This is a genomic window from Mycobacterium sp. NGS50 (assembly GCF_059812545.1).
In genome coordinates this window covers 1-54200 of record NZ_JCALCW010000036.1, presented here as the reverse complement: position 1 = coordinate 54200, position 54200 = coordinate 1, and the positions used below count along the sequence as shown (strand labels likewise).

66 protein-coding genes, 1 tRNA gene and 1 pseudogene are annotated in these 54200 nt (G+C 66.4%); 13 read left to right on the top strand and 55 right to left on the bottom strand.

What is annotated here, in order from left to right; genetic code table 11:
- Positions 1-16: 16 nt before the first annotated feature.
- A complete protein-coding gene (locus AC5Y36_RS21500; protein ID WP_500042992.1) occupies positions 17-994 on the bottom strand; it encodes an NAD(P)H-quinone oxidoreductase in 978 nt (325 codons plus the stop codon).
- A gap of 63 nt (positions 995-1057) precedes the next feature.
- Between AC5Y36_RS21500 and AC5Y36_RS21495 the strand changes: the two genes are divergently transcribed.
- Positions 1058-1144: transfer RNA gene (locus AC5Y36_RS21495), tRNA-Ser, on the top strand.
- A gap of 17 nt (positions 1145-1161) precedes the next feature.
- Here AC5Y36_RS21495 and AC5Y36_RS21490 read toward each other — a convergent pair.
- Complete coding sequence (locus AC5Y36_RS21490) at positions 1162-1527, bottom strand: DoxX family protein (RefSeq protein WP_500042991.1); 366 nt, start codon at positions 1525-1527, stop codon at positions 1162-1164.
- Between the two features lie 253 nt (positions 1528-1780).
- Here AC5Y36_RS21490 and AC5Y36_RS21485 point away from each other — a divergent pair, with 253 nt between their 5' ends.
- The gene (locus AC5Y36_RS21485) at positions 1781-2617 is read left to right on the top strand and encodes an SDR family NAD(P)-dependent oxidoreductase (RefSeq protein ID WP_500042990.1); all 837 of its coding nucleotides are present in this window, start codon (positions 1781-1783) and stop codon (positions 2615-2617) included.
- An 80-nt stretch (positions 2618-2697) separates the two neighbouring features.
- On the top strand, positions 2698-3573 hold the full coding sequence (gene hchA, locus AC5Y36_RS21480; RefSeq protein WP_500042989.1) for a glyoxalase III HchA: 876 nt from the start codon (positions 2698-2700) through the stop codon (positions 3571-3573).
- On the opposite strand, the gene AC5Y36_RS21475 is transcribed toward hchA, so the two are convergent.
- Positions 3554-4213 (bottom strand): TetR/AcrR family transcriptional regulator, encoded by a 660-nt coding sequence (locus AC5Y36_RS21475; RefSeq protein ID WP_500042988.1) that lies wholly within the window; start codon positions 4211-4213, stop codon positions 3554-3556. The genes hchA and AC5Y36_RS21475 overlap by 20 nt on opposite strands.
- 81 nt (positions 4214-4294) lie before the next feature.
- Between AC5Y36_RS21475 and AC5Y36_RS21470 the strand changes: the two genes are divergently transcribed.
- The 4 genes from AC5Y36_RS21470 to AC5Y36_RS21455 all read left to right on the top strand — a co-directional run bounded on the left by AC5Y36_RS21470 (position 4295) and on the right by AC5Y36_RS21455 (position 9129).
- The gene (locus tag AC5Y36_RS21470; RefSeq protein ID WP_500042987.1) at positions 4295-5029 is read left to right on the top strand and encodes a DUF1989 domain-containing protein; all 735 of its coding nucleotides are present in this window, start codon (positions 4295-4297) and stop codon (positions 5027-5029) included.
- On the top strand, positions 5023-5628 hold the full coding sequence (locus AC5Y36_RS21465) for an urea amidolyase associated protein UAAP2 (protein ID WP_500042986.1): 606 nt from the start codon (positions 5023-5025) through the stop codon (positions 5626-5628). The genes AC5Y36_RS21470 and AC5Y36_RS21465 overlap by 7 nt, the downstream gene beginning before the upstream one ends.
- On the top strand, positions 5625-7592 hold the full coding sequence (locus tag AC5Y36_RS21460) for a 5-oxoprolinase/urea amidolyase family protein (RefSeq protein ID WP_500042985.1): 1968 nt from the start codon (positions 5625-5627) through the stop codon (positions 7590-7592). Before AC5Y36_RS21465 ends, AC5Y36_RS21460 begins: the two co-directional genes overlap by 4 nt.
- An 85-nt stretch (positions 7593-7677) precedes the next feature.
- Positions 7678-9129 carry an aldehyde dehydrogenase family protein gene (locus AC5Y36_RS21455; RefSeq protein ID WP_500042984.1) on the top strand — a complete coding sequence of 484 codons (1452 nt, stop codon included), beginning with the start codon at positions 7678-7680 and terminating at the stop codon, positions 9127-9129.
- 13 nt (positions 9130-9142) lie between these two features.
- Here AC5Y36_RS21455 and AC5Y36_RS21450 read toward each other — a convergent pair whose 3' ends face one another.
- Positions 9143-9709: a metallophosphoesterase gene (locus AC5Y36_RS21450; RefSeq protein ID WP_500042983.1), complete on the bottom strand. Its 567-nt coding sequence runs from the start codon at positions 9707-9709 to the stop codon at positions 9143-9145.
- Positions 9710-10003: 294 nt separating this feature from the next.
- Between AC5Y36_RS21450 and AC5Y36_RS21445 the strand changes: the two genes are divergently transcribed.
- Positions 10004-10876 carry a tyrosine-type recombinase/integrase gene (locus tag AC5Y36_RS21445; RefSeq protein ID WP_500042982.1) on the top strand — a complete coding sequence of 291 codons (873 nt, stop codon included), beginning with the start codon at positions 10004-10006 and terminating at the stop codon, positions 10874-10876.
- Positions 10877-10880: 4 nt separating this feature from the next.
- Here the strand turns inward: AC5Y36_RS21445 and AC5Y36_RS21440 are convergent, their stop codons facing one another.
- Positions 10881-11060, bottom strand: a complete 180-nt coding sequence (locus AC5Y36_RS21440) for a helix-turn-helix transcriptional regulator (RefSeq protein ID WP_500042981.1) — start codon at positions 11058-11060, stop codon at positions 10881-10883.
- A 79-nt stretch (positions 11061-11139) separates the two neighbouring features.
- On the opposite strand from AC5Y36_RS21440, the gene AC5Y36_RS21435 reads away from it, so the two are divergent.
- From AC5Y36_RS21435 to AC5Y36_RS21425, 3 genes are read left to right on the top strand one after another with little or no spacing between them, the layout of a single operon-like run.
- A complete protein-coding gene (locus AC5Y36_RS21435) occupies positions 11140-11418 on the top strand; it encodes a hypothetical protein (protein ID WP_500042980.1) in 279 nt (92 codons plus the stop codon).
- A 14-nt stretch (positions 11419-11432) separates the two neighbouring features.
- Positions 11433-12014, top strand: coding sequence for a DUF732 domain-containing protein (locus tag AC5Y36_RS21430; RefSeq protein ID WP_500042979.1), 582 nt, complete (start codon positions 11433-11435; stop codon positions 12012-12014).
- A gap of 25 nt (positions 12015-12039) precedes the next feature.
- On the top strand, positions 12040-12486 hold the full coding sequence (locus tag AC5Y36_RS21425; RefSeq protein WP_500042978.1) for a hypothetical protein: 447 nt from the start codon (positions 12040-12042) through the stop codon (positions 12484-12486).
- A gap of 149 nt (positions 12487-12635) precedes the next feature.
- Here AC5Y36_RS21425 and AC5Y36_RS21420 read toward each other — a convergent pair whose 3' ends face one another.
- Together AC5Y36_RS21420 and AC5Y36_RS21415 are read right to left on the bottom strand one after the other, a co-directional pair.
- Positions 12636-12875, bottom strand: coding sequence for a hypothetical protein (locus AC5Y36_RS21420; protein ID WP_500042977.1), 240 nt, complete (start codon positions 12873-12875; stop codon positions 12636-12638).
- A 114-nt stretch (positions 12876-12989) separates the two neighbouring features.
- The gene (locus tag AC5Y36_RS21415; RefSeq protein WP_500042976.1) at positions 12990-13226 is read right to left on the bottom strand and encodes a DUF7427 family protein; all 237 of its coding nucleotides are present in this window, start codon (positions 13224-13226) and stop codon (positions 12990-12992) included.
- Positions 13227-13315: 89 nt separating this feature from the next.
- On the opposite strand from AC5Y36_RS21415, the gene AC5Y36_RS21410 reads away from it, so the two are divergent.
- Both AC5Y36_RS21410 and AC5Y36_RS21405 read left to right on the top strand, forming a co-directional pair.
- A complete protein-coding gene (locus tag AC5Y36_RS21410) occupies positions 13316-13531 on the top strand; it encodes a hypothetical protein (protein ID WP_500042975.1) in 216 nt (71 codons plus the stop codon).
- A complete protein-coding gene (locus AC5Y36_RS21405) occupies positions 13528-13908 on the top strand; it encodes a type II toxin-antitoxin system HicB family antitoxin (RefSeq protein ID WP_500042974.1) in 381 nt (126 codons plus the stop codon). Before AC5Y36_RS21410 ends, AC5Y36_RS21405 begins: the two co-directional genes overlap by 4 nt.
- Here AC5Y36_RS21405 and AC5Y36_RS21400 read toward each other — a convergent pair.
- From AC5Y36_RS21400 to AC5Y36_RS21165, 48 genes and pseudogenes are all read right to left on the bottom strand, one after another.
- Complete coding sequence (locus AC5Y36_RS21400; protein ID WP_500042973.1) at positions 13899-14048, bottom strand: hypothetical protein; 150 nt, start codon at positions 14046-14048, stop codon at positions 13899-13901. The two genes, AC5Y36_RS21405 and AC5Y36_RS21400, sit on opposite strands and share 10 nt — an antisense overlap.
- A 14-nt stretch (positions 14049-14062) precedes the next feature.
- Complete coding sequence (locus AC5Y36_RS21395) at positions 14063-14575, bottom strand: hypothetical protein (protein WP_500042972.1); 513 nt, start codon at positions 14573-14575, stop codon at positions 14063-14065.
- Positions 14572-14865 (bottom strand): holin, encoded by a 294-nt coding sequence (locus AC5Y36_RS21390; RefSeq protein WP_500042971.1) that lies wholly within the window; start codon positions 14863-14865, stop codon positions 14572-14574. The genes AC5Y36_RS21395 and AC5Y36_RS21390 overlap by 4 nt, the downstream gene beginning before the upstream one ends.
- A 1489-nt stretch (positions 14866-16354) precedes the next feature.
- A pseudogene (locus AC5Y36_RS21385) lies at positions 16355-16693 on the bottom strand (C40 family peptidase); the annotation flags it as partial.
- Positions 16694-16904: 211 nt separating this feature from the next.
- The gene (locus tag AC5Y36_RS21380) at positions 16905-17336 is read right to left on the bottom strand and encodes a hypothetical protein (protein ID WP_500042970.1); all 432 of its coding nucleotides are present in this window, start codon (positions 17334-17336) and stop codon (positions 16905-16907) included.
- A gap of 82 nt (positions 17337-17418) precedes the next feature.
- The gene (locus AC5Y36_RS21375) at positions 17419-20013 is read right to left on the bottom strand and encodes a PE-PPE domain-containing protein (RefSeq protein ID WP_500042969.1); all 2595 of its coding nucleotides are present in this window, start codon (positions 20011-20013) and stop codon (positions 17419-17421) included.
- The gene (locus tag AC5Y36_RS21370; RefSeq protein ID WP_500042968.1) at positions 20010-22535 is read right to left on the bottom strand and encodes a glycine-rich domain-containing protein; all 2526 of its coding nucleotides are present in this window, start codon (positions 22533-22535) and stop codon (positions 20010-20012) included. The genes AC5Y36_RS21375 and AC5Y36_RS21370 overlap by 4 nt, the downstream gene beginning before the upstream one ends.
- Positions 22532-22918, bottom strand: a complete 387-nt coding sequence (locus tag AC5Y36_RS21365) for a hypothetical protein (protein WP_500042967.1) — start codon at positions 22916-22918, stop codon at positions 22532-22534. Before AC5Y36_RS21365 ends, AC5Y36_RS21370 begins: the two co-directional genes overlap by 4 nt.
- On the bottom strand, positions 22918-23895 hold the full coding sequence (locus tag AC5Y36_RS21360; protein WP_500042966.1) for an LtfC-like domain-containing protein: 978 nt from the start codon (positions 23893-23895) through the stop codon (positions 22918-22920). The genes AC5Y36_RS21365 and AC5Y36_RS21360 overlap by 1 nt, the downstream gene beginning before the upstream one ends.
- Before the next feature lie 12 nt (positions 23896-23907).
- Positions 23908-25662, bottom strand: a complete 1755-nt coding sequence (locus tag AC5Y36_RS21355; RefSeq protein ID WP_500042965.1) for a Gp37-like protein — start codon at positions 25660-25662, stop codon at positions 23908-23910.
- On the bottom strand, positions 25659-26591 hold the full coding sequence (locus tag AC5Y36_RS21350; RefSeq protein WP_500042964.1) for a hypothetical protein: 933 nt from the start codon (positions 26589-26591) through the stop codon (positions 25659-25661). Before AC5Y36_RS21350 ends, AC5Y36_RS21355 begins: the two co-directional genes overlap by 4 nt.
- Positions 26588-31018 carry an aggregation-promoting factor C-terminal-like domain-containing protein gene (locus AC5Y36_RS21345; protein ID WP_500042963.1) on the bottom strand — a complete coding sequence of 1477 codons (4431 nt, stop codon included), beginning with the start codon at positions 31016-31018 and terminating at the stop codon, positions 26588-26590. The genes AC5Y36_RS21350 and AC5Y36_RS21345 overlap by 4 nt, the downstream gene beginning before the upstream one ends.
- Positions 31019-31021: 3 nt before the next feature.
- On the bottom strand, positions 31022-31198 hold the full coding sequence (locus AC5Y36_RS21340; RefSeq protein ID WP_500042962.1) for a hypothetical protein: 177 nt from the start codon (positions 31196-31198) through the stop codon (positions 31022-31024).
- Between the two features lie 257 nt (positions 31199-31455).
- A complete protein-coding gene (locus AC5Y36_RS21335; protein ID WP_500042961.1) occupies positions 31456-31860 on the bottom strand; it encodes a hypothetical protein in 405 nt (134 codons plus the stop codon).
- 185 nt (positions 31861-32045) lie between these two features.
- Positions 32046-32972, bottom strand: a complete 927-nt coding sequence (locus AC5Y36_RS21330; protein ID WP_500042960.1) for an Ig-like domain-containing protein — start codon at positions 32970-32972, stop codon at positions 32046-32048.
- 15 nt (positions 32973-32987) lie between these two features.
- Positions 32988-33461, bottom strand: a complete 474-nt coding sequence (locus AC5Y36_RS21325; RefSeq protein ID WP_500042959.1) for a phage tail termination protein — start codon at positions 33459-33461, stop codon at positions 32988-32990.
- Positions 33461-33802: a hypothetical protein gene (locus tag AC5Y36_RS21320; protein ID WP_500042958.1), complete on the bottom strand. Its 342-nt coding sequence runs from the start codon at positions 33800-33802 to the stop codon at positions 33461-33463. Before AC5Y36_RS21320 ends, AC5Y36_RS21325 begins: the two co-directional genes overlap by 1 nt.
- On the bottom strand, positions 33802-34146 hold the full coding sequence (locus tag AC5Y36_RS21315; RefSeq protein ID WP_500042957.1) for a head-tail adaptor protein: 345 nt from the start codon (positions 34144-34146) through the stop codon (positions 33802-33804). The genes AC5Y36_RS21320 and AC5Y36_RS21315 overlap by 1 nt, the downstream gene beginning before the upstream one ends.
- On the bottom strand, positions 34133-34573 hold the full coding sequence (locus AC5Y36_RS21310; protein ID WP_500042956.1) for a hypothetical protein: 441 nt from the start codon (positions 34571-34573) through the stop codon (positions 34133-34135). Before AC5Y36_RS21310 ends, AC5Y36_RS21315 begins: the two co-directional genes overlap by 14 nt.
- A 6-nt stretch (positions 34574-34579) precedes the next feature.
- Entirely contained in the window at positions 34580-35821 is a 1242-nt protein-coding gene (locus AC5Y36_RS21305; protein ID WP_500042955.1) for an SU10 major capsid protein, read from the bottom strand.
- A 9-nt stretch (positions 35822-35830) separates the two neighbouring features.
- On the bottom strand, positions 35831-36550 hold the full coding sequence (locus tag AC5Y36_RS21300) for a hypothetical protein (RefSeq protein WP_500042954.1): 720 nt from the start codon (positions 36548-36550) through the stop codon (positions 35831-35833).
- A 63-nt stretch (positions 36551-36613) separates the two neighbouring features.
- Positions 36614-37618, bottom strand: coding sequence for a VG15 protein (locus AC5Y36_RS21295; protein WP_500042953.1), 1005 nt, complete (start codon positions 37616-37618; stop codon positions 36614-36616).
- Positions 37602-39179: a phage portal protein gene (locus tag AC5Y36_RS21290; protein ID WP_500042952.1), complete on the bottom strand. Its 1578-nt coding sequence runs from the start codon at positions 39177-39179 to the stop codon at positions 37602-37604. Before AC5Y36_RS21290 ends, AC5Y36_RS21295 begins: the two co-directional genes overlap by 17 nt.
- A gap of 21 nt (positions 39180-39200) precedes the next feature.
- Positions 39201-41036 (bottom strand): hypothetical protein, encoded by a 1836-nt coding sequence (locus tag AC5Y36_RS21285; RefSeq protein ID WP_500042951.1) that lies wholly within the window; start codon positions 41034-41036, stop codon positions 39201-39203.
- A complete protein-coding gene (locus tag AC5Y36_RS21280; RefSeq protein WP_500042950.1) occupies positions 41037-41315 on the bottom strand; it encodes a hypothetical protein in 279 nt (92 codons plus the stop codon). It lies immediately after the preceding gene.
- A complete protein-coding gene (locus AC5Y36_RS21275) occupies positions 41312-41689 on the bottom strand; it encodes a hypothetical protein (protein WP_500042949.1) in 378 nt (125 codons plus the stop codon). The genes AC5Y36_RS21280 and AC5Y36_RS21275 overlap by 4 nt, the downstream gene beginning before the upstream one ends.
- A gap of 956 nt (positions 41690-42645) precedes the next feature.
- Complete coding sequence (locus tag AC5Y36_RS21270) at positions 42646-43398, bottom strand: DUF7341 domain-containing protein (RefSeq protein WP_500042948.1); 753 nt, start codon at positions 43396-43398, stop codon at positions 42646-42648.
- Positions 43395-44003, bottom strand: coding sequence for a crossover junction endodeoxyribonuclease RuvC (locus AC5Y36_RS21265; protein ID WP_500042947.1), 609 nt, complete (start codon positions 44001-44003; stop codon positions 43395-43397). Before AC5Y36_RS21265 ends, AC5Y36_RS21270 begins: the two co-directional genes overlap by 4 nt.
- Positions 43976-44275 (bottom strand): hypothetical protein, encoded by a 300-nt coding sequence (locus tag AC5Y36_RS21260; RefSeq protein WP_500042946.1) that lies wholly within the window; start codon positions 44273-44275, stop codon positions 43976-43978. The genes AC5Y36_RS21265 and AC5Y36_RS21260 overlap by 28 nt, the downstream gene beginning before the upstream one ends.
- Complete coding sequence (locus AC5Y36_RS21255) at positions 44272-44541, bottom strand: hypothetical protein (RefSeq protein ID WP_500042945.1); 270 nt, start codon at positions 44539-44541, stop codon at positions 44272-44274. The genes AC5Y36_RS21260 and AC5Y36_RS21255 overlap by 4 nt, the downstream gene beginning before the upstream one ends.
- Complete coding sequence (locus AC5Y36_RS21250) at positions 44534-44863, bottom strand: hypothetical protein (protein WP_500042944.1); 330 nt, start codon at positions 44861-44863, stop codon at positions 44534-44536. The genes AC5Y36_RS21255 and AC5Y36_RS21250 overlap by 8 nt, the downstream gene beginning before the upstream one ends.
- A complete protein-coding gene (locus AC5Y36_RS21245; protein ID WP_500042943.1) occupies positions 44856-45761 on the bottom strand; it encodes a hypothetical protein in 906 nt (301 codons plus the stop codon). The genes AC5Y36_RS21250 and AC5Y36_RS21245 overlap by 8 nt, the downstream gene beginning before the upstream one ends.
- The gene (locus tag AC5Y36_RS21240) at positions 45754-46377 is read right to left on the bottom strand and encodes an HNH endonuclease (RefSeq protein WP_500042942.1); all 624 of its coding nucleotides are present in this window, start codon (positions 46375-46377) and stop codon (positions 45754-45756) included. Before AC5Y36_RS21240 ends, AC5Y36_RS21245 begins: the two co-directional genes overlap by 8 nt.
- Positions 46378-46820: 443 nt before the next feature.
- Positions 46821-47240 carry a hypothetical protein gene (locus AC5Y36_RS21235; protein WP_500042941.1) on the bottom strand — a complete coding sequence of 140 codons (420 nt, stop codon included), beginning with the start codon at positions 47238-47240 and terminating at the stop codon, positions 46821-46823.
- A 399-nt stretch (positions 47241-47639) separates the two neighbouring features.
- Positions 47640-47864, bottom strand: a complete 225-nt coding sequence (locus tag AC5Y36_RS21230) for a hypothetical protein (RefSeq protein ID WP_500042940.1) — start codon at positions 47862-47864, stop codon at positions 47640-47642.
- Positions 47861-48151 carry a hypothetical protein gene (locus tag AC5Y36_RS21225; RefSeq protein WP_500042939.1) on the bottom strand — a complete coding sequence of 97 codons (291 nt, stop codon included), beginning with the start codon at positions 48149-48151 and terminating at the stop codon, positions 47861-47863. The genes AC5Y36_RS21230 and AC5Y36_RS21225 overlap by 4 nt, the downstream gene beginning before the upstream one ends.
- Positions 48148-48321 carry a hypothetical protein gene (locus tag AC5Y36_RS21220; RefSeq protein WP_500042938.1) on the bottom strand — a complete coding sequence of 58 codons (174 nt, stop codon included), beginning with the start codon at positions 48319-48321 and terminating at the stop codon, positions 48148-48150. Before AC5Y36_RS21220 ends, AC5Y36_RS21225 begins: the two co-directional genes overlap by 4 nt.
- Positions 48318-48740: a DUF7171 family protein gene (locus AC5Y36_RS21215; protein WP_500042937.1), complete on the bottom strand. Its 423-nt coding sequence runs from the start codon at positions 48738-48740 to the stop codon at positions 48318-48320. Before AC5Y36_RS21215 ends, AC5Y36_RS21220 begins: the two co-directional genes overlap by 4 nt.
- Positions 48741-48747: 7 nt before the next feature.
- On the bottom strand, positions 48748-49725 hold the full coding sequence (locus AC5Y36_RS21210; RefSeq protein WP_500042936.1) for a hypothetical protein: 978 nt from the start codon (positions 49723-49725) through the stop codon (positions 48748-48750).
- Positions 49722-50618, bottom strand: a complete 897-nt coding sequence (locus AC5Y36_RS21205; RefSeq protein WP_500042935.1) for a YqaJ viral recombinase family protein — start codon at positions 50616-50618, stop codon at positions 49722-49724. The genes AC5Y36_RS21210 and AC5Y36_RS21205 overlap by 4 nt, the downstream gene beginning before the upstream one ends.
- A complete protein-coding gene (locus tag AC5Y36_RS21200) occupies positions 50615-50764 on the bottom strand; it encodes a hypothetical protein (RefSeq protein ID WP_500042934.1) in 150 nt (49 codons plus the stop codon). The genes AC5Y36_RS21205 and AC5Y36_RS21200 overlap by 4 nt, the downstream gene beginning before the upstream one ends.
- Positions 50761-51132 carry a DUF7368 family protein gene (locus tag AC5Y36_RS21195; protein WP_500042933.1) on the bottom strand — a complete coding sequence of 124 codons (372 nt, stop codon included), beginning with the start codon at positions 51130-51132 and terminating at the stop codon, positions 50761-50763. Before AC5Y36_RS21195 ends, AC5Y36_RS21200 begins: the two co-directional genes overlap by 4 nt.
- Before the next feature lie 85 nt (positions 51133-51217).
- Positions 51218-51601 (bottom strand): DUF7694 domain-containing protein, encoded by a 384-nt coding sequence (locus tag AC5Y36_RS21190; protein ID WP_500042932.1) that lies wholly within the window; start codon positions 51599-51601, stop codon positions 51218-51220.
- Positions 51598-51825: a hypothetical protein gene (locus AC5Y36_RS21185; RefSeq protein ID WP_500042931.1), complete on the bottom strand. Its 228-nt coding sequence runs from the start codon at positions 51823-51825 to the stop codon at positions 51598-51600. The genes AC5Y36_RS21190 and AC5Y36_RS21185 overlap by 4 nt, the downstream gene beginning before the upstream one ends.
- The gene (locus tag AC5Y36_RS21180; protein WP_500042930.1) at positions 51822-51965 is read right to left on the bottom strand and encodes a hypothetical protein; all 144 of its coding nucleotides are present in this window, start codon (positions 51963-51965) and stop codon (positions 51822-51824) included. The genes AC5Y36_RS21185 and AC5Y36_RS21180 overlap by 4 nt, the downstream gene beginning before the upstream one ends.
- On the bottom strand, positions 51965-52270 hold the full coding sequence (locus tag AC5Y36_RS21175) for a hypothetical protein (protein ID WP_500042929.1): 306 nt from the start codon (positions 52268-52270) through the stop codon (positions 51965-51967). Before AC5Y36_RS21175 ends, AC5Y36_RS21180 begins: the two co-directional genes overlap by 1 nt.
- A complete protein-coding gene (locus AC5Y36_RS21170) occupies positions 52267-53172 on the bottom strand; it encodes a DUF7666 domain-containing protein (RefSeq protein WP_500042928.1) in 906 nt (301 codons plus the stop codon). The genes AC5Y36_RS21175 and AC5Y36_RS21170 overlap by 4 nt, the downstream gene beginning before the upstream one ends.
- Entirely contained in the window at positions 53169-53522 is a 354-nt protein-coding gene (locus AC5Y36_RS21165) for a hypothetical protein (RefSeq protein ID WP_500042927.1), read from the bottom strand. The genes AC5Y36_RS21170 and AC5Y36_RS21165 overlap by 4 nt, the downstream gene beginning before the upstream one ends.
- Between the last annotated feature and the right edge of the window lie 678 nt (positions 53523-54200).

Sequence of the window (54200 nt, the reverse complement as noted above, 5' to 3'; positions counted from 1 at the left end):
CCCTAAAGAGCTCGCCCTAGAGAGTCAGCAGCACCTTGCCGGCCACCTCGCCCGACGCCAGTAGCCGATGCGCATCGGCGGCCTCTTCGATCGGCAGCCGCGCCCCGATCACCGGCGCGACCCGGCCGTCGGCGATCATCGGCCACACCGATGCGGTCACCGCCTCGACGACGGCACCCTTGCCGTGCGGTCCGCTCACCGGGCGCGCGCGCAACGTCGTGCCGATCACCCGGGCCCGCTTGCCGAGCAGCTTGCCCAGGTTGAGTTCGGCCTTCACCCCGCCTTGCATGCCGATGACGACGAGCTGGCCATCGAGGGCGAGCGCGTCGATATTGCGGTCCAGATAGGCCGCGCCCATGATGTCTAGGATCACGTCGGCACCCGCGCCGCCGGTGGCCCCCGACACCTGTGCGACGAAGTCCTCGTCGCGGTAGGAGATGGTGAGTTCGGCGCCCAGGTCGCGGCACAGCTGCAGCTTGTCGTGCGACCCGGCGGTGACCGCCACCCGCGCCCCCAGTGCCCGCGCGACCTGAATGGCGTGGCTGCCGACCCCGCTGGCACCGCCGTGGACCAGCAGCCACTGCTCGGCGGCCAAACCGGCGGTCATCACCAGGTTGGACCACACCGTGCACGCCACTTCCGGCAGGCCGGCGGCATCCACCAGTGCGACGCCGTCTGGCACCGGCATCACCTGGGCGGCCGGCACCGCGGCCTGCTCGGCATACCCGCCGCCCGCCAGCAGGGCACAGACCGGTTGCCCGACAGTCCATTGCGTGACGCCCGCGCCCAGCGCGGCGATCACCCCGGACACCTCCATGCCGATGATCTCGCTGGCGCCCGGCGGCGGCGGGTAACGGCCGGCGGCCTGTAGCAGGTCGGCGCGGTTGACGCCGGCGGCCGCGACGGTGATCAGCACCTCGTCGGGGCCCGGCGACACGTCGGGCACTTCTTGCCAGCGCAGCTCGGTGGCGGACTCCGCGACGATCGCGTGCATTCCGGACACGCTACTACCGGCTGGCCGCCAACCGGCCCGGCGCCGATCGCTACGCTTGTCGACGGTGGCGTGGCAGAGCGGCCTAATGCACTCGCCTTGAAAGCGAGAGTCGGCTAAACCCGACCGGGGGTTCAAATCCCTCCGCCACCGCAGGTCAGGGATGGTTTTCAGTACAGAGCGCGGCCGAGGATCACGAAAGCGGCCAAGGCGAACAACACGGCGTTGAGGGCGACGCTGGCCGGTTCGTGGAGTCGGCTGTGCGCCCAGGCTGCGCCGATCATCACCACGCACAAGCCCGCCGCGGCCACCGGTGTCAGCACCGTGCCGATGCCCGCCAGACCCGGCGCCACCAGCCCGACGGCCGCGAGCAGTTCCATCGCCGCGGTGAAACGCACCACCGGTGTCGGGAACATGGCGACCCCGGTTTGCCCGGTGGCGAGCATCCGCTCCCTGCTCATCGTCAGCTTGGCGGATCCGGATGCGGCGAAGACCGCGGCCAACACCAGTTGAGCGGTCCATAGTGCGGTGTTCATGACTATCTCCTTCTGTTTTCCGGCTATGTGGGTGAGACGAGACGGGTCGGCGTTCTGTGACACCGCGATGTCGGCTGAAAACGACGTCCAAATTCCGAAATCCTCCGGATTCCGGGGCTATAGGTGAATCTGGACGTCGATTTCAGTGCATGCCGCCGCGTGCCCGCGGTCCCGGTCAGTGGGAAGCAGCAGTCCGAAGATCACCCGCGTCCGCGTAGTGTCCCGGTGCACTCGGCAGCGAGGAGGACGACGGATGACCACTGCGGAACAGCGGTACGGCGGCGGAGTACTCGCCATCACCGGCGGCGGCGCCGGCGTCGGCGAAGGGTTGGCCCGATACGCGGCATCGATCGGCATGAAGGTGGCGATCGCCGATGTCGACTTGGCGGCCGCGGAAAGCGTGGTCGGCGAGCTCGCCCACGCGGGAGCAGTCGCCGTCGCGCACCGGGTCGATGTGCGTGACCTCGCGCAGGTGCAGGCGTGGGCCGACACCGTGTACGGCGAACTCGGGCCGGTGACGCTGCTGATCAACAACGCGGGAATCGAACAGTTCGGATTCCTCTGGGACACCCCGGTGGAGAACTGGCAGCGACTACTCGACATCAATGTGACGGGAGTATTCAACGGAGTGAAGGCGTTCGTGCCGCGGATGGCCGCGGCCGGCGTGCCCGCCCACATCTGGAACCTGTCCTCGATCGGCGGTGTGGCGGTCGCGGCGCGCCAGGCCCCCTACATCGTCAGCAAGCACGCGGTCCTGGCGCTCACCGAAAACCTCCTGGTCGACGTGCAGGCCGCCGGGTTGGACATCACCGTGGCCGCGGTCTTGCCGGGCGCGGTGACCAGCAACATCTTCTTGTCCGCGGGCGGGGTCGACGGCGGTGGGGACGCGTCGGCATCGGACGCCGAGCGGGCAGCGATGCTGAAGGTCCGCGCCGCCGCGATGCCGCCGGTCGAAGCCGCCGAGCGGGTGTTCGCCCAGGCGGCGGCGGGCGATTTCTACCTGCTGACCCAGCCGGAGATGGTCGGGGCGGCGATGACCGCCCGCGGCGAGCAGTTGCGTACCCGCAGCGCCCCGCGGTCGCGCACCTAGCCGGCGGCTCGGCTGCCGCGCGGCGAGATCCGTGGAAGGATCGTGGTCGAGCTCGTGCAGCCGGACTGGGGGTCAACCGCATGTCGCCGAACACCGAAGTGCTGAGCAAGGTCCCGACACCGGATCGGGCCGAAGACAATGCGTTCTTTCCGTCCCCGTATTCGCTGAGTCAGTACGTTCCGCCGAAGACCAACTTCGCCGGGGTGCAGCACAAGGGCGCCTATACCGGGGGCCGATGGAAGGTGCTGATGATCGGCACCGAGGAACGCTACCTGCCGCTGCAGAACGGCAAGCTGTTCTCCACCGGCAACCATCCGGTGGAGATGCTGCTGCCCTGCCACCACCTGATGGAGGCCGGCTTCGAGGTCGACGTGGCCACCGTCGCGGGCTATCCGGTCAAGCTCGAACAGTGGGCGATGCCGCGCGAGGACGAGGCCGTCTTGGCGACCTACGCGGCGCTCAAACCCAAACTCACCCAACCCAAGAAGCTTGCCGACGTCGTCGCCGACGAGCTGGGCCCGGACTCGGACTACCTCGCCGTTTTCATACCGGGCGGGCACGGGGCGGTGGTCGGACTGCCGGACAGCACGGCGGTCGAGCAGACGCTGGACTGGGCGTTGGCCAACGACAGGTTCGTCATCACCTTGTGCCACGGCCCGGCGTCGTTGCTGGCCGCCGCGCTGGGCAAGGGGGAATCGCCGTTCAACGGATATGAGGTGTGCGTCTTTCCCGACGCGCTGGACGAAGGCCCGAATCTCGAGATCGGTTATCTGCCAGGCCGATTGCGGTGGCTGGTAGCCGAGCGGCTGCGCGAGCAGGGGTTGACCGTGGTCAACGACGACATGACCGGCAAGGTCCACCAGGACCGCCGGCTTCTCACCGGCGACAGCCCGCTGGCCTCCAATGGGCTCGGACTGCTTGCCGCGGAGTGTCTGGTCAACGCCGCCGCAAGCTGATCCGCGATTGCGTCGCCGCGCGCAGTTCGGCGACGTCGCCGTCCCACCCCAGGACCCGTAGCGCGCCCTGAGCCGTCGTCCAGGGGTGATCGGGGGGACAGCTGCCGTCGTCGGAACGCTGGTTGATCGCGGACTCGACCAATCGAAACGGCAGATCGTCGGCGCCGGCCGGGCCCTGGCATAACGCGATCACGGCCCGGGACAACTTCCGGTAGTGGCCCCGCAGTTCGGCGCGGCGCCGCCGGAACGCATCGAAACGCTCGGTGCGCAGGTCCGGCAGCAGATACAGCGCGCCCAGATTCCACTTCGCACCGCACAGCAGTTGTGTGTCGGCAACGACCAGGGTGTGTAACCGTGCCGCGGGGGGCCCGGACTCGGCCAGCAGCTCACCGGCCAGCTGCAGCGAGGTGTCCACGGTGTCGGCCAGCAGCGCGTCAAGGATGTCGGCCTTGGTGGCGAAGTGGTGATACAGCGACGCCTGCCTGACGCCGACCGCGTCGGCGATGCGCCGCGTCGAGGTGGTGGCGTAGCCGACCGTAGTGAACAGTTCGGCGGCGGCGTCGAGGATCTCGTCTGTGGCGCTCTCCCCCGGCCGCCGGGCCGCCACCAGTCGGGGGCGCCCACGCTTGTCGCTCTGCATGGGCACATCCTCCCCCGGCATTATTTCTATCGTATGATAGGTAATCATACTAGGGTGCGCAGTGTCGAGAGGAGACACGCGGTGAGCACGGATTCGACCAGCGGCGCCCGATCCCACGCCCGCGCCCAGGCGCTACAGGCCTCGATGCGGCTGCCCGAGGCACCCGATGGCCTCGACCCGTCGGCGCTGACCTGGGCCGAGTCGATCCCGCCCAACGGCTATGCCACCAAGGTGCTGGCACGCGGCAGCCGCGTCCGGCTGATCGACCCGGACGGCGGCGCGTGCGGGCATCTGCTGCTGTATCGGGCCGAGGCACCGTGGGAGCGGCTCAATGTCGCCGACACCATGAAGGTGCCGTGGCAGGCATACCTGAGCGCGGGTCATCCGCTGCTGTCCGATCAGGGCCGTCTGCTGGCGACCGTCGTCGCCGATTCCTCCGGCCACCACGACCTGCTGTGCGGCCCCACCACCGACGGGCGTCGGCTGCTGCTCCTGGGCGGGCTCAAGCACGACCTCGACATCCGCGACGTCGCTCCGTCGCTGGCGTTGTTCCGCGGCACACGTGTCGACCCCGCATCCGGCGCGCTGGGGTTCACCGGATCCGCCGGGCCCGGGGCTGCGGTGGATCTGCTGATCGAACTGCCGGTGCTGCTGGTGTTGGCCAACACCGCCCACCCGCTGGATCCCGACCCATCGCCGACCGTGCTGGACGTGCTGGCCTGGCGTGCCGACCAGGAGCTGGCCACGCGGATCAACCAGGATCCGGAATATCAACGCGCCGTGGACAATACCGAGGCGGTGCTGCGCGCATGCTGACCATCTGCGACGAGGTGGTGCCGGCCTGCGCACCGTGGTCGGCCGCGGTGCAGGCCGGGGATCGCCTCCAGATCATCGACCTGCACGGCAACCAGGCGGTGGACTGCCTGCTTTATGACGCCGCCGACCACACCCGCCGCTACAGCGCGCAGGCCACCGTGGCGGCGCAACGCAATATCTTCCTCAGCACCGGTTCGGTGCTGCGCGCGGCCGACGGGACCGCGCTGATGACCGTCGTCGCCGACGACGTCGGTAACCACGACACCATCGCCGGCGCCTGCTCCCAGGAGTCCAACACGCTGCGCTACGGGCATCACACCGCCCACCAGCACGCGTGTGTGGAGAACTTCCTGGCCGAGGGCGCACGGTGGGGTCTGGGCAAACGTGACCTGGTGTCCAACATCAACTGGTTCATGAACGTTCCGGTCGAGGATGACGGCACGCTGGGCATCGTCGACGGACGGTCGGCACCCGGCAAGAGCCTGACCCTGCAGGCCACCGTCGACACGCTCGTGCTGGTGTCGAACTGCCCGCAGATCAACAACCCCTGCAATGGTTTTGACCCGACCCCGGTGCGAATGGTGATCACCCGGGAATGATCGGCATCGAGGTGCTCCGGCCCGGCATGCTCACCACCGTGCAGGACTGGCCCGGCCGCGCCGGGTACTGGCATGTCGGGGTACCGCCGTCGGGGCCGATGGACGATCTATCGTTTCGGCTCGGCAACCAGGCCCTCGGCAATCCGGAAGGTGCGGCCGGTTTGGAATGCACCAAAGCCGGTCCTGCCCTGCGATTCACCGCGGATGCCCGGGTGTGCGTCACGGGTGCCCCGGTACCGGTGACGGTGGATGGCGTTCCGGTGGCGCAGTGGCGCGCGGTGCGCGTGCCCGCGGGTGCTGTGCTCGACGTCGGCACGATCCGCGGCCCCGGCATGCGCTGTTATGTGCTGGTGGCCGGCGGCCTACGTGCATCGGAATTTCTCGGTAGCGCAGCGACGTTCACGCTCGGCGGCTTCGGCGGCCATCAGGGCCGGGCGCTGCGCGCAGGCGACCGATTGGTCGCTGCGGCCGGCCGAGGCGCGTCCGGCCGGGTGCCGCACGACAGCGTGCCCAGCATCGGCCGCCGCTGGCAGCTGGCGGTCACCGAAGGCCCGCACGGCGCACCCGAATTCCTCACCCGCGCCGATGTTTCCACCCTGCTGAGCACCGACTACGCCGTGCATTTCAACTCCGATCGCACCGGAGTGCGGCTGGTCGGGCCCAAGCCGCAGTGGGCCCGCGTCGACGGCGGTGAGGCCGGCCTGCATCCGTCGAACATTCACGACACCGCCTACAGCGTCGGCACCCTGGACTTCACCGGCGATACCCCGATCCTGCTCGGCCCGGACGGTCCCAGCCTGGGCGGGTTCGTCTGCCCGCTCACGGTGGTGGAAGGCGACCGCTGGAAGCTCGGCCAGCTGGCGCCCGGCGACACCGTGCGGTTCGTGCCGGTGCGCGCCGAACGGGCGCCGTCGCCGCGAGAACTGGGGCCGCGGCGGCGCGCCGCTCTTGGCTCCGTGATCTCCACCGGCGGTGACGGTGACGACGGTGTGCTGGATCGTTATACCGCCGGCGACGGCACCGCGGTGACCCTGCGGCGGGCAGGCGACGCCGGTGTGCTGGTCGAATACGGTCCGATGGCACTGGATTTGGCGGTACGTGCCCGCGTGCAGGTGCTTTACGACCAGCTGCGGGCCCGCAACGTGCCAGGGGTGCGGGAACTGACTCCGGGGGTGCGGTCCTTGCAGGTGCAGTTCGACACCGAGGCGCTGTCCTGCGCCGAGGTGACCGCGTTGGTGACCGACATCGATGACGCGCTGCCGGCCTGGGATGAGTTGGCGGTGTCGAGCCGCGTCGTGCGCCTGCCGCTGTCGTGGGATGACCCGGCCACCCACGACGCGATCGCCCGATACATGTACGGGGTGCGCGCCGACGCGCCGTGGTGTCCGTCGAACATCGAATTCACCCGGCGGATCAACGGTTTGGCCGACGCCGCGCAGGTCTACGACATCGTGTTCGACGCCGAGTATCTGGTGCTGGGGCTCGGCGACATCTACCTCGGCGCTCCGGTCGCCACCCCGCTGGACCCGCGGCATCGGCTGGTGACCACCAAGTACAACCCGGCACGCACCTGGACACCGGAGAACGCCGTCGGCATCGGCGGTGCCTACCTGTGTATCTACGGCGTCGAGGGCCCCGGCGGCTACCAGTTCGTCGGCCGCACCACCCAGGTGTGGAATCACCGCCACCCGAGCGAGCCCGGCACCCCGTGGCTGCTGCGCTATTTCGACCGGATCAGCTTCTTTCCGGTGGGTGCCGACGAGCTGCTGGACAGGCGTGCGGATCTGGCCGCCGGGCGCGGCCACGTTGAGATCACCGGCGGCGAATTCTCCCTCGCCGACTACCGCCGCTTCCTGCACGAGAATGCCGACGACATCGCCGCGTTCCGCCGGCAGCAGGGCGCCGCTTTCGCCGCCGAGCGCCGGGCATGGCGCCGGGCCGGCGAGGTCGCACACACCCCCTGACGATTTCCGGTCGCCCGCCGTTGACCGCGCCTTGTCCCGGATGCTAAGCAAGTGCACAGCATTTGCCGCCACGAGAGGGAGCCCCATGCCGCACACGATCCTGGACGAAATCCGCGCGCGCCCCGGTACCGGTGAGGTGATCCCGGTGATCGACCCGGTGACTGAGGAGCAGATCACCGAGTTCACCGACTGCGGCGAGGAGGCCGTCAACGAGGCGGTGGCCCGGGCAAAGGCGTCCTATCAGTCCGGGGTCTGGACCGGCCTGCCCGCCCGCGAACGGGCCAAGATCCTGTGGCGGGTCGCCGACCTGATGGACGAGCACGCCGCCGAACTGGCGGAACTCGACTCGCTCAATACCGGTATGCCACTGGCCCAGGCGCAGATGATCGTGCCCACCTGCGCGGAGTTCTTCCGCTACTACGCCGGCTGGTGCACCAAACTCAACGGGAACGCCTACGAGGTGCAGATGCAGGGCGGGGTATCGGGCGCCTACGCCAACATGCACGCCTACACCCTCAAGGAGCCCTACGGGGTGGTCGGGCTGATCTTCCCGTGGAACGGCCCGGTGTTCAACGCGTGCGCCAAACTGGCGCCGGCACTGGCCGCGGGCTGCAGCAGCGTGGTCAAGCCCGCCGAGGAGACCCCGCTGTCGGCGCTGGTGCTGGAGAAGATCCTCGCCCAAGCCGGTGTGCCCGACGGGGTCGCCAACTTCCTGACCGGCTACGGCCATACCGCGGGCGCCGCGATTACTGCACACCCCGACGTGGAGAAGGTGGCGTTCACCGGGTCCACCGAGGTCGGCAAGGAGATCGTGCGGGCCTCGGCCGGCAACCTGAAGAAGGTGATGCTGGAACTCGGCGGCAAGTCGCCCGTGCTGATCTACTCCGACGCCGACCTGGATATGGCGATCATGATGGCCGCAATGGGGATTTTCGTGCACTCCGGGCAGGGCTGCGTGTGCGGGTCGCGGATCTTCGTGCAGCACAGCGTGTACGACCGGGTGGTGGAAGGCATCGCGACGGTGGCCAACAACCTGCAGCTGGGCGGGCCGAAGGAGGAGGGCTCGATGATCGGGCCGCTGATCAGCGCCAAACAGTTGACCCGGGTGATGGGCTACATCGACGAAGGCAAGTCCGACGGTGTCGAGGTGGTCACCGGCGGGCACCGGCTGGACCGCAAGGGCTACTTCGTGCACCCGACCGTGCTGACCAACGTCGACCCCGGCATGCGGCTCTACCAGCAGGAGATCTTCGGCCCGGTGGTGACGATCCTGCCGTTCGACGATGACGACGAGGCGGTCGCGATGGCCAATGACACCAGCTACGGTCTGGCGGCCACCGCCTGGACGTCCAACCTCAGCCGGGCGCACACGCTGGCCAAGCGATTGCAGGCCGGGACGGTGTCGCTGAACTGCCAGCTGGTGTTCGACCACGGTGTGCCGTTCGGTGGCTACAAGCAGTCCGGCTGGGGCCACGAGTTCGGCCGCGAGGGCATCGAGGCCTACATCAAGACGAAATCGGTCTGGGCACAGCTGTAGGGCGGAGCTTCACCTAGCAGCGCATCACCGCGGACACCTGCTCCGCCGAGGCGGGGGCCAGGTCCCACGCCTCCAGTGACGCGCAGATCGACCGCTTCCCCGAGCGCCGCTCCGAGGAGTGCGTGTGCCCGTGGATCAACCACATTCCGAGGTCGGGCAGCTGGTACTGGTCGAACTGTGTGCGCGAGAACCGGTCCGGCGTGCCCGCGTACGGGAAGTGGCTGAGTATGACGCCCACACCATCGATCTTCGTGCGCGCGACCTGCTGCACGCTCGCAAACACCGAGGCCAACGCGCTGAAATGTCGCTGCGCGTTTCGGTACATCGGACTAGCCGGGTCATGATTTCCGGTCACCAGGTGCACCGGAACACGCAGCGTGCCCAACTGCGCCAGCGCTGATTGCATGCTCGCCACCCCGCCCGCGCAAATGTCGCCCAGCACCCACAGCACGTCGGTCTCGGGATTGAGTTGGTGGAGCGACGCCATCACCGCCGCATCATGCGCGGCGACGGAGTCGAACCCGCGCAGGTGTGCCAGCTTCGGGTGCGCAAGATGCAGGTCGGCGGTGAAGAATTCCACCGACGGACGGTAGCGGGCGGGCCGGACATCTGGCGACCGCACGTCACCGTGCGATTTGTGCGCCCGAAGGGATTCGAACCCCCAACCTTCTGATCCGTGGTCCCATTCCCAGCAGGGGGTTGTGGTGCCGCTTCATCGATGGCCGCCTCTCCGGAAGCTGGACCAGGAGGAGGAGTTGGCGTCATGAAGCGGGGATCGACGCCACGCATTCTCTACAGCGTGTCGTGTAACAAATCTATAACAACTCCCAGCTTTGGGACAGGTACGTCTCAGGAAAAATCTACATTGTCGGTCGTGACAATTACCGGCCCAGCCCGCCTACCGGTTCCACCCGGGTGGGATCAGCATGTCACCGACTACCTCAGCGCCCTGGCGGCCGCCGGCAAACCGCTGACTACGCGCACCACCCGGCGCGGCCACATCAGCCGCATCGCCCGCGCATTCGACGGCAGCCCCCAGGACGTCACCGGTCAGCAGCTCGTCGACTGGTTCGGCACCCAGACGCACTGGAGCATCGAGACGCGGCGCGGCTACCGACAAACCGCGGTGGGCTTCTTCGACTGGGCAAAAGCAACCGGGCGCACCGACGACAATCCCGCGCGCGCCCTCGATCCCATCAAGCCCAGCAAGCCCGCCCCGCGACCGGTCCCCGAGAACGCGTTGCGGACCGGAATCGAGGCCGCCGACGACCGCACCGGGGTGATGCTGCGCCTGGCCTCCGAATTCGGCCTACGCCGCGCCGAGGTCGCCCAGGTCCACACCGACGACGTCAGCGCCAGCCCGGCCGGGCCGCAGCTGCTGGTGCACGGCAAGGGCAATAAGGACCGCATCATCCCCATCACCGAGGAAATGGCCGCGATCATCCTGGCCGGCGCCCCGGGCCACACGCCAGCGCTGGCCGGATTCGGCACCCGAGGGTTCCTGTTCCCCGGCAGCGACGGCGGCCACCTGTCGCCGCGGTGGATCGGGAAACTATGCAACCGCGCACTTCCAGGTATCTGGACGATGCACAAATGCCGGCACCGGTTCGCCGCCAAGGTGTACCGCGGCAGCCGCAACCTCCGCGCCCTGCAGGTCCTGCTCGGCCACGAGTCGGTCGCCACCACCGAGATCTACACGCCGGTCGATGATGACGAGATTCGCGCCGCGATGATGGCGGCTGCCTGATGGTTCAGTGTGCTGACCGCTTCGCGATCCACGCGTCGATCGTCTCCGGTAGCCAGCCCCGCACGCGGCCGATCATGGCGTCCGGCTCAGGCAAGCGGCCGGGCACCTGGCTGTACGACTTCACGGTGTTGCGGGATAGGCCGGTTTTGTCCGCCACGTCAGCGACAGACAGGTATCTCTGCACTGACCGAACGGTAAGCGCCCGAAAGGGTGTATCCGCTCGGGTGTCCCGCCAGGTAGGTTTCTCGGCTAACTTCCACCGCATGACTGCCCGTCGCTCACCCTGGCTCGATGACCGTGCCCGTCTGCTGGTGAGCATGTTGGCTGATCGTCACGGGCTGATCGTCACGGAGGAAGTGGTGCGTGACGATATTTCCGACGAACTCGACGGCGTTGCCGAACGGATGCGGATCGGCCGTCAGGCAGCGAAGCGGTACCTTACCGACGAATGGGTCGCGAAGTTCGCTGACCACATCGCCTTCGAGGTGTTTCACCAGTCCAATCCGGACGGTTCCGCGCCGACGCTGCGAATTGTCGAGTAAGGCTGGAGTAGATCATGGTCGATGAGGATCAGCCCACCGCCGCGGCGTCGTCGAGCGCCGAGCACGCGACCGAGCTGGTACCGCCCCTCGAGGTCCCGGAGCCGCCGGCGGCCTGGTCGTTGGGCGATGACGGCCCGTTGCCGATGGAGTCCCGGAAGCCGCTGCCGCGCACGCTGGTGGTGCTGCTGGCTGCTGTGGTTGTTGGCGCGACGGCGTTGGCCGCGTTCGTGCTCGGTGCGCATCATCCGGCCGGGGAAGCATCGACGCAGCCGATCGTCCGGACGGTGGTCGAACCGGCGCCGGCGCCCAAGCCCGCGCCGCCGACATCAGACGACGCGTTCCTGTCCATCATGAAGGACTACGGCCTACAGACCGATAACGTCGCCTATCAGCACCTATGGATGCAATTCGCGCACCACGTCTGCTACGCGTTCAGCCCGCCTGACGTCCAGTCGTTCGACCACAACGTGGTGGCCATGCAGAACATGGAGAACGAGTACAGCGATCCGAATGCGCCGAAGTGGAGCACGCAGGACGCGACGAACTTCGTGCACGCCGCAGTGATGGCGTATTGCCCGAAACTGCTGCCGCAGTGATCACACCGCAGCTAATCTGCCGACCATGAAGAATCCCGTCGCCGTAGCGATTGTCGCGTTCGGATGCGCAATGCTGCTGATCTCAACGTTTCTGCCTTATCGCGAGTCGCCAAGCTGGCGACAGATCCAGGACAACACGATGATCCAGGACGGCCGCTGGCTCATTCCGTTCGCGGCGATCTCCATAGCCATTGGCGCGGTTCAGGCGGGGCGTGGGAAGAATCTGGATTGGTTACCGCTGCTTGCGTGTGTCGTGCCGGCAGTCCTGTTGGTCATCGCTACCTCGGACGCACGCACCACGATGTACCCGTTGGATGAGGACGGGGTGCCGCAGGAGTCGTTGCCGGGTGTGCAGACCAGCGCGTCGATCGGGGTGTATGTGGCGTGGGCTGCGTTGGCTGTCGCGGTTGCTGGGTCGTACATGTTGGCCGAGCCGACCATGGACAAGATCCGATCGAAGATGCGCGGATAGGTCCTGATACGCCGAAAGCCGCCCCTCGACTTGTCGGGGGGCGGCTTCCCAATGGGTGCTCCCCGTGCCATTCGGGGCGCCGTGGCACTTGCTTTAAGGTGCCGGGTTCAATGATGCTCCGGGGCGGGCGCCGGTGTGAAGGGTTTCGGCTACATGGTGCGGACAGCTGCGGGCCCGTTGAGCACGGTGCAGCCGGCGGCCAGCGCGGGCCCGTAGGTGACGGCGTCGCAGGTCCGGCAGCGCCAGGTGGTGTGGCCGCCGCAGCTGCACGGCTTGTGACCGACCAGGGTGCGGTTCGGGCCGCCGGGGTGGCCGTTCGGGCAGTGCTGCGGCGGCCGGATCATCCACCGGCCGTCCGTGAGCTGAACCAGATCACCGACCGCACGCATGGGCGCAGTCTACGAGGCGTGCGCTTGTAGATCGATTGCTTCGCCGATGACGCCGCCGAGCTCGTCGCGTTGCGGCCACAGCACACGAAAAGCCCCCGACCGGAGTCGGGGACGCTATGTGCGCCAGCGGCGGACGCTGGTGAAGATCAGGTGTATCGGGTCACCGCGGGCCGGGACCGCGTTGCACAGGTGCAGAGCGAACGCGGCAGCCACCGCGCGGGTGAGCCAGGGCCGGGCCAGCATGTACCGATCCGCACCCTCCGACAGGGTCTCACCGCGCGGTGCCAGCAGGTCGTAGGCCAGGACGCCGGTGGCAAGGGCGAGCCAGGCCCGGTCGGATGGTTTCAGCATGCGGCTACCCTTCGACGGAAAACTACATCAGGGTGGTTTGTCTAGTGCGCGATTGACAGCCTTGTCTAGCCCGGTCTAGACTTGCTACCATGCCAAAGCGGGCGGACATCATCAGCAAGATCGAGAAGGCAGCGAAAGCTGCTGAGCTCAAGTTCATTCAGATACGAGAAGGTGGCAACCACACCATCTTTGAACTCGATGGCGCGAAGATTCCGATCGCACGACACAGGGAGTTGGGACAGCGTTACGCCGAGATGGTCTACAAGCAGTGCGAAGCCAAGCTAGGAAAGGACTGGTGGCGATGAATAATCACTACACCGCGGTGGCAACCCGCGACGGCGCGTACTGGTTTGTCCATGTCCTTGACCTCGACCTCTATACCCAAGCCCGCACTTTGGCAGAGGTTGAGCCGATGACCCGCGACCTCATCTCATTGATGCTTGAGGTTCCGGCGGATTCGTTCGAGCTTGAGTGGCGTACAGATCTTCCAGATTCGGTGCAGCACCATCTGGGGCTGGCCGCCAAGTACGCCAAAGAGGCGGCTTGGTATCAGGCAGAAGCAGCAAGTGAGCGAAGATTCGCGGCGCGTGCGATGCGTGACGCCGGGATGACGGTGCGGGATATCGGTGCTGCGCTGGGGGTTTCGCACCAGCGTGCGCAGCAGTTGCTTTCTCAGCGGTAGCCCTGTAGGTAGCGGTCTAGGAGCCGGTCCAGCATGCTGGTCCAGGTGAACTCGCGCTCATACTCGCCCTGCTGGCGTGCGGCCTTGACTTGCTCCCAGGCGACCGTGATGTGGGCGGTGAGCGGCAGGACCGGCGGCACGACGCACCGCCCCGCTACTCCACGGCGCCGGGCGGTAGCGCGCCCGGATGCTGCGGCCGGCCCTGGATCGCACGCCACAGCGAAGCATCGACCTCGATCGAACGCTGCCGTTCGTCGTGCAGCTCCCGGCTCACACCGGTGAGGTCGGCGCGCACCCCGGTGACATCAGTGCGCACCCCCGTCACGTCCGTTCGGATCGCCGCGAGTTCTCGGGACTGCGCATCAATCTTGCGGTCCTGCGCGATCTGCCGTTCCTGAATGTCGCGGACCACGTTGTACACCTCACCGGTGGTGTCGAGGGCGGCCACCGCGCTGTCACGGGTGGTGTCGATGTCATCGCGCAGGTTCGGCGTCTCCGGATGGGAATTGCGGACCTGTTCGTGCACGTCGTCGATCTTGCCGACCGCATCACGCACCTGACGGCTGGTGATCTGCTGCTGGATCCGCAGATGCACGATGCCGCCGATCGTGACGATCGCGAGACCGATCAGCCCAATGATGGTGGTGGGCAGCTCGGCGCCGCTCATGCGCGCTTGCCGACGAACCGGGCGATGACACCCGGCTGGCCGGATGCCTCGATCGCGGGGGTGAGGCCTGCGGTGCCCGGGTTGCCGCCGCCGGCCGCGCCCAGAGAACGCAGCAGATCGACCAGAGCGCCGATCCCGGCCGCCGACAGCACCCCGTACCAGGGGACGTCGCCGATGAGTTGGAGACCGCCGACGGTGAGCACGGTGACGGCGTTGTTGGCGGCCGAGCTGATGGCGCGTTCGGCGGCGTCCGCCCAGAACGAGGCGGTGAAGATGGGACGGTCAGACATTGGTCATGCCCCTTTCCGATAGTCGAGGTCAGGCGGTGAGCTGTCCGCGCATCCAGTCGATTCCGCCGCTGATGTCGTACGGGGCGTAGTGCGGTGCGCCTTGGCCGTCAGCCAGGAACCCGATCCCGGAGAAGATCGCCATCACCGCCCCCATAACCTCGTCGACCGGGGTGGAGAACAGGGCGCCGATCTGCGCGGCGATGCTGTACGGGTCGGAGAAGCCGTCGCCGCGGGCCACGGCCTGATAGATCGCGGCCTTGATGTCTCCGGCTTTGTCGTCGGTGTTCTCGGCGAAGATGTCGCCTTCGCGGTAGACGTCCATCCAGTTGTCGGGTTTGGCGGGCAGTCCGTTGATGCCGGGCCGCCGGTAGGGGTCCAGGCCGTGGGTGCCGGTTGTGGTGATCAGTCTGGTCGCCCACGGTGCGATGCTGTCGGTGGCCCGGCACGGGTTGCCGTAGGCCAGGACGCCGCGCAGGTCGGCGAGCCGATGGTTCAGCGGTTTTCCGGGTGCGAGGTAGTTGGTGTAGAAGTCGAAGCCGATGATGGCGCCCTGGCTGTACACGCCGAGCACCCAGGGGGTTCCGTCCGGGAACGGGACGCCGTTGTCCATGTGGTCGGCGCCGACGAGACGCGCCAGCTCCCGCACACCGGAGTCGTTGTCGAAGGGGATGGGGGCGTTGTTGTAGCCGATCGGTTGATGGTGGCAGTGGCCTTCGCGTTCCAGCTGCGTGGCGGTGTCGGCGACCGGGCCGGCGAACATGTTGGACATGTGGCCTTCGACGGTGAACATGATCGGCAGCACCTTCGGCGGCGCGGGCGGTGGCGGCGGCGGTACCGCGGGGGTGCCGATGCCGCACGCCGCGCCGAACGCGACGGCGTCCAGGCCGTCCGCGGAGTTCATGTCGCAGTTCCCGAACGGTGGGCAGCCTTCGGGAAGGCCGCCGCCGTGACCCTGGCCGTCGGTGTATTGGTGGGCGACCTTGCCCGGGTATGACGGGTTGGCGCCGTAGCCGGCGACGATCAGCCGGATGCCGTCCGGTTTGGTGGGCCAGCAGGTGTTGAGATCCCACACGTTGCCGTAGCCGATGATGCGGGAGCGGTCGCCGATCCAGTCGGCGAGGCCCCAGTAGAGGCGGTTGATGCCGTCGGACTGGTCGCCGCCGGGGTTGCCGCCGGATTCGACGTCGAGCATCAGCGTCACTTTGGGGTGTAGGCCGCCGTTGGCGTTGATCATGTCGATGACGGTGTCGCGGTTGCTGGCCCAGGTGCCGGGACGCACGTAGGTGTAGACGATGCCGAATGTGAGTCGGCCGCTGTCGAGCGCGGCGCGCATCCAGGCGTAGTTCTGGGCGAAGTTGTGGTCGCGGTAGGTGCCGTCGCTGACCCGGATCGATAGGACGTCGTACGGGTACGAATCATCGACGGGGCGTTGGAATTCGGAGACGTCGGCGAACAGGGTGTCGGTCATGGGGGTTGCCTTTCGGGTGAGGTAGCGGCGTGCGTTGTGGAAGGGTCCGGCTTGGTCGATGGGTACTTCGGCGACGGGGCGTCCCCAGGTGGATGCGTGGATGACGTGGCTGTCGCCGACGTAGAGGGCTACGTGGGTGGCGCCCGGGTAGTAGGTGACGATGTCGCCGGGCTGCAGCTGGTCGCGGTCGACGGGTTGGCCGCCGGCGGCCTGCTGCTGGCTGGTGCGCGGGATGGTGATGCCGAGTTGGGCGTAGGCCCACACGATGAGCCCGGAGCAGTCGAATGCGTCTGGGCCGGTCGCACCCCAGGCGTAGGGTTTCCCGATCGCGGTTCGGGCGGCGGCGACGATGTCGTCGGCTGTGGCGTCAGCGGTCGGTGCGGCCATGATCAGCCACAAGACGCAGATGAGCGCGGCCAGTGCCGGACGCATTGTTCTCCGGGCGGCGCGGTGATCACCATTCCGGCCAGTGGTCGGTCCAGCCGATGAGTGCCAGGTAGCCGAGTGTGGCGCTGGCCGCCAGGCCGATGACAGCCCCGGCGGCCAGCACAGCGATGATTCTCATGACCGGTCAGGCCAGCGTGATGACGGGGCTGGGAGTGCCGTCGCTGTCGATGGTCAGCGTGTTGCCGTCGGTTGCGGTCACGTCGGCCGGGGTGGCGTCGAGCAGGCAGTAGGCCAGCACGTTGCCGCCAACCTCGTACAGCACGGCCCAGCGTGCCGCGATGGGGCCACCCGTGGCGGTCCAGACGGGGTTACTGGTGAATGTGACCGCCACGCTGGTGGTTCCGGTCAGGGTGAGGGTGACGGCGATGCCGCCGGTGGCGTAACCGTTGGCGGCCGCGACCTGGTTGGTCAGGCCCGCGTAGGTCGTCGAGGACGCGCCGATGTTCGAGCTGGACTGGAACAGGGCGACTTTCCAGGAGTCGCTGTCGAGGTCGAAGGTGCCGTTGAGCAGGCTTGTGCGGCCTGCGTTGGTGAGGGTCCATGTGCCTGCGGCCATGAGGATGTTCCTTTCAAAAAAGGGGTGTTGGCGGGCAGCCCGGTTTGGCTGTCCGCTGGGATTGGTTGAGATCAGTTGGGTGCTAGACCCATTCGAGAAGGGTGTAGCCGTCGCCGCCGGCGCCACCGGCTGCGGCAGAGCCGCTAGTGCCCGGCGAGCCGCCGCCACCACCGCCGTTCCTGCCGCCCTTACCGCCCGGGTAGGCCGTGTAGAACGATCCGACACCGGAGCCGCCACCACCGCCGCCACCGTCAGCTCCGGTGCCGTCCACGCCGTTGGCGCCGGCCGATCCGGTGGTGGTCGACGAGTTGCCGTTGTAGATACCGCCACGGCCACCGGCGGTGTCGGAGCTGCCGCCGGCCCCGCCTGTGGCTGACCCGCCGCCGAATCCGTCGACGCCACCACCACCGCCGCCGCCGGCACCAGCGCCGTTCGAGTTGGAGCCGCCCGGCTGGCCGTTGTAGCTCGGCGAGCTGTTGGAGTTACCGCTGTTACCGCCTGCTGACCCGTTCGCGCCGGTGACTCCGGAGATTCCCGACGCCGACCAGGTGCCCCCGGCGCCGCCGGTCTTCACGCCGAGGGTGCTTCCGTCGAGGCCCTTCTTGCCGCCGCCCGCGGTGAGGGTCACCGATCCGGATGTGAAGACGCTGTTGCCGCCGTCGCTGCCCGACGCGCCACCCAGGCCGCGGCTCACCGAATACGTCGATCCGAGGTTCGCGGCCGACACGAAGAACCTGTTGATGCGCGCGGCGCCGCCGCCGCCGCTACCGCCGGTGCGGCCACTCGAGGAGTTGCTGTAGCCGCTGCCGCCCGGGCCTCCACCGCCGAGCATCGTCACCCACACGCCGCTGCATCCGGTGGGCACTGGCTGGTTGGTGCGGTTGGTGTTCGTCTCGTTGAACGGGGTGAACGGGTTGAAGATCACCACATCGGGCTGGCCACCGGTAACCCACATCGCGGCAGCACCCGGTGCGACCCGGCGCGGAGTGCTCACCGCCGGCGCCGACCCCGTCACGCTCAGCGCCGCGGCGGCAGGCTGGACGACCTTGTGGTCAGACACCTTCACAACCGGTGTGCCCGTGGTGATAGTCAGCGGGCACGCGGTCGGAACAACCCGCTGGTTGTCGCTGACCGCGACCGTCGGCACCCCGCCAACAACAATGAGCGCGGCGGCCGGCGGGCGAAGCGTGGTGCCCAACGCCGGATGCGATCCGATGATCGTCAACGCTGCCTCGGCGGGTTTCACGACGACCGGCGTCGACACGATCGGTGTCCCGCCGATCAGCACCAGCACCGCCGGATCGGGAGTGATCCTGACGGTAACCGTCACATCGGGCACGCCGCCGGTCAACACCAGCTCGGCGGCAGCTGGCCGCACCGTCTGCGGGCATATCACGGTGGGAGCCGAGCCAGTCAGCACCAGGGCCGCGGCCGCGGGCCGCACCGTCTTGTTGTCGCTGAGCCGGATCATCGGGGCGGCGCCGACGACGCTGAGCTCAGCCGGATCTGGGATGATGCGCTGGTTGTCGCTCAACGCCACCACCGGCACGCCACCGGTTACCGTCAGCGCGGCGGGAGCTGGTCGCAAGGTGAGCCCGACCGCGGGCCGCGACCCGATGATCGTCAGCTCGGCCGCCGCGGGCTGGATCACCTTGTGCGCCGAGATCGCGACCGTCGGCGCCGACCCGGTCACGGTGAGGGCAGCGGGCGCCGGGGTGATCCGTTTCCCGACGCGCACTATCGGCGCCGAGCCGATCGCCCGCAACGCGGCAGCGCCCGGGGTTGCGAGCACCAGGTCCTCGGCCCACCAGCCGGTCACCGGGGCCTTCGGCGCCACGACCGGCGGCACACCACCCCACCAGCCGCTGCTGCCGGCGTAGTCGGGCATCGGGATATCGACCGGTCGCGCGAACGCCTGCTCGATCTTGGTGCGCAGCTGTTGCTCCTGCTGCGGGAACGTTGATCCGGTGCCCAGCAACGGCACCGGATAGGTGGGCGCCCACACCCAGGTGATGTTGCCTTCGACCAGTTTCAGGTTGGTGTCGTCGTCGACCGCAACATTGAAGTACCAGTTGTGGATCCAGATTGCCCCGGCGACTGCGTTTAGTGCGGCGTCGGAGTAGGCGGTGTTGTTGAGTACGGTTGCGACGGCGTGCATTGCACCGGACAGGGCGTTGGCGTCCGAGCCGACGGTCTGCAACCCGACCAGCGCGTCCTGGACTGCTTGAGCGGTGGGGAAGTCCGCGATGCCGTCGTACTGGCGGGCGAAATCAACCACCGTGTACGGGGTGTCGGCGGGTTTGCCCTGGGTGTAGCCCACCGAGTTGAAGATGTCGTGGCCGTAAACGAACCCGCCGTACTTACGGTTGGCGTTCGCGATCAGCAGGAACTCGACATCGTCGGGGTCGATGCTGCTGCTGGTGCCGTATGTCGATAGCCAGAGATCAGCGCCCTGGCATCCCTCCGAATAGGCGAACACGCGTCGCTTCACCGCGCTGGAGTGCAGGCGCGCATCGAGCAGGTCCGCGCACTGCTGAACGTTCGAAGCACCGGGCTGATTGGTGTAGGGCAGCGTGTAGACCGTGTCGCCCGGCTCCAGCAGGGTGCCCTTCATCAGGGTGGGCATCGCCCAGGTGACATCGGAGCCCATCGGGTTGAGCAGCACGACCTCGGTCACGTTTGGCGCTCCACAGTCCATGCCTGGCCGCGGCCGCCGTTGAAGCCGCCGCCGTACCAGCCGGCGCCGGATCCGCCGCCGCCGGGGATGCTGCCGTTCGCGGTCAGCACGCTGTCGCCGCCCGGATAGGTGGTGCCGTTGTAGGTCTTGTCGGGGGCGCCGTTTCCGAGGCTGTCGAGGGCGGCCAGCTGGTAGCCGCCGGCGCCGCCCGCGCACGTCAGGGTCTGCGGGTTTCCGCTGGCGTCCGTCCAGCTGAATACGGTGGCCCCGCCGGGTGATCCGTTCGCGAGCGCGTCACCGCCCGCACCGGGAGCACCCACTGTGATGGTGATGGTGAACGGGCCGGACGCTGGGAAGTCGACGCCGCGTTGCAGCGTCTTGGTGCCCCAGCTGGCCGCGTAGCCGCCATCGGAGTTCGTGGCCGGGGTGTCGCCCTGACCGCCACCACCGCCGCCGATTCCGATCAAGTCGACGTATTGCGCCCAATCGTCGATGGTGACGGTGCGGGTGCCCGGAGACGTGTATGTCCTGGGTTGCGGATTGTAGGTAGGTGCAGGCGGATTGGAGATTTCCAGGCCGACGTAGGGCACCTTAGTGTTGCCGAATGTCAGCGATGAGAAGGGCACGTCCCCCGAAGGTGGTGATGAGTGTCCTGTCGTCGTTGCCTCAATTCCGGGTAACTTCGCGTTCGGATGCGCAGGGACATTCCCGAAGCTGCCGTACAGATTGAGGTTTTGATTTGTGTTGAAACACACGGCGATTACGTCGCCCGGCATTACGTCAGTGGCATAGGCCGACACGAACAGCCAACCGATGTCTGCCTGTAGTTGCGATCCGAGATTGCTTGATGTCCCTTTGTAGACGAGTTTCGAGTTCTCAAAGTCAACCTTGAATACGCTGACCGTGAACGCTGTTGGCGCGGGTGTGGCATAGATTTGAGCCAGGAATGCGACCGTGTTTTTTGTGTCGGCCTGTGAGCATCGAATGAAGGTGTAGATCTGCGTTCCGGGCACCAATTGAAATCCATCCGGGTTCGGGTTGAACGCGATATTGCTCTCGGTGGTGTCATCGAGGCCCCACGCGAGCGGCTTGTTGTTCCGTTCACCCAGCGTGTTCGTGTTATCGATCGCCATCGTGTTCGTGATGCCCAACAGGTCGTACACCGACTTGAGGAACTGAGCCAACCACGCCCACGCGCCGGCATCGTCGATGTCGCCGGCCAGGGCGGCGCCGAGCTGCAACAGGTTGTCGTCGAGGCCGTCCACCCGGGCCGGGGACAACAGGCCAGAGCTGTTGAATCCGAACATGTTTTCCAGGATCTTCTGCAGCGTGATCGTTCCGTCAGCCTGAATCCCGGCAACCACCTGGATGAAGATGTTCCATGCCGTCTGGATGGCGTCGATTCCTTGATTCCAGCTCTTGGCGCCGCTCAGGACGTCCGAGATTGACTGCAAAAACGACTGGGAGAACGTGTTCCACGCCTGCTGGCCATCACGGAAGTCGTCGTTCAAATCGGCGATCAGGCCGCCCTGCAACGTGACCGCTGCCTTGCCGAACCGCACGGTGCCCGCAGTCGCGCCGGTGTCCACCACCGGCCGCAACCGAACCTGATTCACCGTGCCGTCGGTGGGCACTGTGTACGTGCCGATCAGGCTGGCCTGCTTCGACCCGGCCGGCACGTTCACCCAGTCGTCGGGGTCATCGACAGCAGCACCCATCGCCATGCCCGGCACGGTGACCGTCCCGACCGGGGTGGCGTTGCCGTCTGCATCGGTGATGAAGGTGAGCACATCGACCCGAACCGGGCTGCCTGTGCACACCAAACCGGTTGTGAGGACCTTGATGTCCAGCGGTACGCGCTGGCCTGCCTGAACCGGGAACGGGTTCGACCGCAACGCATGGATATTTCCGTCGGCGGTGACCGTCGCCGAACCCCGCGTCGTCGCGTCGGTCTCGTCGGGGTCGTCGTAGTAGACGACGCTGTCCCACGACCAGCCCCCGCCGGGAACCAGGGAGATCGCGCCCTCGAACCCCGGATTCCACAGCGGGTTGGTCGCCGTACCAGTGATCGACGTGTCGGGAATCAACCCCCACAGGTTCGCAGCGTTCAGCCGCGAATCACCGTTGAGCAACCGGTTAGCCCACGTCCCCAGATCGCTGTAATCGCCGTCCTCAAGACCGGTCAACACCTCAACGATGTCACCGAGAATCGGAACCTTCTCGATCGCCAACAACGCAGACTCGACATCCGACCACGTCTGATCCGACCAACCGAACAGCCGCTTCGTGATCGCCTCGATGATGCCCAACGCCAACGACACCGGCTCGCCGTTGGTGCCGCGCCGCAACCCATCCCACACCGACACCGTCGATGACTTCCACGACGACGACGCCAACACCTGCGCTTTGAGCGTCGCCGTGACCTTGTCCTGCGTCAGCGCCGGAATACCCGCCAAACCGGTCTGGCCGATGACGTTCGGAACATCCGGATTCAGACCACCCGGACCGTTGGGTGTGGTCACCCCAGATCCTCCACCGGTGTCTGCCGAAGCCACTGCTGCGCATGCCCGATCAGCCCCGGATGATCGGAGGCGATCCGCGCCATCAACGCCGCCTTCTCACCAGGGGTGCGGGCAGCTTCGACGTCGGCGGCCAGCTCCGGGTTGTGATGCCGCAGAAAGTCCAGCAGCCGGCTGCTGGAGTTGATGCTGACGAGCTCCTGGCGGCGATGGTTACCCATCCCCAGCGGGCCGTCGGCCATCAGTTCCTTGCTGGCCAGCTCCGGGATCACCCGCACACCAAGCCCGTACAGTCCGTCCGCGATCTTGGTGCGGGCCGGCGGCGGCAGAAACCACAGCGCCTTGGCCAGCATGGCGATCTGGTCGGCTTTCTCGAAGTCCGGCATCAGATCGAATCCATTGCCAGCCAGCTGGTGGGCTGCAGACCGTTCGTCAGGGCCCCGTTGACGAAGCTCATGCCGACGTAGCGGTAGCCGGGCCCGTGTGGCACCACGTGGGCGGTGTCGGTCCACGAGGACAGAGGGGTGGTGTCGTTGCCTTTGTACACCGACAGGGTGTCGGTGGTGGCGTCGTAGGCGATCTCGTAGTCGTCGCTGTTCGCGACTGTGTTGGCGAACGAGGCGCCCTGATAGGTGACGGTGACCGGGTCCGTCCCGATACCGAAGTGGATCAGGTTCTTGGCGGGCTGCCAGTTCGACGCCTCGAACTGCACCGCCAGGTAGGTGGTGAACAGCTGGTCGGCGCACAGGATCACCGTGGTTTTGTTCGAGTCCAGGGCGCCGATGTCCTTGTTCAGCATCGACACCTTGATGCGGCAGGAGTCGCCGTTGAGCGGCTGGAACCAGCGGATCGCGGACTGGGCTTTCGACAGCCATTCGACCTTTGGTCCGACGCTGTTGGGCAGCGATGACGCCGAGTTGTCGTAGACCTGGGTGGTGCCGGCCACCGGCTGCCACGCTGACCGCAGCCCGAGGGTGGGGAATGTGTCGACGAACTTGAGTGCGTGGTTGACGATCGTTGTCGGCGGGGCTTGTAGGAACTCGGCTTCCTTGCGGATCACCTTGCCGTACCGGATCTGGTATGGCTTGGATGACGCATCGGTCAGGAACACTTCGAAGTTCGCGCCGGCCGGGATCGCATCCAACACGGTCGGGTCGCCGTCGAAGCTGATCGCGTCCGGCGCCACGGTGCCGTCGATGGAGGCGAGCTGGCCGCCGGTGGTGTCGTAGAACACGGTCTTGGCGGTCGCACCATCGGGCCACGGGCTGCCAGGGTCGGCCAGCAGGTACGGCGGCTGGAACGGCTGCGGGTTCCAGGTGCTGCCGCGCGACAGAACGACCGCGGTGATTCGGGAATCAAGCATGAGCGGCTGCTTTCATGAGATGAGATGCACTCCGATGTCGCTGATCTTGTCGAGCACGAACTTCAGCTGTTGAGCGGCACGTTCTCCGGTGGTCATCGCCGCAGTGTTCTTGCCGCACTTCATCGTGAAGTGCTCAGCACCGTTCTCGTCGCCGTCCAGGTTCATCTCCTCTACCTGCGAGATGAACAGCATGTCGACGCCCATGCGTTGCAACGCGCCTGCGCTGGACGAGATCCGGTCTTTGATGGTGACGTGAACGCCGGGGATCACCCACGTCGATTCGTCCACAACCATCGTGTGGTTCGTTTGGGCCTGGGTGGCGTTGTATCCGCCGCGCATCGCCGCCAACGCGGCCAGGGACCATGAGTTCTGTTCGGCGCCTTGCTGGTAGATCTCGAACAGGTGCACCCAGCCGAGGTTTTTGATGCGTGCCGTGTTGACTGCTTCGTCCCAAGCCAGGATGGTGCCGACGATGAACGGCATGATCACTTCGGCGGCGATGTCGCCGAGCGAGTCGAACCCGCCGAGTAGGAAGTAGCCGACCAGGTCGCCGGTGGCTTCGATGATCAGTTTCGCGATTGCGTCGGCGGTCGGGTTGTCGCCGCCGACGATCACCGACCCGGCCGTCGCCGGGCTGTAGGTGACCACCGATTTGAGGTCGTTCCAATAGGAATCACGGACACACACTGAGGGTGTGGACGCGAGGCTGGCCAGCCACCCGGTCTGCCAGTACTCGTCGGGGTACAGCGTCTCGTCGTCGGTGACCTCGTTCAGAGTGTCCTCGATATAGCCGTCGGACCACTGCAGCACCGAACGCACCAGCCCGGACGCCGACGTTCCGTTGAAGTAGGTGCCGCCCGGCAGCACGAACCCGGACCGGTCGACGACCTCGAATATCAGGGCACCGTTAGCGACCTTGTTGCCGAACATGTCTTCGGCGTATTCGCCTTCGTCGGTGAAGTAGCGGCGGTAGGTCAACGCGAGCTGCCCGTCATCGAGGCCCGAGGCTACGACCGAGTCGGTGGTGTTCATCCGGGACGCGATCGGCCCCCACAGGCTGGAGTCGGAGTTGAAGTCGACGGCCTTCATGTGGACCTGCCACGTCGCGGTGTTCAACAGGTTGATCTGATCCTGCGTCCACTCGTTGATGTCCCAGGGATCATCGACGAGGACCGCGAGACCGGAGGCCAGTCCTGCCCAGAATTCCTCTGACTGCTTTCGGATGAGGTTGAGCCAAAAGAAAGTAGCGACACTCCAGCACATGGGAGCGAAAGTCAGGTAGTCCCTGGGGAATTGGAACAGCCACACCGGCAGCGACGGGTTGGGGGCGCCGAGCAGGAACTGCCAGAACTGCATGTCGTCGTTGAACGAGGCGGTGAGGTAGTCGACGCCGTCACGGGTCGCGAGCTGCCAGTGATGCATGAGGCCGGTCCAACGCCACTGGCCGCCGTACTTGTCGACCCGGATCACGACGTTCTTGCACTCGTTGGGGTTGTTCGGGATCGACGCAATGAACTTCGCGATGTGATGGCTTGCCCGAATCTCGAACTCTCCGGTGGCTGAGACGTTGCCCTTCATCGGAAACGAGCGTTTCGTGGTCTCGAACACGTCGATGCGGCCGACGGGCAGCAAACCGGGTGATCCGTCGGGGTTGTTGCGGTAGATCCAGATCGTCGACACGGCGCGCTGCAACGATCTGCGTGCACGCCGCGTCTCGGTGCATTGCGCCATCGACGTGGCGAGACGTTCCGCCAACGCGGTGCTCATACGATCCTCGGCGTGGAGAACGGCTGGTCATACCAGCGGGGCAGGATCAGTTCGCAGCGTGCACCGGCCAGGTTGGTGATCTTCGTCGACACCACGCAGCCTTCGGTGGAATCACCCATCCCGGGCGGGATGGGGTATTCGAAGTCGCGGCCTTTGTTGCGGCCGGCGAACAGCGTTTCGAGGCTGGTGACGAATGTCTCCAGGTCCGGCCGGGTTTGGATGTTGAGGTCTTCGTCGTCGAGCAGCGGCGCCAACGGGATGGTTTTCCCGGTGTCTGCGACACCGCGGCCGAACGCTTCGTTGCCGAACGAGTAGTCGGGGAGCTGCCAGGTCGCGCCGCCGGTCAGGCTCCATTCGGGGAAGATGTCGACCGACGACGGGTTGTAGAACGGCAGCGTGAACCAGTAGTTGCCGGGTGCTTGGACTTCCCAGGCGAACCGTTCGGTGCGGCCCACGTAGAACGGCCATTCGGCGGCCATGGTCTGCACGACCGAGCCGTAGGTGAACACGTGCGGGTCTTTGCCTTCGAAGTCCTGTGTGGAGAACGATTTCGGTTCCTGCAGGGTGCGCAGTCCGAGGGTGCGTTCTCCGTCGATGGACGTGTAGACGATCGTGGCTTCGGCGGTCGGGGAGAACATCGCCTTCCATCGCGAGTAGATGGTGTGCCACAGGTCGGAGTCCTGGTCGATGAGGGTTCCGGTGTCGGGGTTGACGACGTGGATGGTCCAGACGACGTCGCGGCGTTTCGGTTTCCACGACTGGTAGAACTGGCCGAATCCGTAGGTGCCCCAGTTCGTTTGGATCGGCATGTCGTAGAGGCCGGTTGAGCCGGGTGCGAGTTCGGGGCCCCAGGAGTAGCCGGGCGGGCTGATGCGGCAGAAGTCGCCGTTGACGCCGATGACGTCGATGATGTCGCCTTTGCGTCTCATCTCGGGTGTGCCGCCAATGCTGCCTGCTGATCCTGGGCATCGCGAAGATCAAGCTGCTGGAACACCTTGTTGACGTCCATTCCGTAGAACTGGTTGTTCTGCACGCGGCCACCGACATTGGCGGTGGCGGGCTGCCGGTGCTTGGAGGTGAGGGTGGCGCCGTATGCGGAGTCTTGGGTGCCGCTGGTGATGTTGCCGACCAGGAAGCTGGAGGGAACGTTGATGACGTCGTTGGCGATCTTGCCGCCTTCTTTGATCAGCCCGGCGACCATCGATCCGGCGTCTTTACCGGCCGCGCCGGCGGCAGCGGAGGCGCCGAAGGTTCCGGCGGCTGCGGCGGCGTTGACGGCTTGGGATGCGATGTTCGCGATCACCCCGGCCGTGGAGGTGACGGCGGTCTTCAGCGCGGGCAGCTCGTGGTCCAAGCTGCTGGGTGCGGCTGACACCTGCGGGGCGGTGCTGGCCGTCTGTTTCGGCTTGGCCTGGCTGGGCTGCTGCGGTTCGGCCACCGTCGGCGTCGGCTGCATTTCGGGTTGTGGTGGGGGTGCGGGTTCGTTCGTGCGCGGCGGGATCAGGCTCTTGGCGTTGGTGGAGGGCTGCGACGGCGCGGCCGCCAACGGCACCGATCCGAGCGGCCCGCCGGGTCCCTGCTGCTGCTTGTCGGGGTTGGGCGGGGTCGGCAGCAGGAAGTCAGCGATCCCGGGCGCCAGGCCACCCACACCGAAGTGCGGCAGGTGGGCGGGGTTGATCTGGCCGGCGTTGAGGGCCTTCATGAACGGCACCCCGTACTTGTGGACCGCGGTCGCACGGTGCACGAACTCGCCGCCATGCAGAACCGCCGGGATCGGAGTCGACGGCGATCCCGGCGTCGCGCCACCCGACGAATACCAGTGCGGTGACTGCGACTGCCAGAACGCCCACGCCTTGGCCGGGTCGCCGTAGCGCTGCTTGATGTAGGCCATGCCCGCTTGGGCTTGCCCTTCGGCTGATGAGGTGCGGGTGGCGCCCACACTTGCCCACGTCGAGTCGAGGAACTGGAACAGCCCGTAGGCGGACGAGGCCGGGTTCTTGGCGCTGGTGCGCCACCCGGACTCGCCGTTGACGAGGTTGACCAGCGCGGGCCACTGGTCATCGGAGAAGCCGGCGGCTTTGAACGCCTGGTAGACGGCGGAATGGGTGCTGTTGCTGCCGCCGGCGTAGCTGGCTGCCGGCGCTTTGCCGTTGCCGCCGCGCGCGGCCAGGGCGGCCTGCACGTCGGCGGGGGACAGTCCGGCGGCGGTGAGCTGCTGTTTGAGGGCGTCGGTTTGGGCGGTGGCGTCACGCTTGCTGATGACGGCTTGGATTTGGTCGGGGGTGAAGCCGAGCCCGGCCAGCCGGGCCGACACGTCAGCATCGCTCATCGACGCCCCGCCCCCGCCAGCGCTGCCGCCGCCGAACTTCTGCGAGTAGAAGCCGATCGTGGACTGGACGGCCTTGTTGTAGGCGTTGTTCGGCGACAGGATCGAGTTGGACAGTCCGAAGGCGCCGAGGATGCCGCCACCGGATCCGTCGGTGCCCAGGATCGCGGCGCCGAAGTTCTTGATCAGGGTTTGGGGCTTGATCTTGTCGGGCATCGCGTCCAGAACGCCTTGGGGGCCGTTCTGCTCGAGCGGGCCAAGCCACGGGAACCAGCTGTGCAGGGCATCGGGTGCGGCTGCTGCTGTACCGGCTCCTGCGATGCCGCCGATGCCGTTGTTTCCGGGGCCGGGGCCGCCGGTCGGCAGCAGGTGGGTGATTCCGCCGACGGCGCCGGCCGCGGCACGGCTGATCGCGTCGGGAACGCTGCCACCCATCGGGTTGGGAGCAACCGGAGCAGGACCACCCGGCGTGACGGGGTTTCCGTTCTCGTCGTTGGTGCCGCCGCCTTCGAAGCTGCGGCCTTGGGTGAGTGCCCACAACGCCCGGTCACCGATCCGCTTCCGCGCATGCGCCGGCAACACCCACTCATCGGAATGCAACTCCGAAATCCAGCCGCCCGTCGGCCCATTACCGTGACCGTTACGCGTCGGACCACCACGCGCATGACTGCCCCCGGGCAGACCGTCCGCGCCCGCACCACCCAACGCACCATGAGGACTGGTCATCGACACACCCGCCGGGACCGGCGGCAACGCAATCTGCATACTGTTCATCTGGGACAGACCAGAATTGATCTGCGCGATCTGTTCCTGAATGTTGGCCAGTTTGTTCGCGGCCACATCGGTGTTCGCGTTGATCGTCACCGTGCCGTCAGGCAACTTCGTGACCTTGAGACCCAAGTCCAAGACCTCTTGGATGATGGTCGGCGTCGGGTCCTTGATTTTGATGTCGCCGTTGGGCAGCGTGCTGATCTTGTCGCCCAACTGATCCAGAGCCGCGGCGGCTTCACGCGCGTTGGCCAGAATCTGGTTGAACTTCGTCAACGTCGTATCGCCCGACGTGTTCGCCGGCAACCCGATCTTCTCCGGGTTGGCCATGATCCAGGCCGCACGCTTGTTGTTGTCCTTGGGGGCTAAATCCCACTCACGAGGATCGTTTCCCTTGAAACCCAACGCTTCCTGGATCGCCTTCTGCTTGGCATCGCCTTGCGCCGCGTCGATGATCTTCTGGTTCTGCGCGTTCTGCTTGTTGGCCTGCTGGACCGTCTCGTACAGGTAGTCCCCACCGGCCAGCGCCGCCCCCACCGGACCCCCGAGAAGAGCGCCGCCCGTGATGACCTCCAGGGCACTCTTGTCGCTGAGATTTCCGAGGTCATCCGCCGATGTGACCTGACCCTCCGGAATGTCCGGCTTCTCCAGACCCTTCTTCAGCAGCTCCAGCCCACCCAGCTTGACCGCGACACCCGCAATGGTTCCCAACGCGGTACCCAGCCGTTCAGCCTTGGTCGCAGACGGGCCCAGCGCGTCGCCGATACCCCCCACCGCGGTCTTGACATTGCCGAGATTGCCAAGCAGCCCATCGAACGCATTCATGGTCTTGAACAGCAGAAACCCCGCAACCGCGGCCTGAGTGAGGCCCGGGAATTGTCCGATCAGGTTGGTGGCCGCACTCAAGAACGGCATCAGCGTGTCAGACCACCGCTGCGCCCCAGCGATGAGATTCGGAATATCCTTTGTGACAAGGTTTTTCAGAATCGGCGCCCATTTGTCGATCTCCGCTTTGCCGTTCGCGAAGAACTCCTTGAGCTTGTTCTGGCCTTCCGTGGAGTTGAGGAAATCAGCCAGCCGCTTCGACCCGTTCTCCAGCGCCGCCAGGAATCCCTCGCCGCCGCCGAACGCCGTCGTCACCGCGGTGAAACTCTTACCGATGTTGATCAGCGTGTTCCCGAGATGATCCATCCCGTCGATGCCGTCGTTGATCCACTTGTCCAGCCGGCCATCCTTGTCGGCGTTGGAGATGAACGTGTCGAACCGCGACGCGACCTTCCCGACCCCGTCAGCCAGCCGCGGCAACACATCCGTACCCGCCGCCGTCAGCGTGCCCAATCCGTGGATGATCGGGTCGATCGCCGTCTTGAACCGTTCCTCGGCTTCCGACGTGTTGCCCAGGATCCGGTCCAGCAGCCCCTTCGATGAATCCGACGACAGGGTGGCCATGACTTGGCCCAGATCATGGTTCAACGCGGTCGCGATACCGCTCAGCCCGCTCTTGACGTTCGGAAGATCAGCGTTCGCAAGGGTTTTCAGTTGATCACCGAGCCCGGCGAACAGACTGTCCTGAACCTCCGACCGCAGCCCGTCCAGCTGCGGTTTGATGTCGCCGATCGCCTTGACGAACGCCTGCGCGTTCGGCGCCAACCCGGCCATCGCCTCGTTGAGTTTCTTCACCGATTTCGCTGATCCGTCATCGGCGACCATCGCCTTGATCGCATCCCCTACACCGGACACACCGAGCTTGACCGCACCCAGCGACGCCAACGCCCCACCTAGCAGCCCCGGCATGACCAGCCCGGCCTGAGACACCTGCTGCATCGCGGCGGCAACCCCGGCCAGACCCGTGGCCATCGCGGGCAGGTTCCCCACCGCCAGCGCGCCGGCATTCCACTTCAGCGCCGACATGACACCGCCACCGGAACCGCCGGCCATGCGCTCGAGGTCGCGGCGGGCACGCGCAACCGGCGCCGTATCGACATCGACCGGAATGTTGATCGCGTTCGCCTGCTGCTGCATCCGGAACCGGGCAATCTCGGCCTGGGCCCGCGCCAGATCAGCCTCAACACCCATCTGCACCGCGTTGCGCTGCTCCACATCGCGCAGGCGCTGAATGTCGGCGCGTGCCTGGGCGGTGTCCGCGGTGACATTGACCGAGAACTCGGCCTTGATCCGCTCCAGATCGGCCTTCAACTTGGTGCGGAACTCGCGGGCGTCCGGAACAATCTTGAGGTTCGCCTCACCGGCGGTATACGGCACAGCTCACCTCCCTTTGTTGTAGCCGAGTAGTTCGTCGATGCGGGCCATCGCCCGCGCCTTCTTGGCGGCCTTGATGCGGTCCGACGGCATCTCCGGGCCTGCGATCGATTCGATGTCGGCGTTGCTCATGGCGCGGATCAGCAGCCGAACCTGGTTGGCCACCATGTACAGGGCCTGCACTTCAACGGAATGACCTTGCAGCGGCGGCCGCGTCGATTTCGGTTCCCGCTTCTGCGCGAGCCGCTTCTCGATCTCGGGCAGGTACCGGTCGTCGGCCAGCTGCGCCGACCACAGCTGCGAACCGTCGATGTTGGCGACGGTGTCGCAGTAGTTCAGGAATTGCGGCCACGGACGCAGTCCGCGGATCCAGTCGCGCGCATCGACACCGCCCAGGTAGCGCGCAAAGTCACCCTCGATCTGATCCCAGTAATGGTCGATCAGGTCGAGGATTCGTGCTCTTTTCCCTCCGCGTCCTCATCGACGACATGCCCGCAGGTGGGGCATTTCCCGTCGTCGGGTTCGCTGGTCAGGAACTGCTTCTTGATGTCGGCCACGAACGCGTCCCACAGCCGGCGGGGCCGGTTCGCGAAGAACTCCATCACCGCGTCGTGCTGGTCACCGAAGAACGTCCGGTTGTAGTCGTTCTCGGCGTCGGTGATGGATTGCGACAGCGCCGCCATCTGGGTGTCCGACGGTGCGTCTTCGCCACGCAGGTCCAGCGCAGCGTTCAGCATCGACTGGTACACCAGGATCCGCATGTGGGCGTCGTTGAGGGCGTCCGACGACGTTTTGGTCGGTGGCGCGATGACGATGTGCTCGGAAACCTCGTACGGTTCGGGCATATTCGTCTCGGCCGAGAGCGCCAGGAGCCTGCCTGACGGTTCCCCGAGCGCCGCTGACGACCGAGAAATCTGCTTCTTGCTGGCCAACGTTGGAACCTCTCCAAACTGGGCGGGGTGTGCAGATGGGCTGGTGTTGCCCCCGACCGGCACATGTTGCGCGCCGGCCGGGGGCAACGAATCTCCGGTTAGGAGACGGTCACCGCGCAGTCCGCGGTGAATCCGCGGTAGCTGGCGGTCACCGTGGTCGAACCGGCGCCGACGCCGGTGATCAAACCGGCAGCCGAGACGGTGGCCTTCGACGTGTCGGCGGACACGTAGGTAGCCGTCGCCGTCACATCGGTGTTGTTGGAGTCCTTCACCGCCAGCTGCTTGGTGTGCGTCGAGCCGGTCGCCGACGTGATCGATGCCGTGGTCGGCGTCACGGTGATGGCGGTGACCGCGGGCAGGAAGCCGGTGTCGTTCAGGTTGCTCAGATCGACCCAGCCGTCGCCGCAGACACCCCAGATGACCGGCACACCGACCGCCTCATCGTTGAGGAAGTCCAGCACCACAGGGTAGTTCAGGACATCGGAGTCAACGGCGTTGATGTCCTGACGGTCACCGACGGCCACCTTGTTCGCGATCCAGTACTGGATCACGTCCTTGTCGTTGAACGTGTCCCACGACAGCAGCACCGCACGCCACAGCAGGTTCGCGGGCAGCTCCGGGATCATCGCCGTCACACCACCCTTGGCGGACGGCGCCGACACCGCGTCCGGGGTGAAACCCCACGCGTTCTGCAGGTTGATCAGGTTGGTTTCCTGCGGGCTGTAGGCGATCGACTTCTCGGCTTCCGACGCCAGCAGACGGGTCGGGGTGCCCTTGCCGGCCGACCAGATCTTGTTGATGGTCGGCTTGTTCGACAGCTTGACGCCGGCCTTCTTCTCGTAGTTGCCGACCTTGATGAACCTCGACGAGGCGCCGATCAGCGAGTCGTCGAGTCCGCCGTTGACGACGTCTTCGAGGCTGGTGAGCGCCGGGGTGCCCACGTAGGGGGCGAGCAGCACCGCGGTGTCGCATCCGGCGAGTTCCAGGTCCGACTGGCCACCTTGATAGCTTGTGATGCCTGACATTGGTCTTACCTTTCGTTACAGGCCCAGGGCCGTGTGGTAATTCGGTAGGCCCTTCGGTTTCCACGTGTGGAACTCGAAGGTGACCGGGACGAGCCTGTCGTCCTGGAGGAGTTCTTGAACTAGTTGCGGGCCAACGATTTCGCCCTGCACGTACAGCTTGGTTGGGGTTCCCGGAACCAGTGATGCGTGATCGATGAACGGGTGCAGGATCTGGCGGACGAACTCGATCAAAGCCCAGGAATCGTCGCGTGACGATGCGAGGCCGGCGAATTGGACGCGCGGCTCGTCACGGTTCTTGTCGTGGTTCCATCCGCCGCCGGTGCGGCGGGCCCGCAGATAGGCGCCCCCGTCGGCCAGCGTTGTGTTGTAGACGTCGGGTTTCGGCAGCCATGACACCACCTTGACGTCGGGAAGCAGCGGCGAGAACAGTTCCCGCATCAGCTTTTCCACGTCAGGCAGGCCGCCCTCATACCAGTTTGGGAACTGCATCAGAAGTTCCCGAGTTCTTCGAGGACGTGGTTGAGGTCGTGGCGGCCTTCGACGTATTCGGGTGTGTCGTCGGGAACCTGGTGATGCCCGAACTCGGTCGATGCCCCGTAGTAGGCGCCGCGGCCGCCGACGGTGAGCACCCCGATCCAGCGGTCGTTGTCGGCGCCCCCGATCTCGGTGGACGCGTGCGCGGACGCAGCGAGCCGGCCGGTCACTTTGGCCACCTGGGCCTGATAGATCATCTCGGCGGTGTTGGCGCGTTCCTCGACGATGCGCCGCAACTCGGGGGACAGCAGGAACGCGGTCAACGCCGGATTCGGCTCGGGGATAGTGACGTCCATCAGCTTCCCCACCGTGCGGTTGTGCCCATGAAGTTCATCGACACCCAACCGAAGTCATCGCCGGTGAACGGGTGATCGATGTCGCCGCGCGGCGCGCCCGCGATCGTGTAATACACGCCGTTCCACAGGAACCGGTCCGAGATGCGGATATCGGATCCTCGTGGAACGAACACGATGCCGGCCTGCCCGTACCGTGTGCCGGTGCCGGTGTCCAAGCCCGGGCCCGTCATCGACGGAACCGCAGGGAATGACCCGAGTGGCTGCCAGGTGTTGTTGCCGTCGGGGTCCTCGACGGGGCGCTCGAACGGCAGTTCCTGGGCGTAGATCGGGTTAATTACCGGCATCGGTGCTCGTCTCGGGGGACCACGGTGACGGCCAGCGGCTGTTCCACGGCTGGTACGGGATCTGGACGTTCGAGGTCAGCGGCAGCGAGAACGCGCCGCCGGCAATGCGGCCGGCGAGGCGATCCATCTCCGAGTTCAGGATGTAGAGGTCGCCGACGGGGTTGACGTAGGTGAAGTTGGCGTTCATGTCGGCCATCGCCTGGCTGGCCGTTTTGACGCCGCCACCGCCGATCATGGCCCGCTTGACCATGTCCAGCGACACCCATTTGCAGGCGGTCTGCACGAACTCTTCCGCGCCGGGCAGCTCGTTGATCCGGTCGGCGGCGGCGCCGAGCAGGACGGTTGCCCGTGCCTGCTCGGCGTCGCTCAATGGCCGCCAGTACGACGCCAGATCCTGCGCTGTCGCGTAGGAGGCTGGAAGCGTCATGACGGGTTACGCGACCGCCAGGCCGCGCAGCACACCGTGGGCGCTCTCGGCGCCGTACGCCATGCCGATCTCGCCGTAGATCTGCGTCTTGTCGGTGGCGCCGGTCTTGGCCAGCGCTTCCTCGAACAGCACGCCGCGGTTCGGGATCGACAGGAACACCGGGTCGATCATCTCCATCGACACGGCCACGATGCAGTCCTTGGGCAGTGCCCGGTCCACAACCAGGTTCAGCTCACCCATGTCGGTGGTGATGCGGTCCACCGCGACACCACCGACCGTGATGCCGGTGTTGGCCGACAGTGCGCCCTGCAGCTGACCGAACGCCGATGCGTAGGCCTTCTTGAGCATCCGCTTCTGCACCGACGGCACGAACAGGGTGCGGGTGTCGCCTTCCACGAGGCCGCCGTTGTCGAAGATCGTCTGGATCAGCACGTCGACCAGGTCGGGGGTGACGGGCTTGGCCACCGATCCGGCGGCGACCGCGACGGGCACGTACTTGAGCGCCGCGGTGGTGCCCAGGGTGATGGCGGTTCCGCCGGCGGTGGCCGCGACCTTGAAGGTGCCGCTGGCCGAGCTGACCACGAAGTAGGCGCGGTCCACGCGGATGTTGGTTGCGCCGTCGGTGTCGGTGAACACCACCTGGTCGCCGTTGGCCAGGCCGTGGGAGGCTGCGGTGATGGTGTCGGTGGCCGACGTTGCGGTCACCTCGGCGGCGGCGAACATCTTGTTCGTCGAGATCACCGACAGCAGACCGGCCATCTGCCGGTTGGTGGTGTTGTCGGTCGGCACGTTCTTCTGGCCGTGCCAGAAGGCGAAGTTGCAGTCCCGGCCGATCTGCTTGAGGGACTGCGCGACCTGCCAGGTGTGCTCGTTGACGACCGGGTTACCGAATCCCAGACCGTCAGTGGAGTTGAACGGCGCGGACTGCGGGGTCGCGAACTGCTGCATCGCGGCCTGCTTGGTGTAGCTGGTGCCGACCGTCTCCTGGAAGATCTGCACCACGCTCTTGACGTTCGACCGCACGCGGGCTTCCGGGTCGGGGGCGTCCGCGCCCTCGGCGCGGGTCCGGATCTGCGGGTCGCGCAGGTCGTAGGTCTGCCACTCGAACTCGGTGGCCAAGGTCTGCTTGCCGCCGCCCAGGCCGCCGGCCATCGACAACAGCGGGGTGTCGGTCGGGGTCAGGGCGAACAGCTCGCCGTGGTAGTTCGGTTCGTTGAAGGTGGTGCCGATGGCGGTGATTCCGGACATGGCTTGCTCCTATTTCTGGTAGAGCTTCTGCTGTTTGAGTGCGATGGACGTCATCAGGTCGCCGGCCTTCTCTGCGGCTCTGATTCGTTCGTCCAGGGGGAGTTGTCCAGTTCCTGACTGGCCCTGACCCCGATTCGGCGTGAACCCCGGCGGTTGCGTCGGGGCCACGAGGAACGGCTTGTCGGCGGCCAGCTGCTGGAGGCTGGCCGTGAGTTTGGCGGTGTCGATGCCTTCCGGCGTCGCATAGCCCGAGAGGTCTCCGAGGAGGGTGACCGCGGTTTCGGCGTCGATGAACGTGCCGGCCGCCAAGGCTTCGGCTTTCGATCGGACCGCCTGCGAACGCCAGGTTTCCTCGCGGGTCGCGGCGGCGGTGAGGTCTTCGGTGAGGCGTTCGTTCTCCGTCTGCGACGCGCGCCGCAGCCGTTCGTGTTCCTCGAGGATCGGCTGCGCGGCGGTGACCCGGTTCTGCAGGTCTGCCTTTTCGCCGCGGACCTTCTGGATCAGGTTCCAGGCGCGTTCGGGGTCGAACGGCTCTCCGGACTGCTCCCACGGGGGCTTACCCGCGTCGGCTGGCGGTGCGGGGGGCGCCGGCGGCGGCGTAGTCGGCGCCTGCTGCTGGCCGGTGTCGGCTGGTGGTTGCTGGCCGGCGACCGGCGGCTGCCCGGCGGGCTGCTGCTCGCCGCCGGCCTGGGCGCCGGGCATGTTGTTCGGAGTCGGGACATCGGGCATTGCGGTGCCTCCTGGGCATCATCAGTTGGCCGCCCACCTCGGGCAGCCGGGAAAATGGGGGCGTCAGCTGACGCCGTAGTTCTGGCGCATCGACGCCAGCACCGCCTTGAGATCGCGGTGAGTGCCGGCGTTCGCCGCCGCCTTCTCGTACATCTCGCGGTAATCCGCCGCGCTCGGCGGCTCCTGGCTGAACACCGGGACTGCGATGCACGAACAGTGGTTGTGGTACTTCTCGCCCATCTGCTGGGAGCCGCGCACCGCGTCCCCCCGGCCGACCACCTGAGTCGCCGACTTCTTACTGCGGTACAGCGACGGGCCCCCGTATCCGAACACCCGGCGGCTCTTGCCGGTCGGCTCGAACGTGCGCGACGCCATCACCAGGCAGAACGCGCAGGGATGATCCGACGTCGGTACCCGTGCCCAGCCGATGGGCTTGGCCGGGTCCTGCGCACCGTTCTGCACGATCGTGTCGCGCGCCGGCTGCAACACCAGCCGCTGCAACGACCCGTCCAGCCGGGTCGGGACGCGTTCCTCGACGGGCAGGTCGCTGGTCACCGACACATGCGAAGTGTTCTCACCCGGCTGAACTTCGGTGATCCGCAGACCGCCGCGAGACGACGTCGCGTCGGCCGCGTGGTGCTCGGCGCCCACCGGTCGCTCCGGTGCGCCCGGCCGCGCGGATCCCGCGTGCTCGACGGCACCCTGGCCGGCGGTGCCGTGGTCGTGTCCGTGGCTATCGACGGCCGGGACGCCGAGGAACGCGGAATCCACGATCGCGTCGATATGCGCTTGCACCACCGGATCCGCCGGCACCGCGGTGAACGCCGACGGAAACTGCTCGCCGGCGCGCAACTCGTCATAGAACTGGGCGGCCACCGCAGCCGACGCCTGCCCATACTTCGTCACGATCGCCCCGTACAGCGTCTTCACCGCCGCTGCGGCGGCCGGACTCGCCCAGTCCACCCGCGGCCACAGCGCCGCCGTCGATCCAGCGGCCAACGCGACGATCCCCGCATTCCGGGCGGCCTGCGCACGCGCCTGCTGCTGATCGCTACTGCTGCTGGTCACGGGACTGCTGCAACCCCATCAACGCCGACGGCTGCTCACCATCCAACGACTGCTGTGCGGGCGTCGGCGCACCGCCCGGCTGCTGCACACCCGCATTCACGCTCTTCAACCCCGCCAACGCCTGATCGATCGCCGCCAAACCCTGCGCCTTCGTCCGGGCCGCCGCGATCCGGGCCCGCTGAACAGGAGTCCACCCGCACGCCGCCAACGCATCATCGGAATCAGCCGGAACCATGCCAGCCGCCACCTGGGTAGTCACCGTCACCGCGTCCGCGTTCGGCGTCGGAATCGTCGGCTTCGCCCAATCCGACTCCAACTGCTCCACCTTCGGCGGCAGACTCCCATGCCAGATCCGCAACACCATCCGAGCCCAGTCCTCCCAGTCGTTCCCGAACTGGGTGATCAGACGCTCCGCACGCTTCATCAACCGGTAATCGCCCTTGGTGATCGCATCCGCAGACACCGGGTTACCGTCATTGACCGCGCCGAAGTACTCCACCGGGGCGCCGGTATTCGCCGACATCATCTGCCGCTCATGGTTGATGAACTCCACCAGCCCGGACGGGTCCTGCGCCTGCTGGAACACCACCTGCGGCAGATTGCCGTTCTTGTCGGCCTCCAGCGTCGAAATGCGGCCGGTGAACGTCTCCAACGCGGTCGCGATCGACCCGTCGGCCTTCTGGAATGCGGCTTCCGTCGTGCCGAGCAGCCACACCTTCATCGCGGCGAAGAACTCCGACGCCACCTCGTTGCGCACCACCGCGCGGGCCGCCCGGTCCTGCGTGTTACGCCACGACGCCGCGATCTCCGACGTGCCGTACGGGTCTCGGGTCGTCGGCCGGTTCGCGAACATGATCACCGGCACGAACCCCATGCGGTGATCGTTGCGCTCCTGAACCTCCCAGCCACTGCCCTCCGACGCGACGAGCTGGATCACCGCATCACGGGTGTACAACGTGGCGAGCTGCCGCAGAAACGTCTCCGACGCCGGATCCAAGTCGATATACGTCTGGTACGCCGCCGACACCTCGCGGCGCCGCGAATCCCACGACGCCGTCATGTTCATCGGCGACTCGATCGTCGTCAACGGCGGCTCATCCCGGTTCTCGCGCACCCCGACGATCGCGAACGAATGCCGGTAAATCATCGCCTCGTCATGCGTCAGCACCGACTCGGCATCCAAATTGCTGGACTGCCATGCCGACTGCAGATCGGAGTCGATCGTTGTCGCGCCCGGCATCCGGAAACCCTGGATCGTCAACCGCTCCGAACGGGCATCCAGCGCCGCCCCACACCAGCCCAGCACCGCCCGCAACGGCTCCAGCTCAGGAGGAACCGAAATGCCAAGCGACGGAGAATCATTCATCCCCCAGTAGTAAAGCGACGACAACCACAACTGGGATTGATAACCCGGGTCCAACAGCCGCGCCGACAGAAACTGCATGACCCGCTGCTCAACATCGGAGAGCCCCAGATTGCCGAGCGGCTGCTGGTAGAGGATCGGCGGAATGACCTTGCCGTCGAGCGTGGAGAACAACGCTTCGGACACCGGTGTCGTCACCTGTTCTCCTTCCTCGAGGTATTACTGCAGGGTGACCACACGGCCACGCCCAGGCTCACGTCCCTTGTGTGGAACGCCGTTGAATTGATGCCACATCATGCGGGCGCCGATCATGCACACCGCGGCGTCCACCTTCTTCCGCGACTCGCGATGCTCCTTGCCGATGGACACCCCGAACTTGTTCGGCCGGCGCCGAGCATTCAGCACGTGCTGACGCATCCGCACCCCGTGACCGCCAACCAGTCGACCGGTCGGCTTCGGGAAACGGTGGAACAGCGCCCGGTCGATGATGTCGGTCAGCGTCCGCTCGCACGCCTCGGTGAACTGCTTGAGGTGCTGACTGTTCCGCATATCCCAGATCACCGGATGCTGCTGCACACCGGTCTTCACCGCCGGCAGCCGCCGCAACTGAATCGAGTAGTCACGCGCCCAGCCGTCGCAGAATGGCTCCCAGTACCGTTCCCCGGTGTCGTCGTCGCGGGCATCAGACGGGTCCCACCACAGGCCGTGCACGTCGTAGAGTTCCAATGCGTCGCGGATCGCGTGATCCACCGCGCCGCGGTCGATCGGCAACGCGAACTCCCGCTGGCCGTCCCGAGCCTTCCGCGGCACCCACACCCCGATCGGGAACACCAGACCGTCCGAGATCCGAACCCCGACGGCCGCGGTGTGGTCATCCGACTTTGAACCATCACCGAAAATCAGCACCGCGTCGCCTGGCTCGGGCATCTCGTCCCGGTAGCCCAGGTCGAATTCCTGCGGCGTCGTCCAGGCATCCGCCGATGCGGTGATCTGGTTGTACCACTTGCGCCGCGACTCACTCGGGGTGTTCGCGCCGTTAAGGATGTCCTCGACGATCGCCTTGATGTCCAGCCACGTCGAGTCGCCGCGCACCGCCTCGATCACCTCCGGAGCAGCCTCCGCGGTCAACGGAGCCTCCGGGGGTGCCTCCAACGAATCCATCAGCAACCCGAACCCGAGCGCGGTCGCTGCACGGTCCTCCGTCGACTGGGTCGACTCCCATGCATCCCGAACCCGCTCGGCCACCGAATCCTCGCCCGGACGGAACGCGTTCTGGATATCGAGGACCCGGCCGACGCCGCCGGCCCGCTTCGTCGAGTTCCCCGACACCGCGCCAGCCAGATCATGCCCCTGGTTTGAGGAGTTCCAGTTCTGCGGCTCGTTCCGAATAGCCTGCGAGATCGGGTTCCCCTCGATCGCCAGATAGTTCGACGACGCCGCCTGAATCTGGCGCGTATCGCCCAGACCCCACACGCTCTCGCGGCCGATCTGAATACCGTAGTGAGCCCGCGCTTCCTGCGAGATCATCACCGGAAACCGCTTCATCGTGTTCGCGGTCTGATCCTTCGATACCGCGACGATCTGCACCCACGCCGAACTGTCATCCACACCAACCGGCTGACCATCCGGGCCCCAATGGTCAAACAACGTCGGCCCGAACGCTCGATGCGACGACAACGCGCACGCGAACGGGTCCTTGCCGTGCCCCTTCAACCGCTGGAACACCGCGTTGCGGTGCAGCAACCGGCCGTCGCCGTCGATCGCGTCGTACCAGAGCGCGAACCTGGCCTGCTCCGGGGTGAACTGCCAGTCCTGGCCGCGCTCGTCGCGCAGCCAGTACCCGCACCACCCCAGCATTTCCCAGCCCATCGAATGCTCGGGCAGGTTCCAGCCGCGCTCCGGTGACCAGTCCCAGGTCGGCCCTATCCGAATCGGCTCCCACGGCGACGGTGGTGGCGGCGGCGTCTTCGGCAGCGTCTCCCGATACCAGGCGACGATGTGCCGGTAGTCGTGTTGCTTGACGAACGCAGGCCCGGCACCCGCGGCGCGAGCCATCTAGTCGCGAAGGTTGGACGGAGTCCGCACGTTGACGAACCGGATAAACCGGACGATCCCCGCGCCTCGCGTCTTGAGCACTGCGCAGTAGATCGTGTGCACGAAATCGTCACCGATCCTGGCGTCCGCATCGATGATCACCCGGTCCACGACAAGCCCCTCGAACGACCGGGCGCACCGCGCGCCGAATACCAGCGGGCGACCTGTCCATTCGATCCCGAGTTCGTGTGCGATCTGCTCAGCGCGCTGCTTGGTCTGTGCGACCACCGCGGTGGTCATGCCGGCTTACCCCAACGCGACTGGGCCGCCTTGCGGGCGCTCACCGACCGCGGCGACTCACCCGTCGCATCATCCGGAAGCTGCAACGACGTCAACAACCCCTTGAGCGTGGCCCGATGCTGCCGCAGCTCCGTGATCAACGGATTGATCACGTTCCCGCCATGCGAACCGCGCACCATCTTCGGCGCACCCTTGGCCTCGGCCGCCAGGTCGTCGATCAGGTCGGCCTCGCAACACGCGTCCGCAAGGATCCGCAGTTCGTCTGGGCGCAGCTCGTACTTGCCGCTGCCCGCGATGTCGCGCCACAGCTTCCGGCCGGCGCGGTCCAGGCCGCGCGGCGCCGTCGGTCGTTTCGTCGGGATCGTTTCGGACATGGGTTCGGCCTCCTGGACCGTCAAGTGCTCGGCACCTCGCCGGGCGAAAAACTGCTGGTCGCGGCGAGCCCCCTCCGCGTGGTGCCGCACGCTGGTGCGTGGTGGCTAAGGCGTTCCGGGCTTGCTCATGCGTTCGAGGGTTACCCCCTACCCCGAACGGGTGTGCGATGCACCGTCCTGACCTGCGGGGATGCTGCCCGGGTGTGGTTCCCTGTCGCGGTAGCGTCTGCTGAGGCTGCCGCGTGCTTGGCGTGCGCGTTGGCGTCCGTTGGCTTGGCGTTGTCTGGTGTCGATTGCGTGGCAGTTTGAGCAGACGCCGATGACTTCTGTGGCTGAGCGGACTGGGGTGCGCTGTTGGTTCTGGTCTGCGAGTCCGTTGGGGTGGTGGTACTCGGTGATCTGTTGCGTGCAGCCTGGGAGGTGTAGGCGGCAGGTTTGGTCTCGTCTTCTGACCTGGTCTTTAATGCGGGCGGGGATGTTTGATCCTTGGCCCCAGGTCATAGGTCCCACCTGATGCGGTTCCAGGTGGGGTGGTTGGCTGGTCGTCTGCTGCCTTTGGGTTTGGCGGTGGTGTGGCGCCATTGGTGTGGGCCTGCTGGTGGAACGTGGCGGATCATCGGTGTTCGCCTGGTGCGTGTCCGGGGCGTGCGCCTGTGGCTCGTTGGTGCAGGTTTGAGCAGAGGCCTTTGACGATGCTGGGGCTGACGTATTTGCCGAGTTGGGTGAGGCAGCGGTCGAAGTCGCCGTCGTGTCCCCATTGGATTTTGGTGGCGCCTTCGCCGTGTGCCCAGTAGTTCATGAGGCGTTCGGTGGCTTGTGCGTCGCCTGGTGTTGCTTCTCGTCCGCCGGCCATGGTCACCTCCGGGAATGCGAAACGCGCCTGGGTGCCCTTTGGGCACACTTCAGGCGCGCACCGACAGGATGCCAGTGTTTCGCCTGGTGGGCAAGCGACACGCTCATTCGAGGATTCCGGCTGGTAGTTCGAATCCGAGGACTCGGCACAGGTGCAGGTAGTACTGGGGTGCCCAGTGGGCGTGGCATTTGAGGCAGGTGCATCCCTGGTCGGTGATGAGCTGGAGGGCTGGCTGTCGGACGGTTTCGCCGGCTGAGTCTTTGCGGTGGATGGTGGTTGCTCCGCAGGCCGGGCAGGGCGCGGAGACGTGTTTGATGTGTTCGGGTTCGAGTAGTGCGGTGATGCGGGCGGCCCATGTGTTGAGGGTTCTGGTGATCTTTTGAATGGTGGGTTCGTCTTGGGGGCGCCAGTGCCGCGCGGCGATGAGTCGTAGCCGGCGTTCGGTTGGGGTTGATGTTTCGGGATCAAGTTCGGCGAGCGCGGACCATGCCCACCGGTGAGGGCGTTGCTGGGGTTGTGGCCAGTCGTCGCCGCTCCAGTCGATGTGGCGGGAGTTCATGGCGGTGTTGATGTCGTGTTCGATGGCGGGGATGTCGTGGGGTTGCCATTCGAAGACTTGGGCGTCGATTTCGTTGAGGAGGTCGTGGGCGTCGGTCCAGAACGGTGGTCGGCTTTTGGATCCGCCGCCGTTGCCGTTGTTGGCTTGGTTGCCGTGTACGGCGTCGCGGAGTGTGGCGTAGTGGCTGGGGGCGTGGAATGTGGTGTTGTTTCGGTATTCGGTGTGGTCGTCGATGAGTGTGTGTAGGGCGTTGTGGAGTTCGTTGAGTGTGGTTGTGAGGGTGTGTGTTTCGGTCACGCGGTGGCTCCTGTGGGCCAGCTGACGACGTCGGTGCTGAGTTGGTGGCGGGGTTTGGGTTGGAAGGGCATGGGTTCGCCGAGGTGGTGTGCGCCCATGAGGGCGAGTACGGCGGCGTCTGCGATGTCGTGGTTGGCGATGCGGGTGTTGGGCCACCAGGTGCGGACGGCTGTGAGGACGTCGTGTTTGTCGGCGGTGCCCTTGCCGGTGGCCCATTTGGCGCGGGTCTTCGGTGCAACGACAGCGGTGGGGATCTGCTTGGCGCGCAGGGCGCTGTAGAGGCCCCACCAGAGGCCGGCGCGGTCGTGATTCGAGGGGAGGTTGGCGCCATATGCGGGCCCCTCGATCACGGCGAGGTCGATGCGCATCCGGGGTTCGTGGCCGGTGTTGCGGTCGTTGCATTGGTCGGCCAGCACGGCCATGACGGCGCGGCATTGGGAGACGATTCGGCGGCTGCGGTGGTCGTAGTTGGCTCCGTCTCGGCCGCCGTGACCGACGGTGGTGAGCAGGTCGGGTTGGCCGTTGCGGAGGATGGCGATGCCGGTGTTGGTGAGCGATGGGTCGATGCCGGCGACGATCATCGGCGGTGTCCCGGCCAGCCGCACTTGCTGGGGTCGTCGTACTCGCAATCGTGCTGTGGTGCTGCCGCGCTGGGGTTGATCGCGCTGAGGATGCTGCTGACCGCCTCTGTGGCGGCTACAGCTCCGGCGGTGGTGGCTTCCATGATGGCGTTGGTCATGTTGGTGGCCATGAGTTCGGCGATGGCGATGAGGGCGTGTGTGGTGGCGTATTTCGGGTCGGCGCCGTTGGCGAGGGCGTCCTTGGCGTGTGCGATGTGGTCGGCGGGCGTGAGCGGTGGGCGGTCGGATGTGGTCATTGGTTGGCTCCCTTGGTGAGTGCGGCGCGGCAGGCGGCGCTGCCGCGTGCGTTGATTTCGTCTTGGGTCGGGTTGTGGTTGCAGACGTGGCCGTTGCGGTAGCCGTCCGGGTCGCAGAGCGGGCAGGCGTGGATGGCTTGGGCGCGGAGCTCGGCGTCGGCGTGGCGTTGTTCGAGCTCGCGGTCGCGGACGGCGCGGGGTGGTGGGACGGCCGGCCAGGTGTCGGCTGGGAGTTCGTCGTCGGGTGTTCCGTAGCGGTCAGGCATCCCAGCTCGCCCCCTCGGCCGCGATCTCGTCCGGCGTGACGTACCGCCACGGTCCGTAGGTGACTTCGCGGGTGATGACCCGAGCGCCGTCCTGGAAGACCGGCAGGTCTTCGATGGGGCCGGCCATCTCGGTGTCGATGCAGCGGGCGGCTTCGCCGGGGCTGGGTTCGATCGCGTATTCGGTCTCGGTGTGGCCGTCGAGGTCTGATCCGCCGACGGCGAAGATCTCCGCGTCGTTGAGTTCGATGGCCAGGGTGGCCATGGCGTGGGCGTAGGCGTCGATGGTCGGGTAGTCGGCGGGGCTGCAAGACAGTTCAGGCACGGGTGGTCTCCCAGTCGTGGTTGGGGCACTTGCCGACGGAGTTGTCGGTCAGCTCGACTTGGCCGTTGTCGTCGCAGTCGGGGCAGTTGCGGACCTCGGCCCAGAACGCTGCGCGCATCTCGGCGGCTGCGGTCTCAGGGTCGGGTTGTGCGCGGTCCCAAGCTTCCCGTCGCTCGCGGTAGCCGCGGCATCGACCGCAGTTGGCGGTCGTGCCGTCGGGCATGTGATCGGGGCAGAAGCGGGGAGGGGGCTCGTTGCGGCCTGGTGGGGCTGCGAGTTGGTCGGTGTTGGTCTCGCGCGCACGCGCCCCCCCAACTGAACCACCTACGGACGTAACTACTCCCACTCTCTCTCTCACTCTGGAGGGTTCGGGAACGGTGCCCGAACCCTTCACGGTCTCGGAACCGTTCGGGCACGGTTCGGGAACGGTTTCGGAAGGGTTCGCGGACGGTTCGGGAACGGTTGGGCCTGGGTCGATCTCGTCGGCCAGTTTCGTGGTGTCGGCGTGACGCAGCTTCCGTAGTTCGGTGGCCAGTTCGTGGCGCAGTTTCAGCGAGGCGACCATGCCGGCGCAGCGGATCGCGGCCTTGCGGTACTGCGGGTACTTGGTGACCTCGGTGTGGCGCATGTACGACCGGATGAACAGTTCGTCCGCGTCCTCGTCGACGAAGATGAACCGTCGATCCTCCAGGAGCTTGAGGTCGTGCCACAGGTCGGCCTCGGTGACCTCGGCGCATCCCTTGGCCCACTTGGACACTTGCAGCGGCAGCATGCCGGCGCGATCGACCTCTTTCTGGCTGAGCAGCTGCGCGTAGGTGGCCTGGGCGGTTCGCGGTAGCCGTCGCCAGTCCGGGTCGCGCCAGATGGATTCCTTGAGCATGCCGGCTGAGTTAGCCATCGATCAGTGCCTCCGCTTCGTCCATGATCGCGATGTCCCGTAGCGTGTCGGCGCCCTGGCTGACGATCTCCTGGGCGCGGTCGTGCAGCTTCCGGATCCGTTTCCAGCAGCAGCCGCAGAAGTAGCGCCAGGTGTCCTCTGCTCGGGCTTCCATTGCCACGTCGACGAGGTCGTGCAGATCGTCCATGGCTAGGCCGGCGTTGAGGAACTGGTCGACGTTCTGCTTCCAGGTCGTGGGGAGGTCGACGGTTAACCGCTCGCCTCGGTACTCGTATGTCCAGGTGTTCCACTTGCGTAGGAAGGCGTTGTGGATCTCGGCGGCGTCTGCGCGCGCCGTTGCGCTTTCCTCGGCGGCCTGGCGCATAGCTGCGGCCCAGCGCACGGCGTCCTGGGCTACGTCGGCGACGATCGCTGCGTCGGCCGGCACCGATGACTTGCCGCCGTTGCAGTCTCGGCACGAGGCGACCAGGTTGGTGGGGTCGTCGCTGCCGCCGAGCGCGGTCGGTATGACGTGGTCGATGGTGAGTTGGACGTCGGGCGCCGACCGGCCGCAGTATCGGCAGGCGTGGTTGTCTCGGCGCAGTACCTCGAATCTGAGGCGTTTCGATACGGTCACCCCGTTCTCCCTTCGTTCCGGTCCTGCACAAGCGTTTTGTGGCATGTCGAGCAGCGGGGCATGCCGGCGGCTGGTGTTCCTCCGCAGTCGATGCATTGGCGGGGACGGCTGAGGTAGCGGGCGTGGCGTTCGGGAATCGCGGCGGTCATGTCGCTGGCCTGTCTGGGCAGCTGTGGTGGCCATAGCTGTTGGTTTGTGCACCACAGCGGTTGCAGTGCCAGTCGCGGCAGGACGCGGGCTCATACGGGTGCCATTCGTCGCCCTCGTGGTACATCATCTGGCGACAGCCCGCGTGGTCGGCGTTGGGGAATCGTCGCACAGCAGGCAGTATCGGGTGGTCATCAGTCGATGCGTCCTCCCCTGACACAGGCCAGAATCCGCGCGGGACGTCCTCGCACACCACGAACTCAAGTCCTCCGTAATACCCGACGATCGGGTGTCCGTTATCGCACATCAGTCCGCCCCGGTGACCACAGCAGCGCGGCCGGAAAGAAGCGGTCTTCCTCCATGTCGTAGATGCCCTGCCAGGCGTTGCCGAGCGCATCGACGATGACGATTTCGTGGCCGAACTGGTCTACGAGTTCTGCGACATCGTGGCGGTTTTCGATTCGTCGGGGCCGCAACCGCTCCAGCCCCTCGGCTACTTCATCCGGTCCGCAATTGTCATGCAGTCCAAGCAGGTCGACGCCGACCTCCTGCTGGAACTTGTGGACCGTTGTCTGCGCGTCGGCCAGATCGGCGAGCGCCTGGTCGCGCTCTTGACCCCGGCGGCGTACCTCGGCCAGGAGATCCCGGACCATGCGGGCTGCCGGACCACAGTTGCCTTCCAACGCCTTCCGTGCCCGTTCAACGATGTCGCTCACGGTGTCTCCTCGTGGTAGTCGACGATGTGTCCGGTTCTGACTTCGTGTGTGTCGACGCTCATGCGGAGGACGCGGCCGGTTAGGGTCCAGGTTCGTTTGCAGTCGGTGCAGGCGGCGGTGACGCCGTCTTTCGGTGTGACGGCAACGGCCGCCGCCGACGAACCAGCATCAGCGGCTGGTGCAGGTGGTGTCTGCTCAATCGGCTTGTTGCCGGGGCACTTCGTTGCGGATGGTGCGCAGCGCCAGCCTGTTTCCGTTTGGATGTAGCGTCGGCTGCCTTCGCGGCCGCAGACCTCGCAGACGTGTTTCACGGCGTCCTGGGCGCGGCAGGAAGCGATTCCGCCGCGTTCGCCGGGTGTGGCGTCGGCTGGCCAGGGTGGTTCCCAGGTGCGTCGCGTGTCACGGTGTGACTCCGAACAGTGCTTCCTGCACGGGTTGTGTTGGGTCGATCAGTAGTTCGTAGGGGCGGAAGAATCCGACGCGTTCGGATCGGTCGAAGGCGACGACGGCCTTGACGCGGGTGATGTCGATGATGACGCCGGGCTGCACGTCGCCGAGGCCGCAGACGACGCCGACGTGTTGTCCGACGGTGAGTTCGTTGAGTGCGGTCGCGCAGTGGCTCACGATGCGATCCCCAACACTTCGAGTACGCCGAACATCTCCAGTTGCTCGGGCTTGTCGCTGAGCCGTAACAGCTCGGCGATGTCGAGGTCGGTCTGCCGGCAGAAATGCAGGAATTCGGCGTCCGCTGTGGTGCGTTCGGGGCAGTCCTCACGGATCGCGAAGTGGCAGTGTGCGCCCGGTTGGAGGGTAGGGCGAAGCACTTCGCGGCGGTATTCGGCGGCCTGGACGTAGTCGTTGAAGGTGCCGACGTGTTGACCGGTGCGTTGGTTGAAGATGGCGACGGTCATCCGCGGACCTTGTTGAGGTCTGGTTCGGCTTGGGCGATATCGACGTCCCCCCAGCCGGTCCGGCAGCCCCGGCACGTGTAGCTGGTGTGGTGGAGGGTGCGGGTCAACACGCGTTGCCCGCACGCCTCGCACTGGCACAGGAACCCGAGCACGTCCGGGTCTGCGGTCATTGCTCGCCGTCCGAGAATGGTGGGCGCCCGTGGTCGCTGTCGTTGTCCGGCTCGGGCTCGGCCTCGTCGTCCTGGGGCTCGTCGCCGTCCTCGTCGTCTTCGTCGCCGAACAGTGAAGGCTGTTCCTCATCCGGGTCCGGCGGCTTCGGCTTTCCCTCCTGCACCGCCCACAGAATGGTGAGTTTGCGGCCGTAGCGGTGTTCGCCGTCGGCCCGCACAGACTCCGTCTGCCCGGTGCACTCCACCCGCACGATGTAGGTGCGTTTCTCGCCGATCACGGGCGGTTGGTTGTAGGCGCATGGTGTGGATCCGAAAGCGAGGTAGGCGTCGGGCACGGTGAGTACTTCGTCGGGGTCTTCGATGTAGTCCAAGTCGTTGCCGCTGTGCAAACCGTCGGGCTTGTCGGTGATGAGGGCCATGCTGGTGTCACTCCTGTTCTGTTGCGGTGGTGGTGTTTTCGGCGGACTCCAAGACGTCGATCAGCACGGACGCCTCAGCTTTGGTCAGATCCTTGTTGGTGGACACCAGTCGGCCGATGTTGAGCTGGACCCACTGGAACCAGTCCGCGCGGCCTTCGTCGGTGTCGTCGTACTTCTCCCGCTGCCGCAGAATGGATAGCTTCTGGAGCTGCGGCCGGGTGATGGCCGGATCGGTCTGGGTGTTGGGGTCGTCGGATTCGTCCACCTGGGCGGTGTCGCTGACCTGCGACGTTTCCGGTTCTGGACGAGATTCTGAGGCGACCGGGACAGAGTCGTCCGGGTCGACCACGGTCGCCGACCCGAGCGCCTGCCGCAGACCCTCCACTCCGCGGCTGCTCGCCACGCGCCGCGGCGCGGGCTGCTGCTCCAGGTCCAGTTCCTCGCGCGCATACGGAATACCCAGCAACACGTCCGGGGCGATGCGCCGACACACCTCCATCGCAGCCTTGGCGTACAGCATGGCCTGCGGATCGGTCTTGTACTTCGCGTTGCTGGTGTACCCGGCCTTCTCCGCGCGCGCCATGTCCCACGTCGAAGACTCGGTTTGGCCGGTGCGAGTGTCGGTGGCCTCCACCGTCACCGACTCATCAGACGACGCGGTGGTCACCACCATCACCCCGGCCCGCTTCACCAATGCCACCGCGGTGCGGGCGTAGATGGCGGGTTTGCCCTTCACGACGAAGATCTGTTGCAACGATTGGATCGGGTCCAGCCCGAGCTCGGCGCCGTAAAGGATGGCGGCGGCGGCATTGCCCGGCTTGCCCTTGTAGTCGGCGGGCACCATGTCGGTTCCGGCCAGCGCGTCACCGAGCTGCTTGGCCGCAGTCATAGCCTGCGCATGTGCCATGAGCTGGCCGAGCGCCTCGTTGTGCGCGGGCCGGGCCGGCGGCAGGATCTCGATCTCGGATGAGTGTTCGATGGTCATGCGGTTTTCTCCTGTTCGATCAGTTCCATGAGGTTCTTGGTTGCGAGGTTGAGGGCGACACCGCCGCGGGCGTGGGGGCGCCGGTCGGCGATCTTCACCCCGTTGCACATCGCGGTCTGCGCGTTGCCCATGAAGTCGAGCAGCTTCGTTTTGGCTTCCCGCAGGCACCGTTCGTTCTCTTTGACGTCGACGGCGAATTGCAACACACGCCAGGCGAACTCAGCGTCGGCAATCTCCACCGTCTCGCCGTTGATGTCCGGGTGCAGCTCCCGCACGCACTCATAGGTGGCAACGGAGTCGTCAAGCATCGGCGGCTCATCACCTTTGAGGGAGTGCCAGAACTCGTTGCACCGCTGGTGGATCGTCGCCACCACCGACACGTCGTAGGGGATCACGTACTGGTGAGGCTGGAAGTACGGGCCCAGCACCAGCAGGTGCGCGGGGTGCTTGGTGTAGCCGGTGAACGCCATCTGCGCGAGCACTTGTGCCACGTAGTCGGCCGGGGCCTCGTCGGTGAACAGGTCGCCCCACTCCTCCAGGTGCCGCGCGGTTTTGAACTCCACTACGCGGCGTGCCCGGCCTCGTCGGGCGCGGCGGTCCAGGGTTGCGGCGGCCGGGTAGCCGAATTTGGAGTCGGCGACCACCTGGACCTCCCCCGGGGAGAGTTGCCAGCCGGGGTTGCGGCGCTTCCACATGGCAGCCAGGGCGGGCTCGAAGTCGTGGCCCGCGTCGAAGATGTCCTTGGGCGGTTCGGGGCCGACGATGCCCTTCATGCGATGCCAGAGCCGGTATGGCGATTCCCAGCGGGAGACGCCGAGGATGGCGGCGACTTTCGACGGTGTGATGATGCGCTGCCACTCAGGCGAACCGGGCTCAATCTGGACGGCGGTCACAGGTCGGCCACCTGCCCGCACCGTCCGCAGAACCCGCCGCCGCGGCCGTCGGACACCCAGCGGTGCTCGCGGCAATCCCGCTGCCACTCCCGGGTGGCGGCCTCGGCGAAGCGGGATTCGCCGTACTCGAAGTCGTAGGCCGTCATGCTGTTGCCTCCAGGGCTGCGGGGAGGGAACAAACCCAGTCGTAGGCCTGCTCCAGGGTTTGTCCGGGGGTGATCGCTGCCAGCGCGACGAACGCGAGGGTGCGGAGCTCGTCGATGGCGATACTGCTGAGGTAGCGCCATATCCAGCCGGTGTCTTCGTCGCGGATCTGCTCGGCCAGGTTCAAGGCGATGCGGGCCGAGGTGACGAGTTGGGCGGCGAGTTCGCTGTCTGGTGTTGACTGTCCGGACATGGGGCATTCGCGGAGAATCGAGTCGTCGGCGTGGCGCCTGAATTTGCCTTTGTTGGTGGAGATCCAGCGTCCGCAGCCGGGGCAGTTGACGGCGTTGAGGTCGGGTGGGCGTGCCATCAGATGACCGCCTGCCCGGCTAGGGCGGCGCCGATGATGACGCTGGCCAGCAGCAGCCAAAAGACCGGAACCACCGTCTCCCGGATCATATGGACCCCCCAACCGCGAAGTCAGGAAGCGTGTTCTGGCCGTCGACTCGCCCCCACAGGTGCAAGGCGTTCCGGTGAATGTTCACATGCCGGGACGGTGGCGCGAACACCTGATACGCGTACCTGCTGCCGAACACCGCGTGATGCAACAGCTTCAGGTCGTCATAGGACGGCATCTCGGTGGTGTCAGCGATCGACGCGTGAATCCATTCAGCACCATCGAATTCCGCGACCAAGACGATCACCGATGTGGTCCCGTTGACACCCCGCAGATACCAGCCGTCGGGGCCGAACTTCTCGGGAGCGAAGTAGTGGTCGCGGCCTAATCGCTTACGGACTCGCAGAGCATCGACCGTGGTCGGGATGGCGGGTGCGGTCACGGCGTCACCGCCTGCGCGAGTCGTACGATCGCCGCCGCAGCCAACAACTCCAAATGCCGATGCGACGCCAAATTCAACGCGATCATGGACGTGAGCACAGTCGCCAGCACCTGAGCCGGGTCACCGTCACCGAATTTGGCGACTTCGGTCACGATCTGGGTGAGGTTGGCGTCGGCCATCGCCTTGTCCTGATCGATGTCGGCCAGCAGACGCGCCGGGATCATGCGAGCACCGCCTTGAAGTCGGTTAGCGCCGCATCCAACCCGGCGCCGATACGGGCCTGGACGTCCACACTCAGCGCCGCGTCGAACACCGGAAGCACCGGCCGCACAACAGGTACGGGTTTGCGGCGACGTAGACGCATCACGCCGACACCCCCATCAGATCGGTGATCCACCCGATGTGCTGCGGACACACCGCGCGGATCACTGTCCCGGCTGCACGGCCGGCGGACTCCTCATCGAGACCGCTCGTCACGTACATGGCCTCGACAGCCGCCAGGCCGGTGCTGTTCGGGTTTTCGGCCAGGACACCGCACACATCGACGGCTGCGGGGTCAGCGGCTGCCCGGCCAGCCCACGCGCACCCGACACCCAGCAGGATGAGGAACGCCGCAGCGGCGCCAAGGACGCGGCGCCCGGTACGCCGGTGCACGGAGCGGTGGATCATGCCGACACCGCCTCAACGATGTCGCCGTAGAAGTCGACCTCGACGCACGCCTCCACGACCCGCTTGGCCTTGATCTTGTCGTCAAGGGTGACCATTTCGTCCAGGCGCACACCGCACCTCACGAACTTCTTCGCATCAGCCATGTACCGCAGCGCCAACGACGGGCGCGCGCTGAAGTGCAAGCCCTGACCGCACGCCTTGGTCGGCTCCCAGTCAGGCGCTTCCGGTGTCGACCCCGGTTCGTAGCCGGTGCCGTAGCTCGACTTCCAATCGTCGTCGACCGCCTTGTACACGTAGGCGATCCCATCGACGACCTCGACGCCGTGGAACTCGCACCAGGTTGCCGGGTCGTTGAGGTCGATTGTGGTGAGGTCAACGACGTGTCCCTTGGCGTCGAGGGTGACTTGCTGCGAGTGGAGGAACACCACGGTGTAGGGGCCAGCGTTCGCGCTGGCGCCCGCTCGGAGGTGGGCAACGCCGGTCGCGTTCACGTCCGCCCGGCCACCGCGGTTCACGTCCGCCCAGCCACCGCGGTTCACGTCCGCCCGGCCACCGCGGTTCACGTCCGCCCAGCCACCGTCGTTCACGTCCGCCCGGCCACCGTCGTTCACGGCCGCCCGGCCACCGTCGTTCACGTCCGCCCAGCCACCGCGGTTCACGTCCGCCCGGCCACCGTCGTTCACGTCCGCCCAGCCACCGTCGTTCACGTCCGCCCAGCCACCGCGGTTCACGTCCGCCCGGCCACCGTCGTTCACGGCCGCCCGGCCACCGTTGGGGATGCGGATCCAGACGCCGTCCGTCGCCTCGATGACGATGCGGACCTCGTCGATGCCGCGCTCAACTTGCTGGGCGTGGGCGGCGTCGTATTCGTCCTGGTTGTGGACGGTGATGGTGTCGGTCATGCGGTCACCGCGCCGGTGTGCGCGTCGGCGATGAATTCCAGCCACGCCAACGCCTCGCGCTCAGTGCGGAACCGCAGGGCTGGCATGTTCGTCCGGGCGATGCTTAGCACGACCCACTCGATGGTCTCGCACTCGCGCATGTAGTCGTAGGTGGTGTCCTCGTAGGCGATCACGACCGGAATCCCGGACTCGGAGCGGCGGCAGGTGATCTTCGCCCGGCCGCCGAGACTGGTGCCGAACTCCCACAGGTAGCCGTCGCCGACGGGTTCGCGGTCGAAGTTCTTCGCGATCTCCCGGAGGCGTTGCGCCTCTTCTGGTCCGAAGACCTGGGTTACCGTTGTAATGCTCATCGAGTGGTTCACTCCTGTTCTTCTCGATGGGTTGGCCGTCCCGGACTGATCCCGGGGCGGCCTATTTCTTGCGGGGGTTCGTGATGCGGGCGGCGAGGCGTTCGTCGGCGAACTTCGCAGCCAAAGCGGGGAAGCGTTCGGTGAGGAGTTCACGGACCGCGACGAGCTCGAGGCCGGTCAACGGCGGCTCGTCGGGGTGGCCCGCGCCGGGGCTTTGCGGCGTGCCATTGCCGCTGGCAGTGTTTGGGCCATCCGGCGCGGGCCGGTCTACGCAGCTGTGAGCCCGAAGCTCAGACCGCGCAGACGTGTAGGGGTGGCCGTCACCGGACGGAGCCCGGGGGGCAGGCTCGACGTCCGGTGACGGCCGGTCCGCGGAGGCCAGGGCCGCGGACGTGACAGGCCGATCCCACCCCTCACAGGGATCAGCGAACGGATTAGCCGGCCACTCGTTGCGAAGCAGCAAGTTGGCGACCTCGATGAAGGCTTGCTTGAGCTCGGCCCAGAGCTTCACAGCGTCGACCGGCTTTCCAGCGTGAAGTACTTCGCGTTCACGGCGGCCAGCTCGGCGCCCTGCTGCTCGAAGTCGGCTTTCAGGTCGGCGTAGTCGGAGTTGAGCGTGGCCAGGGCGCGGGTGAGGCGTTCGTTCTGCGCGCGCAGCTGGTCGATCTTGCCGATGGC

Coding starts and splice junctions, on each gene's coding strand:
- AC5Y36_RS21500 (WP_500042992.1), bottom strand. CDS start 994: ATGCACGCGATCGTCGCGGAGTCCGCCACCGAGCTGCGCTGGCAAGAA.
- AC5Y36_RS21490 (WP_500042991.1), bottom strand. CDS start 1,527: ATGAACACCGCACTATGGACCGCTCAACTGGTGTTGGCCGCGGTCTTC.
- AC5Y36_RS21485 (WP_500042990.1), top strand. CDS start 1,781: ATGACCACTGCGGAACAGCGGTACGGCGGCGGAGTACTCGCCATCACC.
- hchA (WP_500042989.1), top strand. CDS start 2,698: ATGTCGCCGAACACCGAAGTGCTGAGCAAGGTCCCGACACCGGATCGG.
- AC5Y36_RS21475 (WP_500042988.1), bottom strand. CDS start 4,213: ATGCAGAGCGACAAGCGTGGGCGCCCCCGACTGGTGGCGGCCCGGCGG.
- AC5Y36_RS21465 (WP_500042986.1), top strand. CDS start 5,023: ATGCTGACCATCTGCGACGAGGTGGTGCCGGCCTGCGCACCGTGGTCG.
- AC5Y36_RS21460 (WP_500042985.1), top strand. CDS start 5,625: ATGATCGGCATCGAGGTGCTCCGGCCCGGCATGCTCACCACCGTGCAG.
- AC5Y36_RS21455 (WP_500042984.1), top strand. CDS start 7,678: ATGCCGCACACGATCCTGGACGAAATCCGCGCGCGCCCCGGTACCGGT.
- AC5Y36_RS21435 (WP_500042980.1), top strand. CDS start 11,140: ATGACTGCCCGTCGCTCACCCTGGCTCGATGACCGTGCCCGTCTGCTG.
- AC5Y36_RS21430 (WP_500042979.1), top strand. CDS start 11,433: ATGGTCGATGAGGATCAGCCCACCGCCGCGGCGTCGTCGAGCGCCGAG.
- AC5Y36_RS21425 (WP_500042978.1), top strand. CDS start 12,040: ATGAAGAATCCCGTCGCCGTAGCGATTGTCGCGTTCGGATGCGCAATG.
- AC5Y36_RS21420 (WP_500042977.1), bottom strand. CDS start 12,875: ATGCGTGCGGTCGGTGATCTGGTTCAGCTCACGGACGGCCGGTGGATG.
- AC5Y36_RS21415 (WP_500042976.1), bottom strand. CDS start 13,226: ATGCTGAAACCATCCGACCGGGCCTGGCTCGCCCTTGCCACCGGCGTC.
- AC5Y36_RS21410 (WP_500042975.1), top strand. CDS start 13,316: ATGCCAAAGCGGGCGGACATCATCAGCAAGATCGAGAAGGCAGCGAAA.
- AC5Y36_RS21405 (WP_500042974.1), top strand. CDS start 13,528: ATGAATAATCACTACACCGCGGTGGCAACCCGCGACGGCGCGTACTGG.
- AC5Y36_RS21395 (WP_500042972.1), bottom strand. CDS start 14,575: ATGAGCGGCGCCGAGCTGCCCACCACCATCATTGGGCTGATCGGTCTC.
- AC5Y36_RS21390 (WP_500042971.1), bottom strand. CDS start 14,865: ATGTCTGACCGTCCCATCTTCACCGCCTCGTTCTGGGCGGACGCCGCC.
- AC5Y36_RS21380 (WP_500042970.1), bottom strand. CDS start 17,336: ATGGCCGCAGGCACATGGACCCTCACCAACGCAGGCCGCACAAGCCTG.
- AC5Y36_RS21365 (WP_500042967.1), bottom strand. CDS start 22,918: ATGCCGGACTTCGAGAAAGCCGACCAGATCGCCATGCTGGCCAAGGCG.
- AC5Y36_RS21360 (WP_500042966.1), bottom strand. CDS start 23,895: ATGCTTGATTCCCGAATCACCGCGGTCGTTCTGTCGCGCGGCAGCACC.
- AC5Y36_RS21355 (WP_500042965.1), bottom strand. CDS start 25,662: ATGAGCACCGCGTTGGCGGAACGTCTCGCCACGTCGATGGCGCAATGC.
- AC5Y36_RS21350 (WP_500042964.1), bottom strand. CDS start 26,591: ATGAGACGCAAAGGCGACATCATCGACGTCATCGGCGTCAACGGCGAC.
- AC5Y36_RS21335 (WP_500042961.1), bottom strand. CDS start 31,860: ATGCCCGAACCGTACGAGGTTTCCGAGCACATCGTCATCGCGCCACCG.
- AC5Y36_RS21330 (WP_500042960.1), bottom strand. CDS start 32,972: ATGTCAGGCATCACAAGCTATCAAGGTGGCCAGTCGGACCTGGAACTC.
- AC5Y36_RS21325 (WP_500042959.1), bottom strand. CDS start 33,461: ATGCAGTTCCCAAACTGGTATGAGGGCGGCCTGCCTGACGTGGAAAAG.
- AC5Y36_RS21320 (WP_500042958.1), bottom strand. CDS start 33,802: ATGGACGTCACTATCCCCGAGCCGAATCCGGCGTTGACCGCGTTCCTG.
- AC5Y36_RS21315 (WP_500042957.1), bottom strand. CDS start 34,146: ATGCCGGTAATTAACCCGATCTACGCCCAGGAACTGCCGTTCGAGCGC.
- AC5Y36_RS21310 (WP_500042956.1), bottom strand. CDS start 34,573: ATGACGCTTCCAGCCTCCTACGCGACAGCGCAGGATCTGGCGTCGTAC.
- AC5Y36_RS21305 (WP_500042955.1), bottom strand. CDS start 35,821: ATGTCCGGAATCACCGCCATCGGCACCACCTTCAACGAACCGAACTAC.
- AC5Y36_RS21300 (WP_500042954.1), bottom strand. CDS start 36,550: ATGCCCGATGTCCCGACTCCGAACAACATGCCCGGCGCCCAGGCCGGC.
- AC5Y36_RS21285 (WP_500042951.1), bottom strand. CDS start 41,036: ATGGCTCGCGCCGCGGGTGCCGGGCCTGCGTTCGTCAAGCAACACGAC.
- AC5Y36_RS21280 (WP_500042950.1), bottom strand. CDS start 41,315: ATGACCACCGCGGTGGTCGCACAGACCAAGCAGCGCGCTGAGCAGATC.
- AC5Y36_RS21275 (WP_500042949.1), bottom strand. CDS start 41,689: ATGTCCGAAACGATCCCGACGAAACGACCGACGGCGCCGCGCGGCCTG.
- AC5Y36_RS21260 (WP_500042946.1), bottom strand. CDS start 44,275: ATGACCACATCCGACCGCCCACCGCTCACGCCCGCCGACCACATCGCA.
- AC5Y36_RS21255 (WP_500042945.1), bottom strand. CDS start 44,541: ATGCCTGACCGCTACGGAACACCCGACGACGAACTCCCAGCCGACACC.
- AC5Y36_RS21245 (WP_500042943.1), bottom strand. CDS start 45,761: ATGGCTAACTCAGCCGGCATGCTCAAGGAATCCATCTGGCGCGACCCG.
- AC5Y36_RS21225 (WP_500042939.1), bottom strand. CDS start 48,151: ATGACCGTCGCCATCTTCAACCAACGCACCGGTCAACACGTCGGCACC.
- AC5Y36_RS21220 (WP_500042938.1), bottom strand. CDS start 48,321: ATGACCGCAGACCCGGACGTGCTCGGGTTCCTGTGCCAGTGCGAGGCG.
- AC5Y36_RS21215 (WP_500042937.1), bottom strand. CDS start 48,740: ATGGCCCTCATCACCGACAAGCCCGACGGTTTGCACAGCGGCAACGAC.
- AC5Y36_RS21210 (WP_500042936.1), bottom strand. CDS start 49,725: ATGACCATCGAACACTCATCCGAGATCGAGATCCTGCCGCCGGCCCGG.
- AC5Y36_RS21200 (WP_500042934.1), bottom strand. CDS start 50,764: ATGACGGCCTACGACTTCGAGTACGGCGAATCCCGCTTCGCCGAGGCC.
- AC5Y36_RS21195 (WP_500042933.1), bottom strand. CDS start 51,132: ATGGCACGCCCACCCGACCTCAACGCCGTCAACTGCCCCGGCTGCGGA.
- AC5Y36_RS21185 (WP_500042931.1), bottom strand. CDS start 51,825: ATGATCCCGGCGCGTCTGCTGGCCGACATCGATCAGGACAAGGCGATG.
- AC5Y36_RS21180 (WP_500042930.1), bottom strand. CDS start 51,965: ATGCGTCTACGTCGCCGCAAACCCGTACCTGTTGTGCGGCCGGTGCTT.
- AC5Y36_RS21175 (WP_500042929.1), bottom strand. CDS start 52,270: ATGATCCACCGCTCCGTGCACCGGCGTACCGGGCGCCGCGTCCTTGGC.
- AC5Y36_RS21170 (WP_500042928.1), bottom strand. CDS start 53,172: ATGACCGACACCATCACCGTCCACAACCAGGACGAATACGACGCCGCC.
- AC5Y36_RS21165 (WP_500042927.1), bottom strand. CDS start 53,522: ATGAGCATTACAACGGTAACCCAGGTCTTCGGACCAGAAGAGGCGCAA.